Source organism: Flavobacterium seoulense, from assembly GCF_000695795.1.
Classification (GTDB): Bacteria; Bacteroidota; Bacteroidia; order Flavobacteriales; family Flavobacteriaceae; genus Flavobacterium; species Flavobacterium seoulense.
The window spans coordinates 57,672-115,342 of the sequence record NZ_JNCA01000009.1 but is presented as its reverse complement, the minus strand read 5'-3'; the positions used below and the strand labels follow the sequence as shown (position 1 = coordinate 115,342).

The following is a 57,671-nucleotide window of genomic DNA, read 5'->3' as shown; positions in this document are numbered from 1 at the left end:
CAACTTATCGAAGAAATGAGAAAAAATTTGAGAGATTTTATTTTACCATATTTTGACCGACTAGATAGTAGTGAAAAAATGTTGCAAGAGTTGGAAAGTTCAAATATGATGATGTCACCTTTAGGGAAACTAATAGTTTACGGAGAACTTAAAAAATTCGATAAAGCTAAAACGGAATACCAATTACTTTTAAAGCATAAAACAATCCCTAGTTTCCTAATGACAGTTAAAGAATATGGACAGAAATACGGACTTGACAAATAAAAAAAACCACAGCTAACAAGGGTTTTGCAATAGTGGGGCGAAACTGCAAAGTTCAACGGTAGTTCTTCGGTTCAAGTTTTGTGCAAAATTGAAGATTTGTACTTCGATTGCCCCACCATCGCAAAGCCCCGAAACGTTAGCGGTCATTGTAAAACTACACGACCGAAAAGAACCATTCTCAAAAAAAATGAAAATAGAATTAGAAAAATATAATCCTGAGTGGCAAAACCAATTTGAAAAAATTAAAATTGAATTAAAGGAAAATATTGGTTTTCTTCATCCTCATATAGAGCACATTGGGAGTACGTCTATTAAAGGGTTGTCGGCAAAACCTATCATTGACATTTTAATTGGTTTAGAGCGTTCAGACTTACTTGATGAAGCAATTAACCCTTTGCTTGAACAAGATTATGTTTATTATCCCATATTCAATGAGTCAATGCCTTATCGAAGATTTTTCATAAAACACAAAGAAAAAAGCAATCATTTAAACATTATAAAGGAAGAAAAAGATATTCCTCAAAGTACAGAAGAGCATAATTTAAGACTGGCTCACATTCATATTTTAACGTACAATTCTGAACATTGGGTACGACACATTGCATTTAGAAACTACTTGCGAGAACATTTAAGCGTTCAGAAGGAATATCAACAACTAAAAGAAAATTTGAGTACCAAAGAATGGATAGATGGAAATGATTACAACAAAGCAAAAGATAGCTTTATTAAAACCGAAGAAAAAATAGCAATTGATTGGCACAATAAAACAACGAACCGCTAACAAGGGTTTTGCAATAGTAGGGCGAAACTGCAAAGTTCAACGGTAATTCTTCGATTGAACTTTTGTGCAAAATTGAAGATTTGTGCTTCGATTGCCCCACCATCGCAAAGCCCCGAAACGTTGTGCGAGATGTGACGAATCTAACGTGAAAAATTGCAACCCAGTAAAATGAAAATCGAAAATCATATAGTCAATAATATTAAAATCGCAGAAATTATTTCTGAAGATTTTATTATTCAATCTATTGAAGACGGAGCAGATCTGTTAGGCAATCTATATTATTCCGATTATGACAGAATTATTTTGTATGAAAAGAATTTACTGCCTGATTTTTTTAACTTAAAGACTGGAGTCGCTGGCGAAATTCTTCAAAAATTTGCAAATTTTCGTGTGCGCTTGGCTATCGTTGGGAATTTTGACAAGCATAAGAGCAATAGTTTAAAGCAATTTATATTTGAGAGCAACAAAGGTAAACAAGTTAATTTCGTCGATTCATTATCACAAGCTATAGATTGCCTCGCAATGTAAGTTTAAAAACACACGACGCACAACAGCGGGCAAAAAATCACGGCTAAATTTTAGTAAGTTCACGTTCCAAAATTTCTAATAAACATTATATTAGCGGAGAAAATGCAGCTCATTTTTTCGCCGCGATTTCTGCCCGCGAAACGTTGACAGTAATCGCATGAAATCCGTATAAGAATAAACTTTTAAAATGATTTACGCAGTCAATAAAACAGAATACGAAGATTTGGTTTCAGTTTGGGAATCTTCAGTTAAATCAACTCATCATTTTCTAGCAAAGGAAGATTTTGAATTTTATAAAAAATTAATCCCAAGTTTTTTTGAAAACCTAATCTTGCATTGCGTAAAAAATGAAAAAGAACAAATTGTCGGATTCATGGGAACCGATAAAGATAACCTGGAAATGTTATTTGTTCACGAAAGCGAAATAGGAAAAGGTTTTGGTAAAAAACTTTTAGTTTATGCAATTGACAATCTGAATATAAAAAAAGTTGATGTTAATAAGGATAATCCACAAGCTATAGATTTCTATACTCGTTTTGGCTTTGAAACTAAATCAGTTTCGGATGTAGATGGATTTGGAAAACCTTATCCAATTTTGCATCTGGTATTAAAAAGCAACTAACTACCAACAATGGTAGCTGTTGCGCAAATACTTTCGTGGTCTAACAAATTATCATAACTAAATTACTCCACACTAACAATCACTCTTTGATAACGGGTCAAACGCGGAGTTCCATGATCAGTAACTGCAAGGATAATATGCATCGTTCCGGTTCCCGGTTCCATGGTGCGCTTTGTTGGCACTACGAAAGAAGCTTCGGCCTGGTCAAAATTTTGAATTTCGAGTGGCTGACCGCTATTCCCACTTGAAACTCCCAGAGTTCCGGCTTCTTCATAAAAAAACCATTTATATGAAAGCGCATTTCCATCAGGATCATAAGTACCTTTGGCACTTAAATTAATTTTATCTCCTTTTTTGGCTTTCAAATTATTATCATGCCCTAGTTTTACAACAGGCGGATGATTGGCACTTTTATAATCCTTGATTGTCCAGTCCATTCTTGCGACAAAATCATTTTGAAAATCGTTTCTCCAGCGCCAGATGGTTTCGTGATTTCCGGTATGCCAGTGTCCATCGGTTCCTAAAACCTCATCCTGAGCATCTGTCCATATTGGACGGCTTTCTGCAGAAAGATGCCATTTTTGCTTTCTTGGTGTATACAATTCATAACGACCGCCCCAACCTCCGTATTCCGGATGTTCGGCATCATTCAATCCGTTATTTATCAGCGATAAAAAAGAAGGCGTATCTCCTTCCATCAAAAATTCCCAAAAAGGATATTGTGCTCCAAGCACTCCTTTTTTTCTAATGTTTTTATCCAGCCATTCATTGGTTACCACACTAAAATCGGCTCCATCACATCGCGCATGGAAAAAATCACCGCTTATTCCGCTCCAGGTCGCATGATGGTAAGCGCCTCCCTGATTGAATCCGGGACTTACTATATAAAATAATTTGGGGAACCCGGCACGAATCCAAGGTCCGCTATCATCCTGATCGGAAATAGCATATACTCTTAATTTCGATACAAATTTTTCTAATTCTTTTGTCGAACGCGTCTGCTTTACTTTCCATAATGCCTGTCCCAAAACGTTTGGTCCGCCCCAAACCGGTATCCATAATGGACGTGAATCATTCTTATCTACTGATTGAATCAATAATTCGGAAGCCGGTGAATCTTTACCTTTTCCTATGGCTGCCATTCCGTAATCTGGTAAACCTTCAGTAGTAACCGAATTCAAATAATCTGCTGTGGGGAAACCGCTTTCATGTTTTTCTAAATTGTCTCTCACTTTCCCATAAGCTTCCACAATTTCTTTGATACGATAAACCGCAGTCTTTTTTTTCTGATGGATTGAGGTTGTTGCTGCCAGACCTTCGATATCAAAATTATTGGCATACGTCAAAAAACGAACTAAGGACATCGCATCATCAGGTTCATTTTCGATATCGGTAAGTATAAAAACTCTTGGTTTTACCTGGGCAGTAACCATACTAGCTGTAAAAAACAAACCTAATACTATTGACTTTATTCCCAGTGAAAAACAACGGTCTCTTTTTATCATATCTTTTGCTTTTTTAATGGATTGAAATTGTTTTACTAAAAGTTATACCAATTATATTTATAAATTAATCATATTGTCAACTAGAATTGATGATAGCTATTAGTTTTTACACAGAGATCCGCAAAGCTAACACGGAGACACACAAAGATTAAATTAACTTAGCGTATCTCTGTGTGAATTCCTCTGTGAATCTCTGTGAAATATTTATATTCATAAATGGTATTATTCCAGTTCATGACGGCCATCATTGATGATTTTCCCACCTTCACTCACTTTATAAATTCGCAATGCCAAATATTGTTTGGATGGCAATTTTATTGAAGAATTATTTTTATCGATAAACTTGTATTTGTTGTTTGGCATCGGAATTACTTCGAATGTTTTAGCAAGCGGAGTAATAGTCATATTCCAGGTATCGATGATATCGGCTTTGAATTTGGCTCCTTTTGCAAGTCCGTTTTTAGGCAACACAAAATCCCATTTTTTAGGTTTGTCTTTTCCAAAATAAATAAGGTAATATTCTCCTCCTTTTCCTGCCATATTATTTTCATAAAAATGGTCTATGGGTTCCAAATATCCTACCGGATTTGTCTCCACAATATTTCTTAAAAACCCAATTCTTGACGGACTGCTTCCTACTAAACGACCTCCATAAGATATCCACGGACTTTCTTTGTAAGACTCTCCATGCGTGGCATAACCGCCGCCAATGATGGCATTCCAAAAACGAAATACTAATTCCTCTCCTGTTAACTGTCCCCATCGGCTTTCAATATCACCTTCATAATTAATTTCATCATTCATGATGGGTTTGTTGTACACATCTCTCAAAATTGAGGTACCAATAGGAGATTTAACCACATTATAATATTGGTAACTTACGTGGCTAACCCATGGTTTAGTGTAATCATAAATTCGGTCTGCGTTATGAATGGAACGCAAATGATGGTACGGATCTTTTTACTGAACTAATTTAAAAAGATCATCCCAGTCTTCATCATTCATGCTTTTCATAAAACTATTTTCATTGGCCAGACTCCACCAAATATTTCGAAAAGCAGCATATCGGGCTACCATATAGCGTGCAAAACGTCGGTTGACTTCCTGCCCTGCTGTATCAAAGCCCCATTTTCCTTTATCGTAAGGACGAAACAAAATAATGTCGGCTTCGATGCCCATATTTTTTAATTGTACTACACAGGAATCCAGTTTTCTAAAATACTTCGGATTAAATTTTGAAAAATCCCAATTCTCTTTATTATCTCCTTCGAAAGGGAAAATTGTTAATTTAAGCGGTCCTTCGATATACCTGTCTTTATAAGGCGGAACTGCCAGAAAACGGGCTTTGTTAAACGGACTCGTTTTTAATGTTGCTACCGTTTGCTGCTGTGCTTTTTTATCCTGAAAAGGCCATTCGTAAATTGTGGTACCAAAAGGATAATAAGGCGTTCCGTCTTCGTATTTAAAATGAAATTGATTACTGACTCTTACCGGACCATGATTATTTGATGAAGGTTTTATACATTCAAAACTTCCTTTTTTATCATTGAGTTCTGATTTATTACTGGTTGTAACATAATTCCATGTTCCTTCTTTATCCGGCATAAACCTGATGATATAATTGCCATTTCCATTGTAAAAACCTTCCTGTTCAGTAACATTTTCTCCATTCGAAAAACGGGCTATTAATGTAGTTCCTACATAAGGATTCCCTGCCGAAGAACCATTCAGCGTTATTTCAAACATATCCCATTTTTCGATTTTATTCTGTGCTGTTACTACGCAATTCAATAATACTAAAACTAAGCTGGCAATTATTGTTTTCTTCATATTTAGAGATTCTTAAGATTCTATTGTTGTTCTTATTTCTGTCGAATTAAACGGCTAATTTATTTATTTCTTAAGCCAAGCCCATCTTTTAGCCCAATCTAACAAAAATGCTTCACGGAATTTAGAAATGGTTTTAGCTCCTTGTTGCTCATCGATAAACATTTTAGGATCGATCAGATCTCCATACCAGTTTGCGCCCAATATATAATCATCCGAATTAGGTTTTCCAGGCCATGGAACAATACTGGTATATTGCCCAGACTGCCCATTTAATTCAGAAATACTACTTTTAATTACATAAGAACCAGTTTCCGGTTTTTTAGACGAATAACGTACCGCATAATTTCCGTTGCCTAAATAATATCCCGGCCATAACTGATTGCCAGTTTCTAACTCAAAACAAGCCGAATCTTTAGCAATTTTTAATTCCGGTCCTTTAAATCGCCATTCTAAAACAGCATAAGCAGCAACGGTATCTATGATAGTTGTATTGGATGTAAAAATATTTCTGGAACTTCTTTGTATCGGTGTAAACTGACCTCCCCAGCTTTCGCCTGTTGGGTCATTTGGATTTCCATTCATTAAATAAGCCAATGAAGGTGTATCGCCCATTTTAATTTCGCCTCGGTAATATTTAATAAAATCTTTCCCCATTGCTCCACGACCATCAATATAATTAGGATAATAGGTTTTAGCGGTGATATTTTCCGGAGCCTCTTTATCCATAAACCAGCCTCGGTAAGTAGCATTGGCTTCGATCATCCAAAGATTTGGAAAATTTTCTGCTACATACGCATAGGCATTAATACACCATTTTTTATTGGGACCGCCAATAAAATAAACCCGAATATTTTTTTGAATTTCGGGAGCATCATGCAGTGCCTGTGCTAAATCTTCGATACCGCCCCAAACCAAAACCCATAAAGGCTGATCGCTTTTCTTTTTGGCACATTTAATAATCCAATCAGAGCCTTCAGTAGGTTTTGCATAACCAATGTAAGGAGCACTTTCGATAACTCCTTGCTTAGTTATTTTTCTTAGCGAATTAGGATCTGGAAAACCTTTTTCATGCTTTTTTAATTCAGGTAAATCTTTTTCGTAAAGATCAATCATATCGAGAATATTTTTCTTTCGGCCATTACCAAAAGGCGAAGAAACTAATCCTTCAATTTCAAACTGATTCGAATACATTAAAAGATGAATCATCGACTGAAAATCGTCATCATCTGTTCCACCTATATCTGTACTTATAAGAATTCTGGGTTTTGCTTTTTGCTGTGCATAATTATTTTGAATTGGAACAATATTTAGCATCAATAAAAACAGAATTACTAAGACCTGATTTATACTTCCAACTGTTTTCTTTATTGATTTTCCCATAATTACTTGAATAGCTCTAATTATTTCATGACTAGCATGTAAACTTACAAAATAATCAAAAATAAAAACAAGTAAACGAAAATAAAAATAACAAAACGAAACAAAAATTATATCATTTAAGAGTAAAGTTGAACTATTAAAAAGCAAAAAGGGCATGAAAAATTTCAACAGCTTCTATTTTACAAAAAACTAATGCTAGACAAATTCAAGTAGCCAACTGATACTAAAACGATTAGCTTTCCACAAAAAAACTAATCTAAAATTTAGTTATAATAGTACTCTTCATAATTCGTTTTTTTCTCAAATAAGCCTATATTTGCGACCTCAAAGCAGATAACTACTTATAACTACGGGCGTAGTTCAAGGGTAGAATAGCGGTCTCCAAAACCGTTGATGGGGGTTCGAATCCCTCCGCCCGTGCCAATTCGAAATCTTAAAAAGAAAGCCTCAAAAAAATATTTTTGAGGCTTTTCTATTTTTATAAGCTTAGGTTTTATTTCTTAAAAACTTTTTTCAGGAAACTATCTATGTAATTAATCGTAGGCTCGAACCAAGGATTAAAAAGACAAAAAGTATGTGGTGAATTTTCAAATTCATGTACTTCTGAATAGATTCCGTTTTTGTCTAAAACCTTTCTAAAATCATCACGACCAGCGTGCATTCGTGCAACCGAACTATTAATGAATACTATTGGCGGCGTACTGGCACTGACATAACTCAATGGTGAAGCTGCTTCCCAAAGTTTAAAATTTTCTTTTTTTGAATAACCAAACCAATAAGTTCCGGCAGAAATATTCTTGCTGTCATCACCTTCACCACCTTCCGGATGCACAAAAGATAAAGTTCCGTCGATATCCACCACTGCATTTACTTGAGATTTCGAATTAGAATTGGTTACCACGCCTTCAAACAACGGCATATTTCCGGTAGTTCCCATAAAAGCTGCCATTTCTCCTCCTGCCGAAAATCCCAAAGCTACAATCTGGTCAGGATTCACATTATATTGCTTAGCATTCTCACGAACCCAGCGAATAGCCGCTTTGATATCATAAATAGCTGCCGGAAAAAGAGCTTCAGTAGAAAGACGGTATTCGGGAGTAAAACAAACATAACCTAAACTGGCTAGTTTTTGCGCCATTGGATAATGTTGTTCTCTGTTTCCTGAACGCCAGCCACCACCATGAATGATAATAATTGCTGTTTGTTTTTCAGTAACATTTTTATCAAAAAAAACATCCAGTTTCATTTTGCGTTTACCATAACTACAATAAGTAATGTTATTTTTTTGCTTTACAAAATCAAAATCCATTTTAGCAACCATCGTAGTATTAGGATGGTATTTTAATGTTTTTTTAAAAGCACTAGCCGTAGCAAAAGAGGTGTCTCTGACCTGAGTCAGTCCTTTTAAATATTGTGCATGAAGCTGAGATGTTATTGTAAACATTAATAAACAACTGGCAATAATTTTAATTTTGTTCATCTTAAATTCTTTAAAATACAGTTATAAACTATTGAGCAATATAAAAAAATGGTTTGGTTTAAATACATAAACCAAACCACTTAAAAAAACAATCTTAATTTTTAAGCTATTTATTATAATCGTTTTTACTATTATTTTAATTCGAACGCACCCAAATCAGGAGCCACACCTAAATATGGAATACCATCAATTGCAATTCCTTTATCTATCAAATTACTTGTAGTTTTTAATTTCATAAAAGTTACATCTGGTAGGCTACCATCGGCTTTTCTTGGCTGAATTAATTGGCTAATATCTGTACTTTCAAAATCAGCAGCATCAGTAACCAAACCGTTTTGCCAACCATTATTAGTTACATCTAAAACTGTTGCTTTAACACTACCAAAAGCTCCAATAGCACAAGAATTTTTAAGAGTTAATTTTGCCAATGGATTAGTACTGCTGAAATTATAATTATTTCCGTTACTGTAAGCCGAACAATTATAAATTTCGACATTACCTCTATTACTGTTATGGTCAAATCCATCAGCAACATTTCCTGCAGCGATACAATTTTTATAAACAGCATTGTGTTTTAATAATTTATCATCGCTGCCTCCTGTTTTAAAGCCATTTCCATCACCGGCTCCCTTAGTTTCATTTTTAAGATAACCATTTTTAATCGCCCAGCAATTAGTATAAGTAGTTGTAATATTATCTGTTCCTCTTAAATAACCGTCCCAGCCATCATCCAGATTTTGCCAGGCTCTGCATCCAATAAATTTATTCCCCATTCCTGCCGTTAATTTACAAGCGAATCCATCGGCATTTTCAAGTTTAGAATCGGCATTAAAATAAGAATCACAATTTAGAATCGTATTATTAGAAGCTCCACTATCAATTTGCAAACCAGAATCAGAACATTCTGAGAAAGTACAAAATTCAATTGTATTATTATTTCCTTTGACTTGTATTCCATTATCACCTGCATTGTATATATCAATGGCTTTAATATGAATATAACTTCCCGAAATTACAATTCCCTGATTAGAATCTCCTTCTGTCATTGACGAAAAATCAAGTTTAGCACGAATTCCATCTGTCTGACCTAAAATAGTAATTTCACTACCCGAAGTTCCTGAAGTATTCAAATTAATTCTGGCATTCATAATATAGTTCCCACCGTTAAGAAAAACTGTTTCACCTTCCTTAACTTTAGACAAAGCTGCAAGTAATTCGGTCGCATTAGAAACGGTATAAGTATATTTAGGAGCCGCAATAAAAGACGAAATAGTTATCGTTTTTGTTGCTTTGATTGTATTCTTATCTGCCACTGTTGCCGTAATAGTTACCGTACCATTTTTAAGAGCTGTAACCAGTCCTGTTGAAGAAACTGTAGCTATACTAGTATCCGAAGAAGTCCATGCTAATGTTTTTGAAGTGGCTTCTGATGGTGAAACAGTAGCATTCAATTGTGTAGTGTTACCTGTTGTAATATCTGAACCAGATACTGTAATAGACGAAACATAAATAGTATTATCATCATTATTAGAAGCTTTCACTTCGTCTTTAGAACAGGAAAAAAGAACGAAGAAAAAGAATAGGTTTAAAATATATTTCATGGTTTTCTTTAAATTGATTTATGTAATTGATTAAGAAAAAAGATGACAAATTCGTTTAAAAAACAGTTTATACCTAAAGAGGTATGCTATATGCATACCTCTTTATTTTTTAATTAAATTATTAAAGATTATTTAATCCAAAGTGGATCACCTATTAGGTTATCTTTTAAATTTTGATTACTAATAGTAAAATCACCAGTTGCCGCGTTTGCAAATCCCGGATCTAAAAGGGTAAAAGTACCTGAACTATCAAATTTAGTTGCCGTAGTATGAAGTCCTGTTGAGTTAAAATAATTATTATTTAAAAAAGTAGGATTGGCTGTATTTGCCTGATTTGAATAAATTGCAGCAGTATTAGCAAATAGGGTTTTACGAACCGTCAATGCATTATTTAGAAAACGAACGTATAAAATTCTGTTTGAACTTGTCATTGTAGTATTGTAAATAGTACAAGCATCAATCAAAACTGTAGTAGTCAAACCGGTTCCTGAAAAACCAGTTGCAGCATCTATACGGACAAAGTCTCTCTGATTAGAACATTTTTCAAAAGTACTATTCTTAAGAGTAACATTCGCTACATAGGTATTTCTGAAATCAATAAAATCAGCTCCAACATTAGTGTTGACATTAGTTATTATACTATTTTCAACAGTAAAGGAATTCACCTTTGATGTACTAGCATTTGCAGCAATTAAAGCACGTGTAAAATCATGTATCTTACATCCTTTAATTATAAAATCACCATAATTTGAACTGGCTCCCGCCACAGTAATAACACTTGCATTGGTAATATTTTCGAGTACACCACTAGTATTGTATACCCTTCCATCTAATTCTAAATCCAGTAAAGAAACATTACTTGTTCCAGCATTAACTGTCACTTTATAACGTAAAACAGGTTTAGCTTTTCCTGGAATTCCACTAATAGTAATTGATTTTGTCAATACGATATCAGTATTTGGAGTTACTCCATCTACCCCAAATGATTTATATTCACCAGGTTCTAAGAATAATTTTGCTCCAGAATTAGCATTAGCAATTACAACTAATAAATCATCCGTATTTTTTACCAAAATACCATCTCCTATATCAATACCTGTAGTGAAATTTTGTACACCGCGTTTCTTTGTTCCATTGTATAAAGTAGCCGTGTAAGCTGTTTCAGGATTTAAACCTGTAATCGTTGCAACACCGTTTATTTTTTCCTGTGCTGTAATTACATGAGTAATATTTCCTGGAACAAGATTGATTTGAGTTACTGTACTATTTGGTATCCATCTAAGTGTAGCTTCTTTAGATAAAATATCCCCATCAACTATACTTGTGAATATTTGTTCACTAAGCGTAGTAACTTTACCTATAACCCATTTAGAATCATTTGCTCCTGTAGCGCTAACAGCCTTTATTCTAATAGAATAAACTGTCTCTCCTTCTAAGGCTACAGTAACAGGCAACTCAGCTGCAGAAACACTCACCGTTTTATAAATAGTAGAAAATGTTTCATCATCAGCACTAAATTCAACTACATAATGATCAACTCCTTCACGTGCTGTCCAGTTCAGCTCTACATTTGTCTGATTTCTAACCCTGGCTGTCACTCCAATAGGAGAGAATGCTCTGTCTACCAGTAACTCATCTATTACATCTTCACTATAGCTTTCACAACCAGAGAAAACCAAGATAAAGAATATTGATGTCAATACTCCTTTTAAAATATATTTTGTTTTCATCATAATAACTTATCGTTTATTATTTAAAATTTAATAGTTATAATCATTGGTTAATTTACCATTACTACCTGAGATATAAACTTGCCATATTGGCCAGAACTGTCTGTCATCAGGATTTACACCTACTTTAAAAAGATTTATCACTTTTGGTTTTGAAGCTTCGTCATCAAACTTAGTCCAATCAAAACTCGAATATTCCACACCTGGACTTACCGTTTCACCTCTGTTCAACCCATAAATATCTAAAGTAACATTATCTTCTTTATACTTATAATATAAAGTAGTTGGAACATCAGCATATTCTCCAGAACGATTTTTTAGATTAGTCATTTTTACTTTTGCCTCTTCTAAATTTGTTTTTAACAAGTTCCAACGGATTAATGCCTGCTTACGCTCCATTTCACCAGTAAATTCAAATTTATGTTCCTTTACAATAGCATCAAACATAGCCGTTTTACTCGTTAAAGCATTTACATAAGCATCTACTTTAACAGCTTGTACAGCAGGAGCAAAAGCTCTTTGACGAATTTGTTTCAAATATGGTGCAGCAGCAGCAGGCCCCTCTAATTCGTTAGCAGTTTCAGCAGCCATCAAGAGTACTTCTGCATAACGCATGTAGATTTTATTAACTCCGTCATCATTAGAAGAAGTTACAAAACGAGTCATCCATTCGTAACGAAATTTACCAAAATACCAAGTATCTAATTTTACTAATTCCTGTTTAGCAACCTTATCTACTGGTGTTCCCCATCTGTAAGGTACACAGGTTACATCTCTACGGCTATCAGCCTGATCAAAATCATAAAAAACGGTTGGAAGCGGACCAGAAGCTCCTCCTCTGGCACCTTGAGCCTGCCATTGATCTACTCCTGAATGTTTAACAGCAAAAGTAAACAGCATACGTCCACGACCTGAAGCAAAAGGGATTTCCCATAAAGACTCTCCTCCTGCGGTTATGTTTTCCTGATTGTATTTTTTCCATAATGTTTCAAAAGAAGATTCTAAATGTCCTGCTGAAGAATTACTAAGTATAGAGCGACATTCATCTAATGCTAGTTGATACATTTTTTCAACAGAAAGTTCTGGGTCGGTACTTCTACGAACTGCATCAGGATATCTTTGAAAACCACTGGCAGCCAATGCTAAGCGTGCACGTAATGCTTTTACAAAAGTCTTGTTTACCTTTTCTGTTGTATTTGTATTAGCTGTTTCATTTGGCCATGGCACCAAAGCTTCTGCTTCTCCTAAATCGGCAATAATTTGTTTGTAAACAACATCGCGGCTTGATTTTGCCAAATATAAAGTTTCAGAATTGATAGGTTCAAAACGGGCTACCACATCTCCAAACGCTTTTAATAAATCAGCATAATAAACGGCACGCAATGTTAATGACTCTCCTAATAAATACCCAAGATCAGTTCCTGGTTCCGGATTACCAAATCTACGTAAACCACGAATACAAATATTAGCTCTTTCAATTCCAGAATACATAATTCCCCATGTACTCAATGAATTCAAATTACCTAAAGGATCAATATTCATTACTGAATTAGTTGGAGTAGCATTATAATTACTTAAATCAGCTCCGGCATCACCAGCTCCTAAATTAAGATTCCATTCGGCATCAGTATTTAAACCATAGTATGGTAAAAAACGGCCTCTGTAAGAATTGGTTTGTCCAAACTGATCTTTTATCCCATCAACAGCACCTTTTGCTAAATCAGCACTGGAAAATATAACAGATTCATCTAAAGTTGATATAGCTGGCGATTCTAAAAAATCAGAATCTAATTCCTGACAAGATCCTAAAAATCCTGCTACCACTAATCCTAAAATTATTATATGTCTTTTCATCTTCAAAATACTGTTTAATTAAAAATTAAGGTTTAAACCTAAAACTACTTGTCTGCTACGAGGGAAACCTGAATAATCAACTCCCGGTGTAAGTGGTGTTTTTCTTCTGGTTGACACTTCCGGATCTAGACCTGAATATTTTGTAATAATGAAAACATTATTAGCAGTAGCATAAAATCTTAACTTAGAAAGACCAATTTTAGCAACAAATTTTTCTGGTAATGTGTAACCTAATGACAACATATTTAATCTTAAGAAAGATCCATCTTCAACTGCCCAGTCACTGAAAACAAAATTTTTCATGTAAGGAGACCACATCGTAGTATTAGCATTAAGCGCTGTTAAAGCATCTGGATCAGTAACTAAAGTTCCTGTAGCTGGATCTAAATTTGTCCATCTTGTACCATCAGCCATATCTGTAGTAAGATTTCTATATTGCCCATTATCATTAGAAGTATTAAATTCTATTTTATTAGCATTATAAACATCATTACCCACACTCCAGTTAAAAGCTGCTGATAAGTCAAATCCGTAAGCATTCGCATTAATCACCATACCACCTGTATGTTTTGGATTAGCATTTCCGATAACCTTTTTATCTGATGTGGTTATTTTATTATCTACAGAACCATCTACATTTTTTAATTTCATCATACCTGGTCTAAGTGTACCTACAATTTCAGTAGCATCGGCAACACCACTTTTTAATGTATATTTTCCTGTTCCTGCATCATAATTAAAATCCGAAACTTCATAACGCCCATCGCTAACATAGCCATTCATTTGACCTATAGACTGACCTACATTTACCATAAAATCGTCTGATATTTGTGTGGAAGCCCAACCCGTATTAGCTAATAAATTTTCTAAAGATCCTAAAGAAGTAATCTTGTTTTTATTTACTCCTACATTGAAAGAAAAGTTCAACCCGTAATCTTTTTTATTGATTGCAACTAAATTCAAAGAAGCTTCAACACCTGTATTTTGAGTAGATCCAAAATTTCTATACTGTGAACCATAACCAGAACCAGGAATAGGGAAATTGATCAAAAGATCTTTTGTTTTATTATTATAAACCTCTACAGAACCATTAATACGCCCTTTGAATAAATCAAAATCAAGCCCTATATTTTGAGTTATAGTTGTTTCCCATTTTAAATCTGGATTAAATAATGTATTTGATGCCGCCCAATAACTAGAAGCATCGTTCACATAAGTCGTAACTTTTGATTCAAAAGTTTGTACTGTTTGCCCTGCAGGAATATTATTATTACCCGCTTGTCCATAACTAAATCTTAATTTAAGTGCATCAATCCAAGAAACATCTTTTAAGAAATTTTCTTCATTAATTTTCCAGGCTGCCGCTGCTGACGGAAAGTATCCCCAACGATTATTTCCTAAAAACTTACTTGAACCATCCATACGGTAAGTTGCTGTAAATAAATAACGATCATTAATATCATAATTTACACGACCAAAGAAAGAAAGCAGTTTGTCATCCGGGCTATAAAAATTATCTACTACTAAAGGTGTTCCTTGAGAAGTAAGATTTTTTGCGGTACCAAAATCAAAATCCTTTGGGAATCCCTGAATTTCACTTGTAACTTCATTAGTACGATATACCATCATCTCTTCTCCTAAAAGAAGTTTTAATCTATGTTTATCACCTAAGAATTTTCTAAAATCGTAATTAGCAGTGTTAGCACTTCTAAATCTTACATTTTTAGCATCACTTATCATTAACGAAGGTTTACCTTGATTCTCTTCTGCAGGTCTGTTCAATGCGTAATAAGTAGAGCGTCCATAAAAACGATAATCTGAATTATAGTAATTATCCAAACCTACATCTGATTTCAATTGAAGATTCTCAATTGCTTTCCAGGAAATACTTCCTAACATGTTAAAGTTTTTCCTAGTTTGAGTACGCTGATTGTCATTTACTGATACGAATGGATTTACAAGATAACTTGAAAGTGCTTCATCTGTATCATCAGTTGTTAAACCTGGCAGGGGAACTGGTGAATAACCAACACTATGTCTCAAACGTGCATCGGCAGCTGAAACTTCATTTTGTTCATTTGTCCCTCCTCCATTAATTTGAGTATCAGAATAACGTAATGTATAAGTTAAATCAATTTTACTTCCGGCTTTGGCTCTTAATGACATAGAAAGGTTGTTTCTCACAAAATCAGAACCCTGCATAATGGTTTTCTCGTCATAATGCGCATAGTTAAAATTAAAATTAACTTTGTCTGATCCTCCGCGAATTCCTAAATCACGGCTTTGTGTTTCCCCCATTCGACCATAAATTTGTTTTTGCCAGTTATTACCTTTCAAACCTTGGTACTGATCATGATCCTGCCATGATCCAAAATATTTTTCATAAGAATCTACCCTATCTCTAAGCAAAGCATATTCATATTGCCATTTTACAAAGTCTCCAGGTTCTAAAACATCAATTGTTTTAGCAATTTTTTTAAACCCGAAAAAAGAGTTAAAACTTACCGCTATTTTACCTTCTTTACCTGTTCTTGTAGTAACAATAATAACCCCGTTAGCACCTCTGGAACCATAAATAGCAGTAGATGAAGCATCTTTTAAAACAGTAATATTTTCAATATCTGAAGATGAGATATCACTTAAACTATTTACAGGAAAACCATCTACAATGATTAAAGGAGAAGCATCTTGCGTTAAAGATCCACCTCCACGAACTCTAATCTTAATATCAGCATCCGGAGAACCTTCAGAAGAGGCAACTTGTACACCAGCCATACGACCTGTTAGGGCTTCAGCTACATTAGAAATGGGCTGTTTTTTCAAATCCTCTCCAGAGATTGATACTACAGAACCTGTTAAATCTTTTTTCTTAGCTGTTCCATAACCAATTACTACAACTTCGTTTAACGCTGCACTTTCATCTTTTAAAACTATATTTAAATTAGTGCTTTGTCCTACTGTTTTCGATAATGTTTCATATCCTATAAATGAAAAGACTAAAACACTATTTGAACTACGCACACGTAAAGTAAATTTCCCATCAAAATCAGTTTGGACACTATTCTTAGTATCTTTCTCTATAATATTAACCCCCGGAATAGGCATTTCCTGAGCATCTTTTACAACTCCTGAAATTTTAATTTCCTGAATATCTATAGTTTTTGAAGTTGTACTAACCGAAGTAACAGCTTGTTCTTTCTTTTTCACTAATACTATCTGACGATCATTTATAGTATAAGCTATATCTGTTCCTTTGAATACTTTTTCTAAAATTTCGGTTATTTTCTTTTTTTCAACATTAACAGAAACTTTTTGATCCAGATCTATTAAATTGCTTTCAAATAAAAATCGATATTCTGAAACAGATTCAATTTTATTGAACAGCTTTTCAATAGAAGCGTTGTTTACATTTAATGTTAGCTTTGTGTTTTGAGAATATGTACTGGCTTCAATTCTTACCAAAGACAGTATTAGCAATAACGTGGTTAGTTTCATCTTTAAGCTAATTTTAGGTAAATACGGACTGAGCCATTTTCCTTTAATTATTTTTTTCATAATTTTGGATAGGTTTTAAATGATTTTAATTTCGATACGTCGTTTGAAACACATTACTAAATCGGGAAATACTGGTACTATTTTCCGATTTTTTTTGGTGTATTTCTTCCTTAAAAAAAATTACATTCTTATTTCATGAATTAGTTATTAATGTGTTAGTAAATTAGTTAGTTTATTTTTATTAGTTTTCCTTCTTTCTTAAAAGTAAAATCCTGAATCTTACTCATTGTTTCTAATACCGTCTCAATACTTTCAATGTTTTTATTAAAACTAGCATTGAATTTTTTATCTAAAAGCTCGCTTCTTTTATTTTGAATCTTAACATTATAAACGCGTTCTAACTTTACAATAATATCTCTAAAACTTGCTTTTCTAAAAACCAATTCTCCTGTCATCCACTCAGTGTAGATTCGGGTATCTACTTTTTCAACAGCAATTCCTTTTTTATCATTATTCCAGGTTCCTTTTTCACCAGGAACTAACATTTCATTAACATTTGATGCTGATGCGCTTGACAAACTAACTGAACCTTCAACTAAAACGGTATTGATATCAGCATCTTCTTTGTACGAACTCACATTAAATTTGGTACCCAAAACCTTAACATCAACTCCTCTTGTTTTTACAATAAAAGGATGTTTTTTATCTTTTGTAACATCAAAAAAAGCTTCTCCTTCTAAAACAACTTCTCTGCTATGGCCTTTAATAAACTGAACCGGATATTTTAGAGATGATCCTGCATTCAGATTAACAACAGTTCCGTCAGATAAAGTAATTACAAAAGTTTTTCCGAAAGGAATTTTAATCTCATTATAAATCAATTTATCAATTGACTTATTCGAATTATAGCTAATAGCATTCTCTTTTTGAGAAGCTACCACCTGACCATCTTTTTTTATGATTTGTTGCTCTCCGTTAGCACTTAAAACCTGAATATCTCCATTTTCTAAAACTAATTGAATGGCATCATCAGGGATTACTACTTTTACCGGACTTTTAGTTTCATATTGAAAAACATAAACTAACCCCAAAAGGCACAGGAAAACAGCTGCATATTGAAAAATATTTCTCCAATTAATTATAATGGGATTTTTCTTTGAATTGATCTTTTCCTTTAATTCATCCCAACTTTTATCAGCATCCATTGATTCAACATACAACAATGCTTCTTCAAGCAAACCATTGTTTTCAAGTTCTTTTATCAGCTCTTGTTCTTCCTGAGATAACAGTACCATTTTAGAAGCATCAATACTTCCATTAGTTACTATTTCCTTTAATATATTAATCAAATTAGGGTTTGAGTCCATCGTATTTATCTTGTCTGTTAAAGTTATGTTAGGAAAATAGCATTTTAGGGTGACAGCTTAATCAATTATTTTTTATTTTTTTAAGTATTCTAAAAAAATAAGCTTTTTATTTTGCTCTTAATACAATATAACACACAACTAATTAAATATTAAATAATCCAGAAGCGACTCAAACACCAACTTTAAAACCTAAAAAAGAGCCACTTATAAAAAAATCAATTCCTTTAAACGCAAAAAAATAGCCTGAAAATTTTCAGGCTATTTTTTACACATTTTATAAAATATTTTAGTTAACTGTAAACTTTACAATTTGAGAAAAAGAACTACTATTCCCATCAGAAGTTTTAACCCTCCAATAATACGTTCCACTAGCTACAGCAACACTAATTTGTGTATCTGACAAATTAGTTAATGTAGCTGCAGGAGTTTGCTTTCCATCAACTTTATCAAGATAAACAGTGTATTTCAAAACACTACTATCAGTATCTGAACCTGCCCATTTTAAAGTAATTTTACCATCAACAGCTGTTACTATTTTATCCTGAATTGGTGCAATCAAATCAGCTGGAAAAGGAGCATAATTTGTAACACTCACACCCGCCGAAGCATAAAATTTCCAAACAGAACTACTATTCTTTTTCTCTAAAGCACCATTAAATGACGAAACCTCCCAGGAAAAAGGAACATTTTTATCTAAGGTAAGCTTATACGAAGTAGTCTTAATATCATTTTGAATTAAGACTACTTTACTAGTTTGCAAATTAGTCACTTTTAAAGTATAACTCTCCTGATCACTAGTTGGCTCCCATGACAAAACAACTTCACACTTAGTACTTGATATTGATTTTCCTTCGCAAGTAGAATTATCTAAAGGAATACTTAAGTGAAGTTCTCCTAATTCAGGAGCAGTATTTTCATTATCATCTTTACTGCAGGCTGTACTAAAAATAACCAATAAAAGAACTATATAAATTAATGGCTTTCTCATTTTTTTATAATTTTAAATGTTTTACTTATCGTTTTTCCGTCTAATTGTATTAAATAAACACCATTCATGTAAGAAGATAATTCTAACTGAAAGTTTCTATTACTCTCAATAGGTTTAACAAAACTGGATATTAAATTCCCGGTAAGATTAAAAACTTTGACTGCTACCTCTTTATCTTCTCCCGCTAAATACACCTGAACAACTCCCGATGTTGGATTAGGAAAATATTGAATTCCTTCTGATAAAAATATAGTTTCGTTAAAAACGCCCTGACATTCCAGGTCAGTACTTACCGTAATGGTATTAGTTCCTGACTTTAAAGCTGCCGTATAATCATTCCCAGCAACTATTTCATCAACCCCATTAACAGTCACTTTATACTGCTCTGAACCACTCATAGTAAGTTTAACTGTATTTGAATTTTTAGAAACAAAAGAACTAATTACTATTTTTTCCGGCTCTTCGATCTTCACTTCATAACATTGCTTATAATTTGGAATACCTGTAGTTGTAAAACACACCTCATAAGTTCCTGCTGCCAAATTATTTAATGTCGCTGTATAGCTATTATCAGTATTCAATACTAGGTTTTTATCACTAATTGCAACATTATACACTAAAGTTTTTTCTTTAGAAGAAACTGTAATCGCACCATTTTTCACACCATTACAAGTAGCACTACTAACTAACACTGAAAAATTATCAGATGGCAATGTCAGAATTGTTTCCAATAAAGGAATAGGATCCCATCCATCAGTTCCTTTTGTAAAATTAAAGGTTGTAATATCTGAACCATCAGCCAGCTTAGGAGTTGTAAGCGACTTAGACCAACTTACACGATTCAGAGTATTATAAATTCCTGAATTTTCTATTGTTCCAAATTCATAAATATTATCAGAAGTTCCACCTAAAGAATTAGTCCATCCCGCTGGAGCAATTAAAGACAAACCTTCAGAACCAGGAAAATTAGAGGTTTCGATTTTTGTTTTATACAAAACCACTTCACTAGTATTAGCAGACCAAGGACGACCAAAATAACCTGGTTTAGCCCTGTATGCAGAAGCTGTTTCAACTCCCGGAATTGCCGAAGTAACATTACATTCGTACAACAAGAAACCTCTGCCTGAACTTTGTTGCGGGGCCGTTAAATAAGAAGCATCTCCTGCAACATCACTCACATTCATTACAAAATCAGTTTTATAGAATACTCCAATCATTCCTCCAAAAATATAATCAACAGCCCCCATTACAGCGCCTTTGTAAACCACTACTCTCGAACCTACACCTCCATAAAACGAATCCTGACGACCTACTACTCTACAGTTTTTTAAAACAGTCTTATCAACACCGTTAGGAATACCAATAGCAGCCGCTCTTTCTACAAAGCTTCTGTTTTGAACAGCCGTATTACCATAATCAATTGGTCGCTGACCTTTGTTCCCCACAGCCCACATAACCACTTTATCCTGAGATTCTTTTTTAGAAATGTACTGGTTAAATGAATTTTCAAAAATAATATCATTCGCCTCAAAACCATTAGCAGCAATTACTGCCGTTGCATTCCAGTAAGATCCGTTTGTTGTACCACTAACATTTTCGTACTTATAACTATCATTAGCTTTATTTACTGCTAAAACATCAGCGTTCCATTTATTATCGTTTCCTTGGCTATAATAGCTATATCCATAACCATAATAAGAAGTTATACGAACTGCATTGCCATCAATATCGACTCCTTTGTTTTTAAGAGCAATACTTGGTTTAGCCGCAGCATTCTTAAACGTAACATTTGCACTGTTTACAACAATCATTTCTTCATAATTACCCGGATCAATAACAACCGTTACTCTTTGATCTGGAGTACGAACCATTTGAGAAATTGCTTTTAAAGCTTCATTAATCGTTTGATAATCTTTATTAACCCCTACCGTAATTACAGGTGAATAAGAAAGAATCGAACTAACAGTAACATCTGTAAAATAACTTGTTGAGTTAACTGAAATAACTACATTACCCGGAGTTGTTCCCGAATACACATAGTCTACTTTTTCAAAAAGTCCTGTGCTATTACTTGTAGTTACAACCGGAGCTCCACCTTGTATCGAAAAATTAGCCACATAATAGTAAGTCACCGTCACTTTTTGATTTGGAGCCACAGGAACACTTATAGTAGATCCGGCTGAAGCATTAAGATGTCCTTTAGCGATTTCATTTGCAACAGCACCAGTAAAAATCATTCCTTTATAAGCAGTTGCTCCGTTAGCGATCACTTTATCATCAAATGACCAATTAGTTACTGTTCTAAAAGTCAGTGCTTTTGAAACTGCTGCATTAGAAACATTCAAATTTGAAGTCGAAACTAACTCAACAGGATATTCATCTAGCCCAAAAGCTGTTAGTGAATAAACCCCGTTACGTAAATTAACATTCTTAATATCTGCAAAAGAATAGCTTACTCCGGCTTCATTAATATTAGTAAAAACCAAGCCCAATTTAGCCAACTGATTTGCATCTAAAGAAGCAGAAGTTACTGTAACTTTATATTTAGGTTTTTCAGTAAAAACAATATTACTATTTGCATTAGCCGATAAAGTAATGGTATTCGCTAAAATTTCATATTCATTAACACCAACTCCTGAAATCGTATATTTTACATTAGCTTCTAATTTTACTGAATACACTCCTGTAGCAGTATTGATTACCGGCACTGGTACGTAAGTCGCATTAGCAACCGGATCCGGAGTATATTTTAAACTTAACTTAGAAATATCAGTACCTAAACCTGTAATATTTCCTGTTACGGTGTACAACGTTATTTTAGTAACAGCAATATTATGCAGATTTGCCCCTACTGCTACTGCAAAAGTTTCACCGCTGGTTACCAAATACCCGTTAGCATTCCCAACACTTAATGTATAAGTATAACCTGCTGGTACATCAACATTGTATTTTCCATTAGTCACAAGGCCAGTCCAGGTCTTTCCAGATTCATTTGTGAAATTAACTGTATATCCTGAAGGAATATCAGTTGCTTTAGTAACATCAATACCCCCTGAAACTGCAGTTAAAACAGCTGGTTTTCGGGTAATTCGATAATAACTTGGTTTATTTATCTGATCATAAATTTTATATACACCTGTTTTTTTAGCTACAAATTTATACTCATTTGTTGTAGTTGTAGTTGCAGCTAACTCTGACTGTACTGTTGCATCAGAAAGATATACAAAGTTTAACATTCCTGCAGCATCTGAATTTGCAACAACAGTTAATTCATCATTTTCTTTAAGATTGAAACTTAAATAACGTGCTGCTTGTGCTGATCCATTTACATAAATTCTACCTGAATAACCTGCTGTCGCACCTGAACCTACATTAGAATCATATCTGGTAATTGCAGTGTTACTAGTTCTAAGGCGATCATTTGAACCACCTACCCACGATAAATCACCAGCTGTAAATGACGCAGGCATTACATAAGCTGTACTAGCCGTTCCCACAACATGAGTACCAGGATACCATGAATTAATTGTAGCTACATCTAATTTATTATTATACAAAGCAGCATCTAATTGTTGTGCTCCAAAATCCCAAACATCCGATTTATCATTTGTCACAGCCGCTGACACCGTTAATGTTGCCGAAATACTTCCGGCAGTATAACCCGCACTGGCAGCTTGATTTGCAGTAATTGTCGATGAACCTGCGCCTACAATAGTAACCGTGTTTCCGCTTATTGTAGCCACACTTGTATCACTACTTGTATATGTAAAACCACCTGTACTATTACTTGTTGGAGCTGACAATGTAAAAGGAGCATCACCAACAATTTTATTAGCAATCGAAAAATCTATAATTGTTGGCGTTACTAATGTTGGCGCATCATATACTGTTTTAATATAAAATAAGTTAGTCGTATCTCCTTTAGCAATAGTATATGTTCCTGCTGGAAGCGAAGGCACAGTAACTATACCTGCAACTGCCGTATAAGATGTTCCATTAAGTTTTACTTTTCCTGTAAAAGTATTATCAAAAACCAATGTTAAAGCGGATACTCCAGTAGTCATGTAAGTAATGGTTGTAGCACTTTCCATTTTTAAACGAGCAGTTAAATTCAAACCATCGTATGTTTGAGTTCCATTAGTGGAATTCATATTTCCAGTTATAGTATAAAAAGTACTTATTTTGCCCGATGCAGTAAAGTCATGTATCTCATTGTCCCCTGAAGTACCAGGAGTCATTACCGTTATAGTTCCCGATACAGTTGTTGGAGTTCCTACAGTTCCAGTAGTAGCAACAGAATAAGAAACCGTAGCGGTTGGCGTGCCCGAAACAGTAATCGTTTTAGCTACAGCATTCTTCACAAAACTAATTCCTGATGCTGGCAATCCAGTCACCGTAGCATCAGTTGCATCACCACTCCAAGTAAAAATCACAGTTTCAATAGAATTCCCTTCTACTACTGTTTGCTCCGCATTTGAAGTAGTTACAGTAAGTTTTTGATTACTTGGCTGAGACTCTCCCTGCACATAAACTAGTGCTGATTTATAATTAGTAATAGCCGCTTTTAATGGAGCATTTACAGCATAAGAAGTATCATCAGTAGCATTATTAAAAGTCCATTTAAAATCTCCTCCTCCTACACGACCTGAGTATTGAATAACTTTCGCCTTTGCAACTTCAGGAGAATCTGGAATCAAATTTTTAACATACAATGCCGGATCGGTATCAAAATTATTATAAACATTTGCACCTGCAAAAGATTTTACCGTATTAGGAACCTGCTCTCCTCTAGTAGCAGCTACATAAGCATCAAAATCAACTGTTGAGCTAATTTTCCCTGAAATATTATACAAAGGATTCGTATCTCCATAAGCTACAAATCGCATCGTATTAGTACCAATATCTGTATCCATAGTATTATTAAAAGCCTTTATTGTCCCTCCGTTTTCACCAGAAAAAGTTCCCATATTTCCCGGATCATTAGCCTGCTTTGAACTACTCCATACATCAGTACCCTGCATCGAAGTTAGCATTGGATATTTAGAATTACGATAATAATTATTCTCAATAAACAATGATGAACCTAAAGTAGAGCCAGCACCATATTTAGAAACTCCATCATAATAATTATTATAAATATGAGCTGAATAAAAACGTACACGCGGATGACGTGAATCTGAATGATCAAACCAGTTATGATGGTAGGTAACATACAAACCTGTAGTTATATTTTCGCTCAATCCTAAAAGACTACATTTACCATTATCCCAAAAACGATTATATGAAAATGTACAATAAGTAGACCCTTTATTATCTAATGATCCATCACCCTTTATTTGATCAGCATCACTACCAGCATTACCATAAAACATATCATTATGATGCACCCAGACATGATCATTACTCTGCTGCAAACCAATATTATCACCAGCAGTACTATTAACATTCATAGTACCCAGGTTTCTAATTTCTATATTTGATGCCGATTTTAATCGTATTCCCCATCCATTACAAACAGCATCATTACCTACACCTTCAAAAGTTATCGAACCGGAAGCATTATTTTTATTTTCAATTACGATATCACCGCCATCCATAACATCCATATCAGTAATATTTCCTATCAGACGAACAATTAAAGGTCGTGTATCAGCACCTTTTTTAAATCCAAACAAAATATTTTGAATTCCAACACATGGATTCGTTGTTGCTCCGGTAACATTTAATGAAACCGTGTTTTTTGTATTCTCGGTAACATATACTATAACAGCATTAGATTTTACTGTTCCATCTATATTGTAAGCTCCTGGAATACGCCCGCCTTGAAACGCAAAACCGTTACGGTCATGAGCTAAAACAGTTATATTTTGTGTAGTAGTTCCCGTGCCCTCAACTCCAGCGACAACAGGTTTCACAGTAACCGTGTAAGTTCCTGCTGCCAGCCCCAGAACATCAGCTCGAAAATAAGTCCCATAACTTCGAATAAGCTGGGTATCTATTTTTTGATTAGTAATACCATTACCACTATAATAAACATTATAGCTCTGCGCCTCAGACACGGGCTGCCATTTTACATACGCAGACTCTAGCCATCCAGCTGACTCAGTAATAGTTACTGATTGCGAATACATTTGCAGCGATGTAAAAAGAACGGCGAGATAAAGTAAAATTTTTTTCATAATTTTGGTTGGTTTTTAAATGATTAAATTTCGATACGTCGTTTGAAACACATTACTAAATCGGGAAATACTGGTACTATTTTCCGATTTTTTTTATGCACTTCTTTGTTTAAAAAGTTTTATTTCATAGATAAATAGATTTAGCGGGTTAATAATTTAAAATCATCATTTTTTTGAATTATGAATTTTGTTTTATAAAAAAGACATTTAATTCTGTTTTAGTTAATTGTTAAATATTTGTTACAAAAAAAATGTTTTAGGGTGACGCGATTAATAAAATATTTTACTTATTTTTACATATACCTAAAAAAAAAGAACTTTTTATTCTATATTTGATTAATGTAATCTATTACAACACTAACAAATCTCATTTTACTAATGTCTTCTCATAAAGATTTAAAAATATTCGAAAGCCTGTACAAAGAGCATTTTGCCTATTTTTCTTTAGTTTCTTTTAACATAACTAAGGATAAAGATGTAGCAAAAGATGTAGTACAGGATTTTTTTATTTATCTATGGGAAAAAGAAGAAGCTATAAACTTTACGACTTCATTTAAAGCATACGGAACAAGAGCTATCAAAAACTTAAGTTTGCAGCACTTAGAAAAAAGCAAAACAATAAGTATTGATACTAAAAAAATAATTCTTCCAAAAATGGAAGAACAAACAATTTTTGAAAATAGCGAAGAGAACAAAAAACCTAAAATTGAAACACTTGTAGAGAAAATTCCTCAAGCGAGAAGAGAAATTTTTATGTCTCATATTGTAGAAGGACATAGTTATGCCGAAATTGCCGAAATGTACAATATCTCTATCAATACTGTAAAAACACAAATGAAGAGAGCTTATGCTTTTTTAAGAGAATTTGAAAACAGCAGTACACTTACCCTTATTGGCACATTGTATTTATTATTTAGAAATTAAGCAAAGTAATTCCAATAAAAAAAGGCTTCAATCAAGTTAAATGATTGAAGCCTGTTTTTTTTTTAGCTATAGCCTAAATTAAAAGCTGACTGTATTATTTCACCGAACTTGGAACACCTATTTTATCACCAATTATAATTTCGTTTACACTTATATTTTGTGTATTTGTTAAAGTCATTCCGTTTTTAGCTGATTTCACAGTAATTCTGTCTAAAACAACATTTTCAACTTTCTTTTCCGGAAACCCCTCGATGATAATTGCAGCATTCGAAGCCGATTCGCAACTCACATTCGAAATTGAAATATCTGAAATTTTTGACGGATACAAACCACCGCCTTCTCCATGATAATTTGCAGTCATGTAGATACAATCTTCTACTTTTCCAAAAGCTATATTAGAGAAATATAAATCTTTCACATAACCTCCTCGATCAGAATTCGTTTTTATATAAATTCCTCTTTTCAAATAACCGCTAGCTTTACAATTATCTACAAAAACATTACGAACTCCAGCCGACATTTCGCTACCAATAACAATAGCGTGTAAACCTTTGAAATCACAGTTTCTAACAACAATATTTTCTGATGGAAAACCTGAATTATCACGCCCTTCGTTATCTCTCCCAGCCTTTATAGCCACATTATCGTCACCATTATTAAACTTAATATTTTCGATTAAAATATTACTGGAATATTCAGGATCAATTCCGTCATTATTATTGTTTTGGGCATCATATTTTAAACCGCGTAACGTAATATTTTTAGATTTTAGCAAATGCACGCACCAAAAAGGAGAATCTTCGATTTTTACATCTTCAAGCAAAATATTCTTAGAATCCAAAAACTGAATTAATTGTGGCCTTAAATAATGACCTTTACCAAAAACCCTTTCTTTTAAAGGAACATTAGTGTGATTCATTTCTCTGCTCAACTCTTTGTCTTTTCCTTCCAGCGGTTTCCATTTGATCCAGGTATCTTTAGCTTCTCCATCAATAATTCCGTTTCCTGTTATGGCTACATTTTCGACATTATTTCCATAAATTAACGGACTATAATTATACAACATAGTTCCTTCCCAACTTGTTAAAACTAAAGGATAATCATCCGGATTTGATCCAAAACGTATTTTAGCTCCGGTTTCCAGATGCAATTTTACATTACTAACAAAATGAATCGGTCCGTTAATCGTGTAAACTCCTTTAGGTACAATAATGGTCCCTCCCTGTTTTTTAGCGCAGGCTTTCATTGCTTTATCGAAAGCAGCTTTACAATTAGTAACCGAATCGCCTTTGGCACCAAATTGCGTAACCGTAACTTGATATTTTGGAATTACAGGCAACTGAATACTATTGACAATTCTTTCTATTTCAACTTTTTTATCTACACTTTTAGTTTGCGAACACAAAACATTGAAACACAACAACAGGACAAAATAAAAAGAATTGCTTTTCATACTTTACTTATTTAATACGTTTTTTTAAATCTAAATCTGTTTTTTTCAATTCGGCTACCACTAATTTAGCTATTTCTGTAGCACCAAGTAATGATAAATGTGTATCATCATGCTTTTCGGTTTTGAAGAAAGTACTTTCACCTGCATTAAAATGCAAATGTAATTTCTTAGAACCTTCAACACCATAAGATTCCTCTAATAATTCCGTTAAATATTGTAAATCAATAAACGGAACTTTATAATCAGTAGCCACTAATCTGGTTTCTAACGGATACAATCCGTGCGTATCAACTAAAGTTCCTTCTGCATTAAAATTTCTTCTAACAATTGATGAGAACAAAACCGGAGTCGCACCTTTAACACGAGCTTCAGTCACAAATTTGATTAGATTCTGGCGGTAAGCCGTACGCGGATTAGTATATACACTTGGTTTATTTTCTTTTTGGTCATTATGCCCAAATTGGATAAAAACATAATCGCCCTTTTTTAATGTTTTTAAAATAGAATCCCAACGTTTTTCGTTGATAAAACTACGTGTACTGCGACCGTTCTGCGCTCGGTTATCCACCACCACGGTATTATCAAAAAATTGTTGTAAAACCTGAGCCCATCCGTGTTCCGGATTTTGTTTTGGATTGGCTTTATTTGCCATGGTCGAATCACCAATAGTATAAATCGTTGTCTTTTTTTGTGCCAAGCAACTCGTGGCAATTAATAAAAAAAGGAATAATTTAATTCTCATAATTTTCAATTTTTAATTTGAATACCAATTCGAATTTGATTTCGAATTAGCATCTCCTAATATATTTTCTAAGGTATATTTTTTAGCTTCTGATTTTGTTAATTGATGTGACCAACTCACTCTGCTTTTTGGTTGAAATCCTGGTCCTGAGCAATTGTATTCGCCATAAAAAGAAGCTTTCTCCGCATCTGCTTTAGACCAGTTGTTCCAGCCTTCTTTTCGAATATGATTTCCCATTTCACAATTCAGATATACTGTTTTAGCATTAATTCGCCAAGGACGCCCCAAATAAACTTCGGTTGCTTTTTCACCAGCAGTCAATTTACAATTCATAAAAACAAAACCGTATTTAGAGTTCTCAGGAGTTGAAGCCGCGGTTACGTATGAATTGCTTTTGCTATGAAGCGTACAATTATCAAAAACAACCGTTGCACCACCAAAAATAAAATCAACCGTTCCTTCGATAAAGCAATCTTTAAAATACTGTTTAAAACCTTCACCCGAACTATACAAAGTATCCTGATTTCCTAAAACAATACAATTAGAAATCACCACTCTATCGGCAACTACAGATAAGGCAATCGCCTGACCAACTGGACCGGCTGTATTTTGAATCGTCAAATTACTGGCTTTAAAATCATTCGCTTCTACCAATACTGTTGGCGTAAAAAATGTACTATTTCGACCTAAATTAATCTTCCCAAAATAATCATCGTAACTAATAATGGTTTTTTCTTTGCTTTCGCCAATCAATGAAATTTTAGTATTCCATTCCGGAACACGAACTTTTTCATGATAAGTTCCGTTTTTCACCGTAATCGTAACCGTTTTATACGGAAAAGACGGTGAATTATATATTGCATCCTGAATACTCGTGTAATCTCCGCTACCGTCCTGAGCAACTACAATATTATAATCATCCTTTGGTTTCTTAACTTCTGCTTTTTGAACCGGCTTTACCGCTACAGAAAGATTATTTTTCCATTTTTCGTATTTTTTCAATACTTCTTTCGGCTCATTGGTATACCAGGAATAACCGTTTCTTCTTTCGTCACCTACCTCGGCCAAAGTAGCTTTTTTAATTCCGTCACGATCTGAAAAGAAAGGTTTATTATTTTCTAATTCCATAAAACGAGCCCAAAGTGGAAGTGCATTAGCATCTGGAATCATTTTCTTATCTACAACTTTTCCATTCTTTATAACACGTTCTTCTTTTAAGCCGTTAATCTGAACTTTTTCAAACCAAACCACTGCAGCATCCACCGCATTAATTACTTCTTTTGAAGGATTTTCGAGCGACATTAACAGTAAAACAATCTTAGCCGATTCTTTTCCGCTTAACGATGGTAATTCATACGCACGGGCTTTAGCCGGTAACAAGGTAATTTCATCATGTTGCGCACACCAGGCTGTCAAAACACCATTTTGTTTGTATTGACTTTTGATAATACAATCAATTCCTTTGTCGAAAGCGGTTTTGGTTTTTGCAACAATTTCTTCAGATGGCTGTATCGAATAATATCCAGTTTTATCTTTAATTTCTTTTAAAACATTCAGGATATTCACCATCGAATCATCATTGTACGTAATATGAGTGTAATATCCTTTTTTCAACGGATAAAATTGTGGCCAACCGCCATTATCATATTGTGCTGCTAACAAATAATCCAATCCGGCAAGAAAAGCTTTCTTGTATCTTTCATCAGGCTGTTGTTTGTAGATTTTTGACAAAAAAAGCATTTCCTGACAAGTCGCTCCATTATCAGTAGTACAACCTTCAGTCGAGCTTTTTAGAGCCAATAATTCTTTCTTTTGAGTTTCAGAAAGCGCTTTTTGAATTTGAATATTTTTTGGCCAGCCACCAATATTTCGTTGGTACAATAATACATTTTCGGCAACCGCTTTTGCTTCTACCGATGCAAACCATTGATCATTATCCATCTCGGTAATGCTTTTCCATGATTTATCCAGCACTTGCGCATACGAACTATAAGCTATTGCAAAAAAGACAAAAAGTGCAATTCCAACTTTATAAAAAGTATTCTTCATTTGTTATTTACTAAATCTAAACCAGTCGATATCTACACTTCCGGCATCATTAATTTTTCCTTCTCTAAGCGCTGCAATTCCAATTTTAGCACCAATCCATTTTCCTTCACGCGATTTAAAATCGGTTCCTAATGATTCGAATTTTTGCCCATCTAAACTATAAAAGAAGCTGCATATTCCGCCGTCTTTCACTTTTACCTGAAGATAGAAAGTATTGCTTCCCAGTTTTACCGTTTTACTTTCGGTTTCTGTTCCTTTTTTATCCGCATTTTTACAATTCACCTGAGAAATAAATAAAGCTCCTTTTTCCTGCTTTACTTTCAACATGCTGTAATCTAATCCCAGTACTACAAAATTGACACTTTCACCATCAAAACGTGAATGAAAAGTCATTTTGGCTGTAGCCGTAAATTCATTGGCAGGAAACTTTTGTGTTAAAATATTAGGCACATCAAATAAGTTAGCTGCTTTTTCAGGCATTGGACGACAAAATAAAGTATAATGACCGTTTGGTGTTGGCATTCCCCAATATATTTGGTAATTAGCGTGCCACTGCCATTGCAATCCTAATTTAGTTGAATTAAATTCATCTGAATCCGGCGGAGTCATAATTGGATAGGTTTTTCCAACATTTGGTTTTTTATAATTCAAAACCGGCTCTCCTATTCCGTCGTTATCATTATCAATACCAATTACCGGCCAATCGTTAATCCATTTCATAGGCTGTAAATGAACAATTCTTCCGTAAGCACCTTTGTCCTGAAAATGAAAAAACCAGTCTTCACCTTTTTGAGTCTGCACCCAGGCTCCCTGATGAGGTCCATTAATAGGTGATTTTCCCTGATCCATTACTTTACGTTTCTCGTAAGGACCAAAGACATTTTTAGAACGCATCACCGTTTGCCAACCTGTAGGAACTCCTCCTGCCGGGGCAAAAATGTAGTAATATCCATTGCGTTTGTAAAACTTTGGACCTTCAACAGTAGCTTCGTCAAAATGTCCGTCAAGTACCATAACAGCATCGTCATTAGCAATTGTTCCTTCTGGATTCATTGTACAAACCGCTAATAAACTTTTAGCTCCGGCACGACTTCCTGCAAAAGCAAATCCTAAATATGCCTTTCCATCATCATCCCATAAGGGTGCAGGATCAATCAATCCAACTCCTGATTTTACTAATATTGGATCTGACCAAAGCCCTTTTGGATCTTTAGTTTTGATCATATAAATTCCGTAATCCGGATCTGGATAATAAATATAATATTCTTTATTATGGTAGCGAATACAAGGTGCCCAAACTCCGTTTCCATGCTGAGGTTTGTCGAAAACATCAAAAGGCGGCTGTTTTTGAAGCGCATAATTCACTAATTCCCAATTTACTAAATCCTTAGAATGCAAAATTGGCAATCCCGGAATACAGTTAAAAGAAGAAGCAGTCATATAATAATCATCTCCCACACGAATAGCATCAGGATCTGAGTAATCAGCATGTAAAACAGGATTTTTATAGGTTCCGTCACCATTATCGGCAACCCAAACTTTAGAATATTCAGTTGTTTTTTGTGCAACAGTTAGCTGACTCGAAAGCATTACTAATCCTATTGCAATTGTATTATTTAAAAAATTCATAATGGTAAAATGGTTGATTAATATGCGTAATAGAAAATTATCTGTTTAATTCGATAGCAGCGAAAATAAATGGTCCGGTTGCTTTAGGGTCGTTGTCTTTCTTTTTCTCATTTACATAATATTCATAAGAACCATCACGGTATGGATTTCCTCCTAAACCTGCTACCTGACAACATTGAGTCAAAGTAATTCCGCCATCTGCATCAACTCTGATTAATTTTGTTGTTAAACCGTCGAAAGCATGATTAGCTACTTTTTTAAATTTAGCTGGCAAATAACCTTTGTTTACTCCTTTAGCCAAAGCATAAGCAAACATTGAAGATCCGGAAGCTTCAAGATAATTTCCTTCTCTATTTGGCATATCAGTTACCTGATACCACAAACCTGTTTTCTTGTCCTGTACTTTTTCTAAAGCTACCGCTAAATCATTCAAATAACCTACTAATTCTTTTTGTTTTGGATGCTCTTTTGGGAAATTATCTAAAACATCAACTAAAGCCATTGCATACCAACCTAAAGCACGAGACCAAAAATTTGGAGATTTACCTGTAGTTTTATCAGCCCAAGGCATTTTTTTACTTTCGTCCCATGCGTGGTACAACAATCCTGTTTTAGGATCTTTGTCGTTTTTTTCTAATAATTCAAATTGTTTAGCAACATCATCCAGTTTTTTTCCGTTCTCAAATTTCACAGTATAATGAGTGTAAAAAGGCTGTCCCATGTACAAACCGTCTAACCACATTTGGTTTGGATAAATTTGCTTGTGCCAGAATCCTCCACTTGGAGTTCTAGGCTGATCTTCAAGCTGCTTTCTAATAGTTTGCATCGCCACTAAATACTTATTTTCTTTAGTTCTGTCATGAATATCAAATAAAATATTAGCTGCTACCACCATATCGATATTGTATTTATTCATATCATAAGTAGCAATTTTGCCATTTTCATCAATCAAAGCATCAGCATATCCTTTTACATATTCATAATATCTTTCATCTCCTGTTTTTTTGTAAAGTTCCTGAATAGAACCTGTTACTAAACCGTGAACATAATCCCATTTTGCAACGGTTCTGTCATCAAGTTGAAAAGCTTTTGGGTGACGTTTCATCAGCGTTAAAGCCATTTTCTCTGACCATTTCAAATTAGGAGATGTTAGTTCTTTTTTAGCCGAAGATGCTGACGACTGTGATTTACAACTTGTAAATCCTAACGCTCCTACTAAAAGAAACGTAAATAAGAATTGCTTTGCTTTCATTAATTTTATCATTTTATATTATTCTATTATTTATCTAATTCGATAGCTGCTAATAAAAAACCGCCTAATCCGTGAGAGTTATCAATCTTGATTTTTTCACTCATATAATATTCAAAAGAACCATCTCTATATGGATTTCCTCCTAAACCTGCACTAGCACAAACTTGCGTAATATGCAGTTCTCCATTATTATCTACTTTTATTAGTTTATTCGTCAAACCGTCAAAACCTTTAGTCGCGACTTTATTGAATTTGGCTGGCAAATAGCCTTTATTAACTCCTTTTGCAATAGCATAAACCAACATGGACGAACCCGAAGCTTCTAAATAATTTCCTTTTCGATTTGGTAAATTTGGCACCTGATACCATAATCCCGAAGCATCCTGATATTTACTAACACCGTTAGCTAATTCGTTCAAATACCCAACTAATTCTTTTTGCTTAGGGTGGTCTTTTGGAAAATAATCCAAAACATCTACTAAAGCCATTCCGTACCAACCCAAAGCTCTTAACCAAATATGCGGAGCTGTTCCAGTTTCTTTATTAGCCCAAGGCATTTTTTTACTTTCATCCCAGGCATGAAAAAACAAGCCTGTTTCTTTATCATAAGCATGATTGCGTAATAATTCAAACTGATGCGCTACATCATCAAGTTTTGCGCCATTTTCAAACTCAACCGTATATCTTGCATAAAACGGCTGCCCCATGTACAAACCATCTAACCACATTTGGTTAGGATAAATAGCTTTGTGCCAAAATCCACCAGATTGGGTTCTGGGATAATCAACAAATTGATTTCGTAAAGTTTGTAATGCTTTTAAATATTTTTGATTATTTGTTTTGTGATAAAGACCAAAAAGAATTTTTCCTGCATTTATAAAATCTATATTATGATCTTTTGGATTAAAATTTTGAAAAGAACCTGTACTATCAATTAATACATCTGCATAATCTCTTATGTAATCAAAATATTTTTGCTCTTTGGTTTTGGCATACAACTTTTCATAAGCCGTTAAAATCATCCCAATTTTATAATCCCATTTTGGTTTTTCGTGATTATCAATCTGCCAGGCCTTAGGATGTCGCTTCATAATGGACAATGCCATTCGTTCTGACCATTTAAGATTAGTTGGAATTATCTGCTCTCTTTGTTGTATTGAAGCACTCTTACTTTCTGACGGTTTACAACATAAAAACAGGACAAAAATGGTAATTACACCTAAACCAGAATACACAAACAAAGAAAGTTTTTTCATAACACTACATTTTAAAGTGAGTATTCAATTGTTTTTATTAAGTATATGCTCTTTAAATTATTTAGGGCTTTCTACTTTTTCTCCATTTATTGTAGTATTTATAAATTGAATATTAGTTACATTTTCTATAGAATATGCTTTTCCAACTTTATCAATCGTCACATTTTTCAACACCACATTATCTATTGGCAATTCTTTATATCCTTGTGCCAGAACTCCAAATTTCCCGCCGTTTTTAACTTTAACATTTTCCAAAATAACATTTTTAACCTGCGGAATAAAATTTCCTGTTTGATTACCATAAACATTATAAAACATGTTGATTCTTAAAACAGCTTCTTTTACCTGACCTACTTCAATGTTTCTAACAAATACATTTTCAACAATTCCACCTCTTCTGGAATTTGATTTTATTCGGATGGCTCTATCAAGATTAGGACTATCCATTTTACAATTTTCAACAAAAACGTTTTTAATTCCTCCAGTCATTTCGCTCCCCATAACAACACCTCCATGACCATCAAGCATCATACAATCTTTCACAATGATATTTTCGCTTTTCATTGCTACACGTCTTCCATCTCCATCTTTTCCTGATTTTATTGCAATACAATCGTCTCCGGTATTAAACGTACAGTTTTTTATAATTACATTTTTAGAGTATTCGGGATCACAACCGTCATTATTAGGACCATGACTTTCTACAGTTACACCATCAACCGTTACATTAGTAGATTTCATTGGATGAATAACCCAAAAAGGTGCATTTATAATTTTCACATCTTTAATCAAAGCATCTGTACAAGTATGAAACTCTATAAAATTTGGTCTCAAATACGATCCTTCTCCAAATATTCTTTGTTCAACAGGAACATTTTGCTCACCCGATTCTACTAAACGAATACGATTTTGAGGATCATTTTGATTACCTCTTCCTTCCTTCCATCCGTATTGTTTTGCTCCACACCAGTACCACCAGTTATCATTATCGGCTTGACCGTTTAAAATTCCTTTACCTGTAACAGCTATATTTTTTTTATTGTAAGCATAAATTAAAGGCGAATGATTCATACATTCTGTCCCTTCAAAAGTGGTTTTAACCAATGGATAATCAGATGATTTAGTACTGAAGAGAATCTCAGCTCCATCTTCTAAATGAAGATTGACATTATTATCTAAGTGAATTGGGCCTGTTAAAAATTTTCCCGCCGGAACAATTACTTTTCCTCCTCCGTTTTCAGTACAGGCAGCAATTGCTTTCTTAAAAGCTTCCGAATTATTATCAATTCCTCCACTTTTAGCCCCAAAATCAACAATGTTGTAGGTTTGTTTTTTAAAAACGGGAACTATTACTGATTTTTCTATTTGTTGTTTTACTTTCCAGGGATTAGCTAAAACATCATTCTTTTTTTGTGCTGAGCAACTACTCAAAAAAGCCAACATTAAAACTGCAGAAAAAGATAATAAGGAACAATAACTTTTATTTTTCATTGATTAAAAAATTTAAGATGTATAATTTTAGATTTTAAAAAGTCTTCAACAAAACAGAAAAACCGAATGATTTTATGTAATCGATTACACAAATCTATATATATTTTTAATATAAAACTATAAAAAAGACCGAAATAAATGCATTTATACAAAAAAAAGAAGAATTATTTTATTTAATTAAAAAATAAGAGTTTAATTCGCAAAATACTACAAAAGACGATTTTAATAATAAAAAGACAACTAAACTGTTTTTTTGATTTCAAAATGCTATCAATATCAGTACCAAACAAATAATTATTTAAAAAAAAATATTATTTTTACCGAGATAGACCACTTATAATGACTGAAAAAACAACTATTTATGACATTGCAAAAGAATTAAACATTACTGCTGCAACTGTTTCCAGAGCTCTAAATAACAATCCTAAAATTAGCCAAAGTACTCGAAAATTAGTCCTTGAAACGGCTAATAGAATGAACTACAAGCAAAACAGATTAGCATTAGCACTAAGAAGCGGAAAAAGCAATAATGTTGGCGTTATTGTTCCCCGTATTAATACTAATTTTTTTGCATCAGTAATCAGAGGAATTGAAGAAAGCTTGCATCCCGAAGGTTATCAGGTTATTATATGTCAAACTCATGAAAACGAAAATAGAGAAATTGAGAACATCAACACTTTATTAAACGCTCAGGTTGACGGAATTTTAATGTCTATTTCCAATCTGCCGGATGAAAACAATCATTATATAGAACGTGTTGTTCAAAAAAATATTCCCTTAGTCTTTTTTGACCGAAAGAAAGAAATCAAACATGTAAGTTCAGTTACAATTGATGATTACCAAGCTTCTTACCAAACGACACAACATCTTTTAGAACAAGGTTGTGATAAAATAGCTTATTTTTCAGGAGATCGTTCATTAGAAATATATGAAGATCGTTACCGAGGTTACGAGAAAGCTTTATTAGATAATAATATACCAATAAATAAAGATTATATCATTACTATAAAAAGTAATGTGGTAGAAGGAAGAGAAGCTGTTGAAAAATTATTAGCCTTAGATAATCCTCCAAATGCTATTTTCTCAACGAGTGATTTTGCTGCTCTTGGCGCCATACAAAAACTAAAAGAACACGATATTAAAATCCCGGAAGATTTTTGTGTTTTTGGTTTTGGAAACGAACCTTTTACTAAATTTATGGAACTATCCATCTCGACCGTTGATCAGTCACCAGTAGAAATGGGTAAAATGGCCGCCCAGGTTTTTCTAGACAAAATAAACAATGTTGACAAGAAAAAATCCGGAAAAACGGTTGTACTAATGCCTAAATTATTAATTAGACAGTCTTCGACAAGAATTTAAAACATAAAAAAAGGGAGGCGTTTTAAAAAACAACCTCCCTTTTTAACTAAAAACAAAATCTAAAAACAATCTTTATAGCGATACTCCTCTTTTCCAAGGAATAAAGTCATTTTGGTTTAATATAGCAGCCTTAGTTTTTACATCACCACTAGCTACTTTAATAATAAATTCTAACATTTCATCAGCTGTTTCTTCAATCGTTTTGTCACCTGTGATAATTCCACCAGTGTTGAAATCGATAATATCAGACATTTTATTAGCTAATTGCGTGTTAGACGATACTTTTACAACCGGAGCAATCGGGTTTCCTGTCGGAGTTCCTAAACCTGTTGTAAACAATACCATATTAGCACCTGAACCTACCATTGCAGTTGTACATTCAACGTCGTTTCCTGGAGTACATAATAATGTAAATCCTGGCTCGTTGATATATTCACCATAATCGTAAACTCCTACAATTGGTGAAGTTCCTCCTTTTTTAGAAGCCCCTGCTGATTTCATTGCATCAGTAATCAAACCGTCTTTGATGTTACCCGGAGAAGGATTCATATCAAATCCAGAACCTGCATCAATAACCGTTTTTTCATACCATTTCATTAAATCTAAGAAACGTTGTCCGTCTTTATCATCGATACAACGGTTTACTAATTCCTGCTCTACTCCACATAACTCAGGGAATTCAGAAAGAATAGTTGTTCCACCAAGTGCAACTAATTTATCAGACAAAACTCCTAATGTTGGGTTAGCCGAAATTCCAGAGAATCCGTCAGATCCACCACACTCTAAACCTATTCTTAATTTAGATAATGGAGCTGGTTTTCTTTCAATTTTATTAGCTTCTTTGATAGCAGCAAATGAATCTTTAACTACAGTGCTCAACATTTCTTCAATAGTTCCGATAGATTGTTGGTCATAAATCAAAACTGGTTTACTGTAGTTTGGATTAATTTCCTTCATCGCATCCTGGAAGATTGAAATTTGTAAGTTTTGACAACCTAAACTCAATACTGTAGCTCCGGCAACGTTTGGATTGTTTACATAACCAGCCAAAAGTTTAGCCAAAGAGTGAGAATCCTGACGAATTCCTCCACAACCACCTTGGTGCTGGATGAATTTTACTTCAATATTTTCGAATAAATCTACTTCTTCAGATTTTGCAACTACTTCATCACCACCTTTTTCAGAATTAACTAATGAACGAAGTAATAATTGGTAATCATTCTCTTTTGGTTTTTTCAATTCTTTTTCGAAAATACCTTTTAAGATTTCAATGTTTCTGTTTTCACAAAAAACTAACGGGAAGAATAACCAAACATTTTCAGTTCCTACCTGACCGTCTTCACGGTGGTATCCCATAAACGTTTTATCTTTCCATTTGTCTACATTAGGAACAGTCCAACCGATAGTTTCAGTCTTACCAGAAACCTTTGCGCTTTCGTGTTTTACATTCGTAGTAGCAATAACACCACCTTTAGCAATTTTTTCACTCGCTTTTCCAACGATTACACCGTACATAATGATCTTGTCTCCAGGCTCAAAATCTACCATTGCAATCTTGTGCTTCATTTTAGTATCCGATAATACTAAAACGTCTTCTCCTTCAAATGGGATAGTTTCTCCAGCTGTTAGATTAACTAACGCTACAGCAACATTATCCGTAGGATCTACTTTTATTAACTTCTTTTGCATTTTAATTACTTGGTTTTTTTGTTTTTTTGTCTTTTATTTTTTTTGAGAAAAATTGATATAGCCTTGTTCAATACCATTGGCTTCAATTTCGTTTAAAGCAAGCACTAAAGTTTGTGCTAATCCGTCAACTTTATTTAAATCTTCGTCCCAGAAAGCTGTATTGCTTAAAACACTAGCTACAACTGCATCTAAATCTTTTAATTCCCATGCTTTTTTGAATGCTTCAACTAACTCCGGAGTATCTTTTACCGGTAAAGCTTCGTTATTCCAAGTCCCTTTGTAGAATTGGATCAAACAAGCTAATGAAAAAGTTAAACTCGTAGGAAGTTGTTTAGTAGCATTATAATATCCTAATAAACTCGGTAAAACTCTCACTTTGAATTTTGAGATTGAGTTTAAAGCGATATCAGCAAGCGCATGCTTGATAAATGGATTTTTGAAACGATCCATTACTTCTTCAGCATAAGCCGTGATTTCGTTTTTGTCCATAGGAAGCGTTTCACTAATTTCACTGATAACATTATCAACAAACGGTCCGGTAAAACCACCGTTAACTGTTTCCATAACTAATTTGTTACCATATAAAAGAGAAACAGGAACCATCGCAGTATGAGCTCCATTCAAAATACGAACTTTAATCATTTTGAAAGGACGAATATCATCAACAATCTTCACATTCAAATCTGTTTTGTGGAATGGTAATTTTGCTTTTAAATCTTCTCCTCCTTCAATTGCCCAAAGGAAAAATGGCTCAGCAGCAACAATTAAATTATCCTGATAATCTAATTTGCTATTGTAGTCTTCAATTTCAGCTCTTGGATATCCAGGAACAATTCTGTCCACCAAAGTACTGTGGTAAGTACAAGCATCAGAAACCCAAGTTTTGAATGCGTCCTCTAATTTCCATAAATCAACATATTGCAAAATACATTTTTTCAATGCTTCTGAGTTATAATCAATCAACTCACAAGGAATGATTGTCAATCCTTTAGCAGCATCTCCATTAAAATGTTTGAATCTTTCGTATAATAAAACAGTCAACTTTGCAGGAAATGAAGCTGGTGGCTGCATATCCGGAGTATCAGTATTAACAAATTCAATACCTGCTTCAGTAGTATTTGAAACAATAAATTGCAATTCTTCTTCTTTAGCTAATGCTAAATAATCAGCAAAATTACTATAAGGATTTATAGCTTTTACAATATTAGAAATTAACTGAATATCTTGGATTTTTTCACCTTTTTTGATTCCGTTCATAAACAACGTATAAAGACCATCCTGATCATTAATCATGTCTACCATACCACCTGCTAATGGCTGAACAACCGCAATTCCGGCATTGAAATCAACTTCATTATTCAATCTTTGAAAAGCATAATCAACGAAAGCTCTTAAAAAGTTACCTTCACCAAATTGAACTACTTTAATTGGGTTTAATTGCTCTAAACCTCTATTTTTTCTGTTTAATTTTTCCATTTTAATACTACTAAATTATTTTAAAGCAGTTTTCTCATAATAGTTCAAACGATTGAATCATTCAAGAATTCTGCAAATTTACATTAAAAAAACATTTAGGGATAAATATATTTTGAAAATATTTACCCCTAAAATAAATCTTATTATTTATTTCTAAGCTCTTTAATCGTTGTTATGGTCTCTTTTACTTTTTGAGTTAATCCGGCATAATCCTTAGTTTTTAAAACTTCAGCTGAGATTAACTGAGAACCAATTCCAACACAGTAAGCACCAGCATCAAACCAAGATTTTAAATTATCTCTTTCTGTAGAAACTCCACCAGTAGGCATAATGTTTGTCCAAGGACATGGTCCTTTAACACCTTTGATAAATTGTGGTCCGTAGATTTCCCCAGGGAACAATTTAACAATCTCGCATCCTAATTCTTCTGCTCTGGCTATTTCAGATAATGTACCACAACCAGGAGACCATAATACTTTTCTACGATTACAAGCTATAGCAATATCTTCTCTGAATACTGGAGTTACAATAAAATTAGCGCCTAATTGCATATACAATGAAGCAGCCGCAGCATCCGTTACTGATCCTACCCCCATTATCATTCCAGGTAATTCTTTGATAGCATATTTTGTCAATTCAGCAAAAACTTCGTGAGCGAAATCTCCTCTGGCAGTGAATTCCATCAAACGGGCACCACCATCATAACAAGCTTTCAAAACATTTTTACTTAATTCCAAATCATTACTAAAAAACAAAGGAATCATCCCTGTTTCTTTCATTGCAGTAGCAACTTCTATACGTGTAAATTGAGCCATTTTATATCTTTTTATCTTGAAACCTTACCTGTGAAATCTCCGTCAAGTAATTTTTCAATTTCATTTTTAGTAATTAAATTATAATCTCCGTAGATTGTGTGTTTTAAACAACAAGCAGCAACAGCAAAGTTTAATGCTCTTTGTTTATCCAAAGGCTCTTCATTCAATCCGTAGATTAAACCTCCCATAAATGCATCACCACTACCTACTCTGTCTACAACTGGAGTTACTTCTTGTACAGCCGCTTTGAAGATTTCTTTTCCATCATAAAGGATTCCTCCAATACGCTGATGAGAAGCACTTACAGAATAACGTAAAGTTGTTGCCATGTATTTTAATTCAGGACAAAGCTTAAAAACTTCGTCATAAACAGCCGGCAAAGTTTTTTCTTTTTGATAATCAGGATCTACTTTATCTAAACCTAACATAAAGTTAGCTGTATCAATATCACCTAAAATAATGTTACTGTACTTTAACATTTCAGGCATAACATCTTTAGGCTGTTTACCATAATTCCACAATTTAGAACGGTAATTCAAATCGGTAGAAATAGTCAAACCTAATTCATGAGCCACTTGGATTGCTTCCATACAAGCTTCGGCAGCCGATTCTGAAAGAGCCGGAGTAATACCGCTCCAGTGAAACCAGGTTGCATCTTTTAATATTTCTTTCCAGTCAAATTCTCCTTTTTTCAAAGTTGACATTGAACTGTTAGCTCTGTCATAAATTACATTACTTGCACGCGTACTGGTTCCTGTTTCAAGGAAATAAATCCCTAAACGATCGCCACCTTTCAGTACATTTTGACAATCTACATCCAATTTACGCATTTCGTGAATAGCGCAATTTCCTAATTCATTATCAGGTACTTTAGTTACAAATTCCGCTTTCATTCCGTAATTTACAAGCGAAACAGCTACATTAAATTCTCCCCCACCATAGGTTGCTTTATAAGACTCAGCCTGAGCAAACCTCAAATGTCTGTCTGTAGACAAACGCAGTAGAATTTCTCCAAAAGTGACTACTTTTTTCAAGTGAAATATTTTTATAAATTATACTTTAATTATTTTACCGGAAATTTGAAATATTCCTTAGCATTACCGTAACTAATGTCAGAAACCATTTTTCCAATCCATTCCATTTCAGAAGCCGGTAATTCCCCTCTCTTGATTTCATCTCCTAAAAGATTACAAACAATACGACGGAAATATTCGTGTCTTGGGAAAGATAAGAAAGATCTAGAATCAGTCAACATTCCCACAAAACAACTAATCAAACTCATATTAGAAAGAGCGTTTAATTGTTTAATCATTCCGTCTTTTTGATCTAAGAACCACCATCCTGAACCAAATTGTACTTTACCTCTAACACTTCCGTCGTTAAAGTTACCAATCATGGTAGCCATCACTTCGTTATCAGCAGGATTCAGGTTATAAATAATAGTTTTAGTCAATTTATCTTTAGAATCTAAAGCATTTAAGAATGCAGATAGTTTTTGAGCTTGTGGGTAATCACCAATAGAATCCCATCCTGTATCAGGACCTAAGATACGGTGCATACGAGCATTGTTGTTTCTCAAAGCACCTAAGTGAAATTGTTGAACCCATCCAAATTCATGGTAAGTTTCACATAAGAACACTAAGATAGCACTTTGGAATTTCAAAGCTTCTTCATTGCTGATTGCCTGGTTTTCTCTTTTCTTTTTGAAAATAGCAACCACTTCGCTTTCAGTATAATTTTCAAAATAAATTTGGTCTAATCCGTGGTCACATAGTTGACAACCATTCGCATTAAAATACTCAATTCTGTTTCTTAAAGCCGCTTGTAAATCAGCATAAGTATTGATCTCGATAGATGCTTTTTGTCCTAAAACATCAAGGTATTCGTTGTAACCGTCATTAGCAATTAAAATCGCTTTATCAGGACGGAAAGCTGTACTCACTGTAGTTTTGAAATCACTTTTAGCCAATTGCTCGTGGAAATCCAAGCTATCAATAGGATCCTCAGTAGTACAAACTAATTCAGCATTAACTTTTCTAAGCAAGTTTCTTGTGCTGTATTCAGCAGAATTTACTTTAGCAGAAGTCTCTTCGTAAATTCTTTCAGCTGATTTTTCGTTTAATAAATCAGTAATATCAAAATAACGAGCTAATTCTAAGTGAGTCCAGTGGTACAATGGATTACGCATTGTATAAGGAACTGTTTTTGCCCAGTTTAAAAATTTATCTTTATCAGAACCATTTCCTGTAACAAATTGTTCGTTGATTCCCAATGTACGCATTGCACGCCATTTGTAGTGATCTCCTTTAATCCAAACATCAGTAATGTTGTTGAAGATTTTATCTTCGGCAATAAACTGAGGATTCAGGTGATTGTGGTAATCAATAATAGGTTGATTTTTAGAATAATTATGATATAATTCTTCTGCGTATTTATTTTCTAATAAAAAGTTATCGTTTATGAAAGTGCTCATTATAATTTTCTTAAAATATTAATCTTCGTTTGATGGTTTACCGATAGTAGCTAAAATTCCACCATCAACATATAAAATATGACCGTTTACAAAATCACTTGCCTTAGATGACAAAAAGATAGCTGCTCCGGCTAAATCACTTGGATCTCCCCATTTAGCAGCTGGCGTACGGCTGATGATAAAATCATTAAACGGATGACCGTCAACACGAATAGGTTTTGTTTGTTCTGTAGCAAAATACCCAGGACCAATTCCGTTGATTTGCACATTGTATTTAGCCCATTCTGTAGCCATATTTTTAGTCAGCATTTTCAAACCACCTTTGGCAGCAGCATAAGCCGAAACAGTACTACGACCTAATTCGCTCATCATAGAACAAATGTTGATGATTTTACCTTGTCTTCTATCGATCATTCCTTTAGCAACATACTTAGAAACAATAAAAGGACTCACTAAATCAATATCAACAACTTCTCTAAAATCAGCCACTTCCATATCTAACAATGGAATTCTCTTAATGATTCCAGCATTGTTGATTAAGATATCGATTGGTCCCACTTCGCTTTCGATTTTCGCAACAGCTTCTTTAACTTGTGACTCTTCAGTCACGTTAAATTTATAACCTACAGCGTTGATTCCTTCGCTTTTTAATTCTGCTACAGCATTGTCAATTTTTTCCTGTGAAGAATTTCCGTTTACAACAATCGTTGCTCCGGCTTGCCCTAATCCTTTAGCCATTGCCATTCCCAGTCCGTGAGTACTTCCTGTAATAAGAGCAACTTTTCCTTGTATATCAAATAAATTTGTCATTTTTTTATCTTAAATCAGTGATTTTACAAACATCCATATCTCCGTAATCCAGGTTTTCACCAGCCATACCCCAAATAAAAGTATAATTTGAAGTTCCAGCTCCTGAGTGAATAGACCAAGGTGGAGAAATTACTGCCTGGTGATTGTTCATCCAGATGTGTCTTGTTTCCTGCGGTTCACCCATAAAGTGACAAACCGCTTGATTTTCCGGAATATCTAAGTAAAAATACACTTCCATACGACGATCATGAACGTGAGCCGGCATTGTATTCCAAACACTTCCCGGTTTCAATTCAGTCATTCCCATTTGCAATTGACAAGTAGTTACCACACTTCCAATAATCATTTGGTTTACTGTACGGTGATTAGCTGTTTCCATCGTACCCAAGTGTAATTTATTAGCTTCAGCTAAACTTACTTTTGCTGTAGGATAAGAGGTGTGAGCCGGAGCAGAATTAATATAAAACTTAGCAGGATTTTTAGCATCTGCACTTTTAAATATTACTTCTTTATTTCCGCTACCAATATATAAAGCATCTTTAAATCCTAGTTCGTACGTTTCCCCTTCAACAACAACAGAACCATGTCCTCCTACATTGATGATTCCAATTTCTCTACGCTCTAAAAAATAGCTTGACTTTAAAGGATCGATTGTTTCAAGAACTAAATCTTTAGTAACAGGAACTGCTGAACCTGTGATATATCTATCATAATGCGAGTAAGTAAATGTAAGTTCATCTTCCTGCATTAAGTTATCAATCAAAAATTCATCTCTTAATTGCTTAGTATCATATTGTTTTACTGCTTGAGGGCTAGAAGCGTATCTAGAACTATAATTCGCCATAATTATTCTGTTTTAATGTAATCGATTACAAAGGTATTAATTTAATTTATTTTTATATCTACTTTTATGAAAACAAGTTGTTGACAAAAAGTTAAAAAACCAAAAAAAGCCCTCTTAAACTTAAGAGAGCCTTTTTTATTTATTCTTTTTACAAATCAGTTATTGGAGCATATTTAGGCACTAACGATTTCATAACCGCCCAACCTATTAAATAACACACTGCACAAATAGAGAAGATAATAAAGTAACCTGCTTCTATACCTTTAAAGCCTAGGAAAACCATATCTGTTTCTTTAGTATAATCAAACAAAACTCCTGATCCTTTATTAATAACTGTAGATCCTAAGCCACCCGCTAAACCACCAATACCAGTAATTGTTGCAATTGCTTTTTTAGGAAACATATCTCCTACAGTTGTAAAAATATTAGCAGACCAAGCCTGGTGTGCTGCACCTGCAATACCAATTATAATTACCGGCAACCAATAAGAAATATAACCTAATGGCTGAGCCACTAATGCTAGTAGAGGAAAAAATGCAAATATCAACATTGCTTTCATTCTTCCTTCATAAGGATTCATTCCTTTTTTCTCTACGAAATAAGTTGGCAACCAACCTCCAATAATTGACAACAATGTTATCATATACAATACAAATAACGGGAAAGCTGCTTCTGTAGAATCCATTCCGTAAACTGAACTTAAATAAGCCGGAGTCCAGAATAAGAAAAACCACCAAACACCATCAGTCATGAATTTACCAAAAGCAAAAGCCCATGTTTGTTTGTATTTAAAACAATCTTTAAAACTTACTTTTGTAGTCGTTTCAGGAACATAACCTGCTATTTTACTATCAGCAACATCATCTTGTTGAATATATTCTAATTCACCAGCATTCACTCTTGAGTGTCTTTCTGGTTTATCATACATAAAAATCCAGAATCCCATCCAAACAAATCCTAAAGCACCAATAATGATGAATGACATTTCCCATCCAAAAGATTTTGCAATAAAAGGAATTGTAATTGGCGCAGCCAATGCTCCTACTGTTGCTCCGGCGTTAAAAATACTAGTAGCAAAAGCTCTGTCTTTTTTAGGAAAATATTCAGCTGTAGTTTTAATTGCCGCAGGAAAGTTCCCAGCCTCTCCAACTGCCAAAACAAAACGAGCAAAAATAAACAAAGTAACACTTACATTAATTACCAGAGCCGTATCGTTCACAGTTTCAATAGCTTCTTTAGCCCCTTCAAAACCTACAAACCAGTTTCCTGTTATAATTCCAGAAGTTGCAATTCCTGCAAAAGCATGTAAACAAGCACCTATAGACCAAACTCCAATTGCCCAAAGAAAACCTTTTTTAGTATCCATCCAGTCTACAAACTTCCCTGCAAAGAGCAAAGAAACTGCATAAAAGATAGAGAACAAAGCTGTAATATTTCCGTAATCGTTATTTGTCCAATGAAACTCAGGTGCAATAAAATCGTTCCATGTTAAAGACAGTACTTGTCTGTCTAAATAATTAATAGTAGTTGCAAAAAACAATAACGAACATATAGTCCAACGATAGTTTCCAACAGCCTTGTTTGTTTGATTCATAATCAGAGATTTTTAAATATATTATATTTGGTTAAATTTAAATATTCAGTACAAGCCTAAAAAACAGCCATTAAAGCTATAAAAAAGGTAAAAAACTAATAAACAATCTATTAAATCATAGCTGCAAACGAACAATAATCTGCAAAAGATGATGCAATCGATTACACAAATGTAATTCTTAATAATTGAAACACAAATGTTTTCTCTTAAAATTAAAAAAATCTAACATAAATAAACATATTATTTAAAAATTAAACCCTTAATTTAAACATCCGCTAATTTATATATTAAATTCTATAATTAGCGAAACTATTCAACCAAAATTATGCCAAAAAATTAATTTTTATTGAATATTCGTTAAAAATGAAATTGAACAAAGAAATGTTTAAATCTGAGTTGTTCTAAGCATTAAATGATTAAAAAAATCACTTAATCAATCGGCTTGGAGAATAACCAAATTGTTTTTTAAAACATCTGCTAAAATACAAAGGATCATTAAAACCTACCTTGTCAGCTACTTCTGAAACATTGTATGTTTTTAATTTGAGTAATTGCGCTGCTTTTTTAAGACGAACGGTGCGTATAAATTCATTAGGAGACAAATCAGTCAATTGTTTTATTTTTCGATACAATTTAGACGAACTCATTCCTAGTTCAGCACACATAAAATTAGCAGTAAGTTCCGGATCACTAATTTTTTCTTCGATTAAACCTGTAATACTCGCGATAAAATCGACATCTAATTGTGAATGTGTTAAGGTTGCCACATCACTTTCTATCTCACCTGAAAATTTTTGTTTTAACTCAATTCGGGTTTTTATAATATTATCAATTCGGGTTTTTAACAATGAAGGATCAAATGGTTTGACCATATATTCATCAACTCCTAAATTATAACCTTTAATCTTGTTTTCATTTTCAGACAATGCTGTTAACATAATTAATGCGGTATGACTAATTTCCTCATCGCTTTTCAAAGTTTCGACAAACTGAAAACCTCCCATAACCGGCATCATCGCATCGACAACACAAAGTGCCGGTTTTATTTTTTTACAAAGATGCAGTCCTTCATCACCATTTTCGGCCTGATACACTTTATAGTAATCTGATAAATAATCAACAATAAAAAAACGAAGTTCGGCATTGTCTTCAATTACTAAAATATTCTGTTTTAGTTCTGTATTTTGATTGGGTTTCTTTACAGTATCCAGAGGAGCGTACTCCACCTCGGCTTCTTTGTATTCAATATCAAAAACCTCACTCTTTTTATAACTGCTTTTAGAAATAGGTAATTCAAATGTAAAAGTACTTCCCTGCAATGGAACACTTTTTAATTTCAAATGCCCGCGGTGTACCTCAACTAAAGAAATCACTAATGACAAACCAATTCCTGAACCTGTATTGTTCTTTTTACTGGTTTTTACCTGATAGAATCTGGAAAAAATCTTTTTCTGACTTTCTAATGGAATTCCAATACCATCATCACTTACTTCCACAATCAATTTATTTTCTCCATCATTTTCCTTTACTCCAATAAATAAATCTACAGTTCCAAAATTGTTAGTAAACTTTAAAGCATTCGATAGTAAATTGTATAAAATTTTATGGTATTTATCTACATCAATCCAGCCTTCGAGACTTTCAATTTCGTAATTAAAATGAAAATTAATTTCTTTTTCCTGAGCTAATTGTCTAAACGAATCAAAAACTGTTTGGGTGTTAGCAATAATTTCAGTTTTAGAAACTTTTAGCTTTAACTCTCCCGATTGTGCTTTTCTAAAATCAAGAATTTGATTTACTAACAATAACAACCTACTTGCATTTTGATAAATTAAATGCAGCTTCGATTTATCATAATCAAAACCTTCTTCCTGTTCTAATAATTGTTTCGCAGGACCTAAAATCAAAGTTAAAGGTGTTCTTAATTCATGAGAAATGTTCGTGAAAAACTGTAATTTTTCATTAGACAAACGTTCATCACTGTCTCTTTTCACTCTTTCTAATAAAAGCGCTTGTCGTAATTTAATTCGGGATCTAATTTCTTTTCTAATATAATAAGCTGACACTGAAAACAACAAAATCAATAACAGGAAAATTTTAGTATTTGTCCAAAAAGGAGATAAAATCGTGATATTATAAGCCTTCGTTTTACTCCACACACCATCACTATTACTGGCTCTTATTTTAAAAACGTATTTATTTGGATTCAAGTTGGTGTACTGAATTGTTCTTGCATCACTGGTAGTTGTAATCCAGTTTTTATCAAAACCTTCGAGCATATACTCAAACTTATTAAGCCTCTCATTTGTATAGGAAGGTGTCGAAAACTGAATAGAAAAATTTCGATTATCAAAATTAAGTTCTACCTCTTTATTGCTATTAATATCTTTATAAAATGGAATTTGACCGTTAATTTCTACTCCTGGAAAAACTTCTTCGTTTTGAACTTTGAACTCGGTAATAATAGGTTGTGGAGAAATTTTATTCTCTTTTATCTTATCGGCAGAAAAATAGATAATACCATTTTTACCACCTAAATAAATAGTCGAATTATTTAAACTGTAAAATCCTTTAGAGCTAAAAACATCTAATCGGTTTCCGCTATCAACATAATAAATATTTATCTTTTTTGATTTCTTTTTGTATCGGGCAATACTATTGTTATTAATATTTAACCATAAATAACCATCATTGTCCATTTCTAAATCGGTAATCCACTTACCATATAGTTCTTTAGGTTCCAGAATAGGAATAAAATTATCTTTTTTAGCATCATAAATCCCTAAACCTTTCACTGTTGCTACCCAGATATCTCCGTTGGTATCAATCAAAATATCACTGACATAATTAGCCGGAAGTCCTATTTTTTCATCTTCTCCTTTTAAATAAATCTTAAGTTTTTTGGTCTTTAAATTATACTTAGCAACACCCGTTTCGGTAGCGAACCATAAATTTTTAAATCTGTCGGCCTTAATTTTACTAATTTGGAAATTAGGCAATAAAACACCTTTTGGCACTTTAACATCTAATGTTTTTGGATCTACAATTACAGCGCCTTCTCCAAAAGAACCTACCACCAAAGTATTTTCGTCAACAACTAAAAAAGAAATTATCGGAGAGTTTTTAATTCCCACATCAACTAATCTAGAACTATTTGATAAATAATTATAGACTACTATTTCTCCATTCCACAAACCGCAATATACCGTTTTTCCATCATTCGAGTAAACACTGGCAATATCGTTTTTGCTATTATGTAACGGAACGAAAGATTTATCTCTGGAAACAAAAAGCCCGTTGTATCTTGTTGCTGCTATGACGTTTCCATCATAAGTTTTTGCAAATCCTCTAATATTAGGTTTTTGATTGTCATTATACAGTGAAATGTCCTTACTAATTTTAAACTGATCGCCATAAGGGTCATATTTATCTAAACCGTCTTCGGTTCCTATCCATAAAACTCCTGTTTTATCGAAATATAAAGAATTAACTAAATTCCCTACTAACGAACTATCATCAGTAAGTTTAGAGTAATAACGTTGGAAATTTCCATTGGCTACATTTTCTAACTGATCACAAACCACAAGTCCTCCCAGAGTTCCTAACCAATATTTCCCATCAGGAGCCTGAGCGACAGAAATAAAATAAGGTCCTAACTTATTTCTTAAAACGGCATCGTTTATGTACAGATTTTCAAATAAGTTTTTTGCTTTGTTTAACTTGTAAAGTCCGTCCCTCGTCCCTACAAAAATATCCGCTTTTACATCTTCATATATAAAATTGATGTATGGATTTTTTTGATTGGAATTAGGAATTGATAAGGTATAAGTAGTAATCTTTAAAATTTCGCCTTTTGTTCCTAATATAATTTTAGCTACTGATCCTTTACCAAAACTTCCTATCCAGATATTTCCTTTTTTATCCTGAAATATCTCTTTGATATAATCAAATCCTTTGATATTAATCTTTGAAAAACGCTGCTCTTTTGGAGAATAAACAGCAACTCCTTTAGACATTGTTCCTACCCAGACTCTCTTGAATTTATCTACATGAACCGAACGAATTTCGTCCTCAGGCAAGCTATTTGGATCGTTTTTTTTATTAAAAAAAGTAGTAAAAACATTGGTATCCATTTGATAAAGCGTAAGCCCTTTTCTGGTTCCTATCCATAAATCATGCGAAGCTTCATCAAGTTCTAGTGCAGTAATATCATCATTATAGAGTTTGTTTTTTCCAAATTCAGAACTCATATAAGGCTTAAACTGATAACCGTCAAAACGATTCAAACCAAAGAAAGTTCCCAGCCACATAAAACCGTTCTTATCCTGAACAATATGTCTTACCGAATTATACGAAAGTCCATTATTTTCATTATAATGCTCGAATTTTATATTCTGTCCCACAAGTTTGGACACAGTAATCAATAGAAGGAAAACTATAATTACTTTAGATTTCATAAGTTGGTTTGGTTGGATGGTTTGGTTTTTGAACAAATTTAATTGCGAATACTATTCCGTTTCAAATTTATAATAAATTTATCAGATGGAGCAGCTTTTAAAAACTTTTCAAAAATGGAGCAAAACTCATAAAAAGAAGTTTGGATTGCAGTAGGCTTTTCTAACAATTGATACTGTTTTTTATACGAATCTATAATTATTTTGTATTGATTTATTCGCTTAACGCCAATGTCCTTTAACGCTAATTCATCTGCAGAATACATTCGATGATAATCAAAAATAAAATCAAAACCAGTCCAGTTTTCGTTCTTGTATTTTTCTTTTTTCGAAGCAGAAACATGAGCTAAAGTCATTAAGTCTTTTGCTGTAGTTTTCAACATATAATCTTTGAATTCTACAGGCCAATCTTTCTCAAGAAATCGGCTTCGAACCAATTCTTTTAAATGCCAATTAGTAAATTCCTGATAATTTTTGGCTTGTAATATTCCTTTGTCCCATATTTTAGGATCATTACTATTTTTTAAATAAGCATATTCCTGTTCGTACAAAGGAAAAAGCGTTTTAAATCCGGGAACCGAATCAATAATAACCGTATTTATTTCTACCTTATTTTTATTTTTGATTGTCAAAATTTTATATCCTGGAATATATGCCGCCAGCGATGGAATTTGAATATTAAATAATCCTTTACCATTATCATACTTTCGAACTCCGGTATCATTTATGTGCATGTGCCCTGCAAAATGAAGCTGTACTCCTGCATTAGCAAAAATTTGCGCTACTTCTTCACTTGGAACTCTGTGCAACTGCATTTTATCTTCGCCAAATAACTGCTTCATCATTTCCGAAGCGTCATCATTAAATTCCACCATAGGATAATGACTAAAAGCAATAAGCGTTTTTCCTTTTTTCTTTGCTTCTTCGACTACTTTTCTTGCCCAGCTTATGAGATGTTTTTTATGAGTCAAAACTGTATTGTACCCCACTCCCGGACCATTATAATTCAATGGATTTTTAGGATTTTCTTTTACGGCTTCTTTTGGCACATACACATTTCCGTCAATGGCTAATAACCAAACGTTATTTTGAGTTTCGACTAAATAACTCAAATCGGGCACTATAGTATTATAAGGTGGAATGTTATAATTTCGTTTGTCAATTGAAGCTTGTGCTACAGCTTTTTCAAAACTATAGTTATCATAATTGTAAGTTGCAAAAGGAGTTTCCCAATAGGTATTTTCTTTTTTTGGAAAAAAACCAAAATCGCCTAGTTCCTTTAAAACTTCGGCATAACCCATGGTTCCAATATCTTTGGTAATCACAACAGCAAGTTCATCTTTGCTTTTAGGAATGTACATTCCTGTTTTACTCATAATTACCTGTTCTTTTCCTCCAATACCTAAAAAATCAGTCTTTCCGGCATCAGTCAAATAAGGTTTGGCAACATCATGGTTTCCTGTAGTAATGATAAAATGAATTCCATGTTTTTTCGAATAATCATCTAAAATTCGCTTTAATCCCCGAATATTTATTGGCTGACCATCATCACTAAAATCTCCAGGTAAAACCACCGTTTTTATCTTTCGTTTCACCACATCATCCAAAGCTGCCAGAAAAGCAAAATAATTTTCATTGAACAATCTGGTCGATTGCAATTGCGACTTCATGGTTCGAACCAAAGTATATTTACCATCTAAAGGATTCGAAATTCCTTTGTAATCCGAATCCCGAAATGTACCATAAATGTCTAATAAATGAACATCTGACAGAAAGGCAATCTGAGTATTTTTAGACTTATTCTTAACCGAAGTACAGGAAATAACAATAAAAAACAGGCCGCCAATTATCCACTTACAATAGTTCATTTTTACTTTTTTTTTCAAATTTACATTTTAGTTTCCGGGGGAAAAGCATATGAATCTTTCCAACCTCCCAAATCAATTAAAACGCGATCGATCATTACTCCCGGATCAACCATCCAGATTCTTAACTTATGTTTTCCTGCTTTGTTGATAATTTGTTCTGTTGATTTTACAGCAGCATTTTTTAATACGTTTTGCAGCCATTCGTCACTGCGTCCAAAAGTTTGAAAATCTAAAATTACAGGTTCTGCATCATCAATGGCTACAGCGCATCTTACTCCTTTTCCATCATAAAAAGCATGCGTTGGAATAGCCTGCACTCTCACATTGGCCTGACCAAAGTTAAAACTATAAAAATCATATTCCATTACGGGACTGTTATCTTTTATAGCTTGTACATCCATTTCTGAAGTAGCGGTTCGGGGCAAAGCCACACTCACTTTCCCGGCATAACCAATGCCTTCATAAGTTTCCCATTGTGCATGCTTTCCTGATTTTTTATTCGAATAATTCGCAGCATTAATCGACACAAAACCCTTGTCTTCAACAAAACCTTTGTAATTTTCCAGTTCTTTAAATTTAGGATTAAAAGCCGAAACTCCAATAGTGATTAAAGTATCTTTACTCACAAAATCAATTGCAGAGTTCACCTTATAACTTGGCGGAATCAACTGATAATCGTGTCCTAAAGGCGCTTCTTTTTGATTTTCTCCTTTTGGGACTTTAGTCCAGTCAATACTTACCCAAAGACGTTGCTGACTATTTTCTTTATTATCTAAAGTTCCTTGATTTTGAGAAATTTTAATCCAATCGGCTTTAGGTTTTGCCTGCCAGGAAACCTGGCCTTCCCCTTTCATAAAAACATCAATATAATATTGATTTTTCACATAAGCATTAAAAACAGGCAACACATCGGCATAGGAATTTTCAGTTCTATGATTCACTTCCATTTCATAACTTTCCAATGCCAATTTCAATTCTGGTTTCGCTTCTACAGCTGTTGTAGTTGCTGTTGTTTCTGCAAAAACCGGCAAATATCTTGGGGACATACTCATAATATGTTTCCATTTTCCGTTAGCAAATTCGTTATTAAAATAATTCGTTTCTTTCTGAATTCGTTGAAAAGCTTCAGATGATTTTTTGGCAAAAAAAGCAGCACTTCCTCTTCCCTGCTCAGCTACAAATTTATTTTTATACGAATACAACCATTTATGATTTAAACTCGCCGCGCCAACAACCGGATAAGTTACCAATTCGTAAAAAGCATTTTGACGATTTGCTGGAATCTCTTTTTGCAATTTTTCAGCAGTATTCATCAAATTTTGGTATTCGTCAATCCTTTTCGAAACCTCATCTCCATAATGGATTTGAGTCAGCGCCGTTGGTTTTGATTTGGTTTCCGGTTCTACCTGATTCCATGCCATAAACTCAGGACGACGTTGAAATGCCAAACGATAATATTCGAAAAATAATTCTGTTATCGAATTAGAATTCTGAGTTCCAAATTCTCTCGAAGCCCAGTTTTGCATGTGTGTTTTCACACTTTGGCTTTTAGCAAAAGGGTTCATATCCCAAGCCATATCAAGAAACAATTCGATATTGTATTCGTGCGGTTTGATATCGCCGCAGTTCAAAATCCATAAATCACGGGATTGAAATTCATAGGCTTTTTCCATTTCTTCCCACATCAAAACAGGATTAGTCGAATTCAACCACAAATAATCATGTGGACGTCCCCAATAAGAAGTATGGTAATAAATTCCCGCACCACCCGAACGTTTTTGTTCTTTTGGGTTACTCAATTGACGGATGTATCCATAATTGTCATCCGTCCAAACCAATTGCACATCTTCTGGGAGTTGTAATCCTTTTTGGTAATAATCCAATACTTCTTTATATGGAATAAATGCCTGCGGAATTTTAGCAGCATCTTTCCCTGTAGCTTTTTTCAAAATCGCTCTTTGATCGGTAATTACCTGCTCCAATAATTTAACCTGAGAATCCGAATCGTCTTCGCCTACAATCATCGGTGAGTCATGTTCGCCACGCATTCCTACAGTATAAATATTTTCGAAAGGAGCGGTTTCCTTAGCTCTTTTCCTGAAAAAATCTTTGATTACTCCTGAGTTGGTATCATAACGATATTCACCCATAGTATTATGCTTCCATTCTGCGTTAATATTACTTAACATCGGTTCTGCGTGCGAAGTTCCTACCACAATAGCATAATCATCAGCAACTTGTTTGTTTTTTGGAAATGAATAAAAAGCTTTGGTGCTTTTATGCATCGCTGGCCAAATGGTATTGGCTCTCAAACGCAACAACAATTCGAAAACTTTAGCATAGGTTTTTGGACCAATATCTCCAGTTTCCGGTTCGAAAGTTTTAGCTGCCCAGGGCTGCAAACCCCAGTCTTCATCGTTTAGAAAAATTCCTCTGTATTTCACTGATGGCGAACCATAGGTTTTCGTTTCAACATTTAAGACTAGATCGTCTTTTTTGTCAGGCGTAACATCAGCCCACCATTCCCAAGGAGAAACTCCCATCATTCTGGAAATTTCTAACAAACCATAAGCTGTAGCTCTTCTGTCAGAACCTACAATAACCAATGCTTTTTTAATGGTTGCTGTTGGATTTTCGACTACTTGAATTTTATAGGTTTCCCATTTATCTTTTACATCAGTAACAGTAATTTTTTGTTTCGAAACTAAAGCATCAATCCATTTACTTTGTCCAATAGTCCCTGCCATGATTACTATTCCTGAACTGTTTTTCGCAACTGCCAATCGTTGATTGCTGATAGAAAAAACATCATCAGCCAACATTTTAGCAGCGATATGAACCACTTTTGGTTCTTTGTCTTCTACTAAAATACTCGCTTTTTGTTTTCCTGAAACAATAGTAAAATTGCTGTTTTGCGCCTTTATTGCATTAGCAAAAAGAACAATCAAAACTAGAAAAAAGGTATTGCACTTATTTTTAAACATAATTATATTTTTTAATTCTTTCAGAACTATTTGCATCGAAATAGCCTCATTAAATTTTAATGTAAATGCGTTTTTTATTCAACCACCAGCCCAAAGACCAGCAAATCAACATGAATATAATGGCGGTGACAAATGCACCAAAACTTCCTGGAAATATCCTTTGAAAAATACGTTCACTAACCCATTCAAAAGCATCCATCTCTGAATTTACCGGAATGAGACGTAAAGTGATAAAAAACAATTCAGAAAACAAATAAATAAACAAAGGATTTTTACCAAAAACGGTGGTAAATTCTACTCCAAAATGCTTTTGTTTTAATTCGATAAAATAAATTAAAATAGCCATGATGGACAAATCAATTCCAACGGTGTACAACACAAAAGAACCTGTCCATAATTTTTTAGAAATTGGTAAAACCAAATCCCACCAACGGGCTAAAGCCATCAAAAGAAAACCAACAATCAACAGTTTTGCTATTCCTTCAAATGTTTTTCCAATTCTTTGAATAAAACTCCCAGCGATAAAACCGCCTACAACATTGACAATGGAAGGCAAGGTGCTTAAAATTCCTTCGGGATCAAAAGGAATACTATCGCGTTTGTAAATATGACCTTCTCCTAAAACAAATAAATCAAAACGAGTTACAGCATTGGTAGCCATTTCTAATTCAGCTCCTGGTTGTCCAAATAAATACAATATTGCCCAATATCCCAACAACAATATTACCGAAAGAATTATTGCTGCTTTCTCTGACAAATAATAAAAAATAATGGCAGTAACAAAATAACATAAAGCAATGCGTTGCAAAACCCCCATAATGCGGGTTTCGGCAAAAGGTTTTAATTCCCAGACGCCATCCATTCCTTGTCTAAAAAAAGGAAACCAATACATTAAATAACCC

The 57,671-nt window shown here is 33.8% G+C and carries 37 protein-coding genes and 1 tRNA gene (2 of these 38 cut by a window edge); 7 read left to right on the top strand and 31 right to left on the bottom strand.

Annotated features, from left to right (window positions below):
* The 4 genes from FEM21_RS05175 to FEM21_RS05160 all read left to right on the top strand — a co-directional run.
* A protein-coding gene (locus tag FEM21_RS05175) for a DUF4304 domain-containing protein (RefSeq protein ID WP_035658608.1) crosses the window boundary here: on the top strand, window positions 1-264 show its final stretch. The gene continues 351 nt to the left of window position 1, outside the view; the window shows 264 of its 615 coding nt (coding positions 352-615); its start codon lies beyond the left edge, outside the window; the stop codon is at window positions 262-264.
* Between the two features lie 187 nt (window positions 265-451).
* Window positions 452-1,045 carry a GrpB family protein gene (locus FEM21_RS05170; protein WP_035658736.1) on the top strand — a complete coding sequence of 198 codons (594 nt, stop codon included), beginning with the start codon at window positions 452-454 and terminating at the stop codon, window positions 1,043-1,045.
* A gap of 168 nt (window positions 1,046-1,213) precedes the next feature.
* Entirely contained in the window at window positions 1,214-1,573 is a 360-nt protein-coding gene (locus FEM21_RS05165; protein ID WP_035658606.1) for a DUF4180 domain-containing protein, read from the top strand.
* 187 nt (window positions 1,574-1,760) lie between these two features.
* On the top strand, window positions 1,761-2,195 hold the full coding sequence (locus tag FEM21_RS05160; RefSeq protein WP_035658604.1) for a GNAT family N-acetyltransferase: 435 nt from the start codon (window positions 1,761-1,763) through the stop codon (window positions 2,193-2,195).
* A 62-nt stretch (window positions 2,196-2,257) separates the two neighbouring features.
* Here FEM21_RS05160 and FEM21_RS05155 read toward each other — a convergent pair whose 3' ends face one another.
* The 4 genes from FEM21_RS05155 to FEM21_RS05145 all read right to left on the bottom strand — a co-directional run bounded on the left by FEM21_RS05155 (window position 2,258) and on the right by FEM21_RS05145 (window position 6,910).
* Entirely contained in the window at window positions 2,258-3,700 is a 1,443-nt protein-coding gene (locus tag FEM21_RS05155) for a nucleoside hydrolase-like domain-containing protein (protein WP_081824640.1), read from the bottom strand.
* A 222-nt stretch (window positions 3,701-3,922) separates the two neighbouring features.
* Window positions 3,923-4,642, bottom strand: coding sequence for a DUF5605 domain-containing protein (locus FEM21_RS16155; RefSeq protein WP_152547368.1), 720 nt, complete (start codon window positions 4,640-4,642; stop codon window positions 3,923-3,925).
* A gap of 18 nt (window positions 4,643-4,660) precedes the next feature.
* Window positions 4,661-5,530 (bottom strand): DUF5060 domain-containing protein, encoded by an 870-nt coding sequence (locus FEM21_RS16150; protein WP_051627485.1) that lies wholly within the window; start codon window positions 5,528-5,530, stop codon window positions 4,661-4,663.
* A 63-nt stretch (window positions 5,531-5,593) separates the two neighbouring features.
* Window positions 5,594-6,910, bottom strand: a complete 1,317-nt coding sequence (locus FEM21_RS05145; RefSeq protein ID WP_201448269.1) for a nucleoside hydrolase-like domain-containing protein — start codon at window positions 6,908-6,910, stop codon at window positions 5,594-5,596.
* A 349-nt stretch (window positions 6,911-7,259) separates the two neighbouring features.
* On the opposite strand from FEM21_RS05145, the gene FEM21_RS05140 reads away from it, so the two are divergent.
* Window positions 7,260-7,333: transfer RNA gene (locus tag FEM21_RS05140), tRNA-Trp, on the top strand.
* A gap of 70 nt (window positions 7,334-7,403) precedes the next feature.
* Here the strand turns inward: FEM21_RS05140 and FEM21_RS05135 are convergent.
* From FEM21_RS05135 to FEM21_RS16145, 8 genes are all read right to left on the bottom strand, one after another.
* A complete protein-coding gene (locus tag FEM21_RS05135; protein ID WP_035658599.1) occupies window positions 7,404-8,390 on the bottom strand; it encodes an alpha/beta hydrolase in 987 nt (328 codons plus the stop codon).
* Window positions 8,391-8,521: 131 nt separating this feature from the next.
* Window positions 8,522-9,991, bottom strand: coding sequence for a right-handed parallel beta-helix repeat-containing protein (locus FEM21_RS05130; protein WP_051627484.1), 1,470 nt, complete (start codon window positions 9,989-9,991; stop codon window positions 8,522-8,524).
* Between the two features lie 128 nt (window positions 9,992-10,119).
* Window positions 10,120-11,724, bottom strand: a complete 1,605-nt coding sequence (locus tag FEM21_RS05120; protein ID WP_035658596.1) for a DUF5123 domain-containing protein — start codon at window positions 11,722-11,724, stop codon at window positions 10,120-10,122.
* A gap of 27 nt (window positions 11,725-11,751) precedes the next feature.
* Window positions 11,752-13,575 carry a RagB/SusD family nutrient uptake outer membrane protein gene (locus tag FEM21_RS05115; RefSeq protein ID WP_035658594.1) on the bottom strand — a complete coding sequence of 608 codons (1,824 nt, stop codon included), beginning with the start codon at window positions 13,573-13,575 and terminating at the stop codon, window positions 11,752-11,754.
* A gap of 18 nt (window positions 13,576-13,593) precedes the next feature.
* Window positions 13,594-17,130: a TonB-dependent receptor gene (locus FEM21_RS05110; RefSeq protein WP_081824639.1), complete on the bottom strand. Its 3,537-nt coding sequence runs from the start codon at window positions 17,128-17,130 to the stop codon at window positions 13,594-13,596.
* Between the two features lie 167 nt (window positions 17,131-17,297).
* Entirely contained in the window at window positions 17,298-18,437 is a 1,140-nt protein-coding gene (locus FEM21_RS05105; protein WP_035658592.1) for a FecR family protein, read from the bottom strand.
* Window positions 18,438-18,723: 286 nt separating this feature from the next.
* The gene (locus FEM21_RS05100; RefSeq protein ID WP_035658589.1) at window positions 18,724-19,425 is read right to left on the bottom strand and encodes a hypothetical protein; all 702 of its coding nucleotides are present in this window, start codon (window positions 19,423-19,425) and stop codon (window positions 18,724-18,726) included.
* Window positions 19,422-25,604 carry a pectate lyase family protein gene (locus tag FEM21_RS16145; RefSeq protein WP_051627483.1) on the bottom strand — a complete coding sequence of 2,061 codons (6,183 nt, stop codon included), beginning with the start codon at window positions 25,602-25,604 and terminating at the stop codon, window positions 19,422-19,424. Before FEM21_RS16145 ends, FEM21_RS05100 begins: the two co-directional genes overlap by 4 nt.
* A 378-nt stretch (window positions 25,605-25,982) precedes the next feature.
* Here FEM21_RS16145 and FEM21_RS05085 point away from each other — a divergent pair, with 378 nt between their 5' ends.
* Window positions 25,983-26,528: a sigma-70 family RNA polymerase sigma factor gene (locus FEM21_RS05085; RefSeq protein ID WP_035658586.1), complete on the top strand. Its 546-nt coding sequence runs from the start codon at window positions 25,983-25,985 to the stop codon at window positions 26,526-26,528.
* Window positions 26,529-26,622: 94 nt separating this feature from the next.
* On the opposite strand, the gene FEM21_RS05080 is transcribed toward FEM21_RS05085, so the two are convergent.
* The 7 genes from FEM21_RS05080 to FEM21_RS05050 are packed head-to-tail and all read right to left on the bottom strand — an operon-like array spanning window position 26,623 to window position 36,400.
* Window positions 26,623-27,981, bottom strand: coding sequence for a glycoside hydrolase family 28 protein (locus FEM21_RS05080; RefSeq protein ID WP_035658584.1), 1,359 nt, complete (start codon window positions 27,979-27,981; stop codon window positions 26,623-26,625).
* 7 nt (window positions 27,982-27,988) lie between these two features.
* A complete protein-coding gene (locus FEM21_RS05075; protein ID WP_035658581.1) occupies window positions 27,989-28,723 on the bottom strand; it encodes a rhamnogalacturonan acetylesterase in 735 nt (244 codons plus the stop codon).
* A gap of 12 nt (window positions 28,724-28,735) precedes the next feature.
* Window positions 28,736-30,772, bottom strand: coding sequence for a pectate lyase (gene pelA / locus FEM21_RS05070; protein WP_051627482.1), 2,037 nt, complete (start codon window positions 30,770-30,772; stop codon window positions 28,736-28,738).
* A 3-nt stretch (window positions 30,773-30,775) separates the two neighbouring features.
* Window positions 30,776-32,401 carry a glycoside hydrolase family 43 protein gene (locus FEM21_RS05065; RefSeq protein WP_035658579.1) on the bottom strand — a complete coding sequence of 542 codons (1,626 nt, stop codon included), beginning with the start codon at window positions 32,399-32,401 and terminating at the stop codon, window positions 30,776-30,778.
* Window positions 32,402-32,438: 37 nt separating this feature from the next.
* Complete coding sequence (locus FEM21_RS05060) at window positions 32,439-33,653, bottom strand: glycoside hydrolase family 88/105 protein (protein ID WP_035658724.1); 1,215 nt, start codon at window positions 33,651-33,653, stop codon at window positions 32,439-32,441.
* 26 nt (window positions 33,654-33,679) lie between these two features.
* Window positions 33,680-34,909 carry a glycoside hydrolase family 88/105 protein gene (locus FEM21_RS05055; RefSeq protein ID WP_035658577.1) on the bottom strand — a complete coding sequence of 410 codons (1,230 nt, stop codon included), beginning with the start codon at window positions 34,907-34,909 and terminating at the stop codon, window positions 33,680-33,682.
* 57 nt (window positions 34,910-34,966) lie between these two features.
* A complete protein-coding gene (locus FEM21_RS05050; protein ID WP_035658575.1) occupies window positions 34,967-36,400 on the bottom strand; it encodes a glycoside hydrolase family 28 protein in 1,434 nt (477 codons plus the stop codon).
* A 339-nt stretch (window positions 36,401-36,739) separates the two neighbouring features.
* Between FEM21_RS05050 and FEM21_RS05045 the strand changes: the two genes are divergently transcribed.
* Window positions 36,740-37,762: a LacI family DNA-binding transcriptional regulator gene (locus FEM21_RS05045; RefSeq protein ID WP_035658573.1), complete on the top strand. Its 1,023-nt coding sequence runs from the start codon at window positions 36,740-36,742 to the stop codon at window positions 37,760-37,762.
* 72 nt (window positions 37,763-37,834) lie between these two features.
* Here FEM21_RS05045 and FEM21_RS05040 read toward each other — a convergent pair whose 3' ends face one another.
* From FEM21_RS05040 to FEM21_RS04985, 12 genes are all read right to left on the bottom strand, one after another.
* The gene (locus tag FEM21_RS05040; protein ID WP_035658571.1) at window positions 37,835-39,451 is read right to left on the bottom strand and encodes a UxaA family hydrolase; all 1,617 of its coding nucleotides are present in this window, start codon (window positions 39,449-39,451) and stop codon (window positions 37,835-37,837) included.
* 33 nt (window positions 39,452-39,484) lie between these two features.
* On the bottom strand, window positions 39,485-40,927 hold the full coding sequence (locus tag FEM21_RS05035; RefSeq protein WP_035658568.1) for a tagaturonate reductase: 1,443 nt from the start codon (window positions 40,925-40,927) through the stop codon (window positions 39,485-39,487).
* A gap of 143 nt (window positions 40,928-41,070) precedes the next feature.
* Window positions 41,071-41,742 (bottom strand): bifunctional 4-hydroxy-2-oxoglutarate aldolase/2-dehydro-3-deoxy-phosphogluconate aldolase, encoded by a 672-nt coding sequence (locus FEM21_RS05030; RefSeq protein WP_035658565.1) that lies wholly within the window; start codon window positions 41,740-41,742, stop codon window positions 41,071-41,073.
* A gap of 11 nt (window positions 41,743-41,753) precedes the next feature.
* Window positions 41,754-42,776 (bottom strand): sugar kinase, encoded by a 1,023-nt coding sequence (locus FEM21_RS05025; RefSeq protein ID WP_035658563.1) that lies wholly within the window; start codon window positions 42,774-42,776, stop codon window positions 41,754-41,756.
* A 29-nt stretch (window positions 42,777-42,805) separates the two neighbouring features.
* Window positions 42,806-44,215, bottom strand: coding sequence for a glucuronate isomerase (gene uxaC / locus FEM21_RS05020; RefSeq protein ID WP_035658561.1), 1,410 nt, complete (start codon window positions 44,213-44,215; stop codon window positions 42,806-42,808).
* 18 nt (window positions 44,216-44,233) lie between these two features.
* Window positions 44,234-45,025, bottom strand: coding sequence for a gluconate 5-dehydrogenase (locus FEM21_RS05015; RefSeq protein ID WP_035658560.1), 792 nt, complete (start codon window positions 45,023-45,025; stop codon window positions 44,234-44,236).
* A 4-nt stretch (window positions 45,026-45,029) separates the two neighbouring features.
* On the bottom strand, window positions 45,030-45,869 hold the full coding sequence (kduI, locus tag FEM21_RS05010; RefSeq protein ID WP_035658558.1) for a 5-dehydro-4-deoxy-D-glucuronate isomerase: 840 nt from the start codon (window positions 45,867-45,869) through the stop codon (window positions 45,030-45,032).
* A 148-nt stretch (window positions 45,870-46,017) separates the two neighbouring features.
* Window positions 46,018-47,463, bottom strand: a complete 1,446-nt coding sequence (locus FEM21_RS05005; protein WP_035658557.1) for an MFS transporter — start codon at window positions 47,461-47,463, stop codon at window positions 46,018-46,020.
* Window positions 47,464-47,888: 425 nt separating this feature from the next.
* Window positions 47,889-51,920, bottom strand: a complete 4,032-nt coding sequence (locus FEM21_RS05000) for a hybrid sensor histidine kinase/response regulator transcription factor (protein ID WP_035658554.1) — start codon at window positions 51,918-51,920, stop codon at window positions 47,889-47,891.
* A 38-nt stretch (window positions 51,921-51,958) separates the two neighbouring features.
* On the bottom strand, window positions 51,959-53,785 hold the full coding sequence (locus tag FEM21_RS04995) for a metallophosphoesterase family protein (protein ID WP_035658723.1): 1,827 nt from the start codon (window positions 53,783-53,785) through the stop codon (window positions 51,959-51,961).
* Between the two features lie 20 nt (window positions 53,786-53,805).
* Window positions 53,806-56,769, bottom strand: coding sequence for a glycosyl hydrolase 115 family protein (locus tag FEM21_RS04990; RefSeq protein WP_035658722.1), 2,964 nt, complete (start codon window positions 56,767-56,769; stop codon window positions 53,806-53,808).
* A 49-nt stretch (window positions 56,770-56,818) separates the two neighbouring features.
* Window positions 56,819-57,671 carry the 3' portion of an acyltransferase family protein gene (locus tag FEM21_RS04985; RefSeq protein WP_236353526.1) on the bottom strand. It continues 215 nt past the right edge of the window, so the window shows 853 of its 1,068 coding nt (coding positions 216-1,068); its start codon lies off the right edge, out of view; the stop codon is at window positions 56,819-56,821.

Bases quoted from the DNA above. Each gene is read 5' to 3' on its own strand.
- FEM21_RS04990 (WP_035658722.1), bottom strand. From the start codon at position 56,769: ATGTTTAAAAATAAGTGCAATACCTTTTTTCTAGTTTTGATTGTTCTT.
- pelA (WP_051627482.1), bottom strand. From the start codon at position 30,772: ATGAAGAATACTTTTTATAAAGTTGGAATTGCACTTTTTGTCTTTTTT.
- FEM21_RS16150 (WP_051627485.1), bottom strand. From the start codon at position 5,530: ATGAAGAAAACAATAATTGCCAGCTTAGTTTTAGTATTATTGAATTGC.
- FEM21_RS05075 (WP_035658581.1), bottom strand. From the start codon at position 28,723: ATGAGAATTAAATTATTCCTTTTTTTATTAATTGCCACGAGTTGCTTG.
- FEM21_RS05060 (WP_035658724.1), bottom strand. From the start codon at position 33,653: ATGAAAGCAAAGCAATTCTTATTTACGTTTCTTTTAGTAGGAGCGTTA.
- FEM21_RS05170 (WP_035658736.1), top strand. From the start codon at position 452: ATGAAAATAGAATTAGAAAAATATAATCCTGAGTGGCAAAACCAATTT.
- FEM21_RS05130 (WP_051627484.1), bottom strand. From the start codon at position 9,991: ATGAAATATATTTTAAACCTATTCTTTTTCTTCGTTCTTTTTTCCTGT.
- FEM21_RS05005 (WP_035658557.1), bottom strand. From the start codon at position 47,463: ATGAATCAAACAAACAAGGCTGTTGGAAACTATCGTTGGACTATATGT.
- FEM21_RS05015 (WP_035658560.1), bottom strand. From the start codon at position 45,025: ATGACAAATTTATTTGATATACAAGGAAAAGTTGCTCTTATTACAGGA.
- kduI (WP_035658558.1), bottom strand. From the start codon at position 45,869: ATGGCGAATTATAGTTCTAGATACGCTTCTAGCCCTCAAGCAGTAAAA.
- FEM21_RS05085 (WP_035658586.1), top strand. From the start codon at position 25,983: ATGTCTTCTCATAAAGATTTAAAAATATTCGAAAGCCTGTACAAAGAG.
- FEM21_RS05045 (WP_035658573.1), top strand. From the start codon at position 36,740: ATGACTGAAAAAACAACTATTTATGACATTGCAAAAGAATTAAACATT.
- FEM21_RS05100 (WP_035658589.1), bottom strand. From the start codon at position 19,425: ATGAGAAAGCCATTAATTTATATAGTTCTTTTATTGGTTATTTTTAGT.
- FEM21_RS05035 (WP_035658568.1), bottom strand. From the start codon at position 40,927: ATGGAAAAATTAAACAGAAAAAATAGAGGTTTAGAGCAATTAAACCCA.
- FEM21_RS05160 (WP_035658604.1), top strand. From the start codon at position 1,761: ATGATTTACGCAGTCAATAAAACAGAATACGAAGATTTGGTTTCAGTT.
- FEM21_RS05115 (WP_035658594.1), bottom strand. From the start codon at position 13,575: ATGAAAAGACATATAATAATTTTAGGATTAGTGGTAGCAGGATTTTTA.
- FEM21_RS16145 (WP_051627483.1), bottom strand. From the start codon at position 25,604: ATGAAAAAAATTTTACTTTATCTCGCCGTTCTTTTTACATCGCTGCAA.
- FEM21_RS05000 (WP_035658554.1), bottom strand. From the start codon at position 51,920: ATGAAATCTAAAGTAATTATAGTTTTCCTTCTATTGATTACTGTGTCC.
- FEM21_RS05145 (WP_201448269.1), bottom strand. From the start codon at position 6,910: ATGGGAAAATCAATAAAGAAAACAGTTGGAAGTATAAATCAGGTCTTA.
- FEM21_RS05080 (WP_035658584.1), bottom strand. From the start codon at position 27,981: ATGAAAAGCAATTCTTTTTATTTTGTCCTGTTGTTGTGTTTCAATGTT.
- FEM21_RS05030 (WP_035658565.1), bottom strand. From the start codon at position 41,742: ATGGCTCAATTTACACGTATAGAAGTTGCTACTGCAATGAAAGAAACA.
- FEM21_RS05105 (WP_035658592.1), bottom strand. From the start codon at position 18,437: ATGGACTCAAACCCTAATTTGATTAATATATTAAAGGAAATAGTAACT.
- uxaC (WP_035658561.1), bottom strand. From the start codon at position 44,215: ATGAGCACTTTCATAAACGATAACTTTTTATTAGAAAATAAATACGCA.
- FEM21_RS05055 (WP_035658577.1), bottom strand. From the start codon at position 34,909: ATGAAAAAACTTTCTTTGTTTGTGTATTCTGGTTTAGGTGTAATTACC.
- FEM21_RS05050 (WP_035658575.1), bottom strand. From the start codon at position 36,400: ATGAAAAATAAAAGTTATTGTTCCTTATTATCTTTTTCTGCAGTTTTA.
- FEM21_RS05135 (WP_035658599.1), bottom strand. From the start codon at position 8,390: ATGAACAAAATTAAAATTATTGCCAGTTGTTTATTAATGTTTACAATA.
- FEM21_RS05040 (WP_035658571.1), bottom strand. From the start codon at position 39,451: ATGCAAAAGAAGTTAATAAAAGTAGATCCTACGGATAATGTTGCTGTA.
- FEM21_RS05065 (WP_035658579.1), bottom strand. From the start codon at position 32,401: ATGAATTTTTTAAATAATACAATTGCAATAGGATTAGTAATGCTTTCG.
- FEM21_RS05110 (WP_081824639.1), bottom strand. From the start codon at position 17,130: ATGAAAAAAATAATTAAAGGAAAATGGCTCAGTCCGTATTTACCTAAA.
- FEM21_RS05155 (WP_081824640.1), bottom strand. From the start codon at position 3,700: ATGATAAAAAGAGACCGTTGTTTTTCACTGGGAATAAAGTCAATAGTA.
- FEM21_RS05165 (WP_035658606.1), top strand. From the start codon at position 1,214: ATGAAAATCGAAAATCATATAGTCAATAATATTAAAATCGCAGAAATT.
- FEM21_RS04995 (WP_035658723.1), bottom strand. From the start codon at position 53,785: ATGAACTATTGTAAGTGGATAATTGGCGGCCTGTTTTTTATTGTTATT.
- FEM21_RS05120 (WP_035658596.1), bottom strand. From the start codon at position 11,724: ATGATGAAAACAAAATATATTTTAAAAGGAGTATTGACATCAATATTC.